Annotated in this window: 44 protein-coding genes and 1 tRNA gene (2 of these 45 cut by a window edge); 24 read left to right on the top strand and 21 right to left on the bottom strand. The window is 60.3% G+C overall.

Annotated elements, in window-relative coordinates:
* The 8 genes from lpxC to HG800_RS22025 all read left to right on the top strand — a co-directional run.
* Nucleotides 1-1,249, top strand: partial view of a UDP-3-O-acyl-N-acetylglucosamine deacetylase gene (gene lpxC, locus HG800_RS22060; RefSeq protein ID WP_169979580.1) — the 3' portion only. The gene continues 104 nt to the left of window position 1, outside the view; only the last 1,249 of its 1,353 coding nucleotides appear in the window; its start codon lies beyond the left edge, outside the window; the stop codon is at nucleotides 1,247-1,249.
* Nucleotides 1,250-1,352: 103 nt separating this feature from the next.
* Nucleotides 1,353-2,195 carry an acyl-ACP--UDP-N-acetylglucosamine O-acyltransferase gene (locus HG800_RS22055; protein ID WP_169979578.1) on the top strand — a complete coding sequence of 281 codons (843 nt, stop codon included), beginning with the start codon at nucleotides 1,353-1,355 and terminating at the stop codon, nucleotides 2,193-2,195.
* A 55-nt stretch (nucleotides 2,196-2,250) separates the two neighbouring features.
* Complete coding sequence (locus tag HG800_RS22050) at nucleotides 2,251-3,399, top strand: Gfo/Idh/MocA family protein (RefSeq protein ID WP_169979576.1); 1,149 nt, start codon at nucleotides 2,251-2,253, stop codon at nucleotides 3,397-3,399.
* 157 nt (nucleotides 3,400-3,556) lie between these two features.
* Nucleotides 3,557-3,802: a hypothetical protein gene (locus tag HG800_RS22045; RefSeq protein WP_169979574.1), complete on the top strand. Its 246-nt coding sequence runs from the start codon at nucleotides 3,557-3,559 to the stop codon at nucleotides 3,800-3,802.
* A gap of 128 nt (nucleotides 3,803-3,930) precedes the next feature.
* Nucleotides 3,931-5,043 (top strand): alanine dehydrogenase, encoded by a 1,113-nt coding sequence (ald, locus tag HG800_RS22040; RefSeq protein ID WP_169979572.1) that lies wholly within the window; start codon nucleotides 3,931-3,933, stop codon nucleotides 5,041-5,043.
* 51 nt (nucleotides 5,044-5,094) lie between these two features.
* Nucleotides 5,095-5,385, top strand: a complete 291-nt coding sequence (locus HG800_RS22035) for a hypothetical protein (protein ID WP_169979570.1) — start codon at nucleotides 5,095-5,097, stop codon at nucleotides 5,383-5,385.
* Complete coding sequence (mtnA, locus tag HG800_RS22030) at nucleotides 5,382-6,473, top strand: S-methyl-5-thioribose-1-phosphate isomerase (RefSeq protein ID WP_169979568.1); 1,092 nt, start codon at nucleotides 5,382-5,384, stop codon at nucleotides 6,471-6,473. The genes HG800_RS22035 and mtnA overlap by 4 nt, the downstream gene beginning before the upstream one ends.
* 108 nt (nucleotides 6,474-6,581) lie before the next feature.
* Nucleotides 6,582-8,450 (top strand): glycerophosphodiester phosphodiesterase family protein, encoded by a 1,869-nt coding sequence (locus HG800_RS22025; RefSeq protein WP_169979566.1) that lies wholly within the window; start codon nucleotides 6,582-6,584, stop codon nucleotides 8,448-8,450.
* A 3-nt stretch (nucleotides 8,451-8,453) separates the two neighbouring features.
* Here HG800_RS22025 and HG800_RS22020 read toward each other — a convergent pair whose 3' ends face one another.
* The 8 genes from HG800_RS22020 to fae all read right to left on the bottom strand — a co-directional run bounded on the left by HG800_RS22020 (nucleotide 8,454) and on the right by fae (nucleotide 21,374).
* A complete protein-coding gene (locus HG800_RS22020) occupies nucleotides 8,454-10,121 on the bottom strand; it encodes a hypothetical protein (RefSeq protein ID WP_169979564.1) in 1,668 nt (555 codons plus the stop codon).
* Between the two features lie 151 nt (nucleotides 10,122-10,272).
* Nucleotides 10,273-12,024: a bifunctional sulfate adenylyltransferase/adenylylsulfate kinase gene (locus tag HG800_RS22015; RefSeq protein WP_206352397.1), complete on the bottom strand. Its 1,752-nt coding sequence runs from the start codon at nucleotides 12,022-12,024 to the stop codon at nucleotides 10,273-10,275.
* 119 nt (nucleotides 12,025-12,143) lie between these two features.
* The gene (locus HG800_RS22010; RefSeq protein ID WP_169979562.1) at nucleotides 12,144-12,554 is read right to left on the bottom strand and encodes an RrF2 family transcriptional regulator; all 411 of its coding nucleotides are present in this window, start codon (nucleotides 12,552-12,554) and stop codon (nucleotides 12,144-12,146) included.
* Nucleotides 12,555-12,642: 88 nt separating this feature from the next.
* A complete protein-coding gene (locus HG800_RS22005; protein ID WP_169979560.1) occupies nucleotides 12,643-13,374 on the bottom strand; it encodes a phosphoadenylyl-sulfate reductase in 732 nt (243 codons plus the stop codon).
* A 293-nt stretch (nucleotides 13,375-13,667) separates the two neighbouring features.
* Nucleotides 13,668-14,927 carry a serine hydroxymethyltransferase gene (locus tag HG800_RS22000; RefSeq protein WP_169979557.1) on the bottom strand — a complete coding sequence of 420 codons (1,260 nt, stop codon included), beginning with the start codon at nucleotides 14,925-14,927 and terminating at the stop codon, nucleotides 13,668-13,670.
* Between the two features lie 1,165 nt (nucleotides 14,928-16,092).
* Nucleotides 16,093-17,019: a histone deacetylase family protein gene (locus HG800_RS21995; RefSeq protein ID WP_169979555.1), complete on the bottom strand. Its 927-nt coding sequence runs from the start codon at nucleotides 17,017-17,019 to the stop codon at nucleotides 16,093-16,095.
* A gap of 221 nt (nucleotides 17,020-17,240) precedes the next feature.
* Nucleotides 17,241-20,495 (bottom strand): family 16 glycoside hydrolase, encoded by a 3,255-nt coding sequence (locus HG800_RS21990; RefSeq protein ID WP_206352392.1) that lies wholly within the window; start codon nucleotides 20,493-20,495, stop codon nucleotides 17,241-17,243.
* A 330-nt stretch (nucleotides 20,496-20,825) separates the two neighbouring features.
* On the bottom strand, nucleotides 20,826-21,374 hold the full coding sequence (fae, locus tag HG800_RS21985) for a formaldehyde-activating enzyme (RefSeq protein ID WP_169979553.1): 549 nt from the start codon (nucleotides 21,372-21,374) through the stop codon (nucleotides 20,826-20,828).
* 1,498 nt (nucleotides 21,375-22,872) lie between these two features.
* Between fae and HG800_RS21980 the strand changes: the two genes are divergently transcribed.
* On the top strand, nucleotides 22,873-24,111 hold the full coding sequence (locus tag HG800_RS21980; protein ID WP_169979652.1) for a sodium-dependent bicarbonate transport family permease: 1,239 nt from the start codon (nucleotides 22,873-22,875) through the stop codon (nucleotides 24,109-24,111).
* 733 nt (nucleotides 24,112-24,844) lie between these two features.
* Here the strand turns inward: HG800_RS21980 and HG800_RS21975 are convergent.
* Together HG800_RS21975 and HG800_RS21970 are read right to left on the bottom strand one after the other, a co-directional pair.
* Complete coding sequence (locus HG800_RS21975) at nucleotides 24,845-26,491, bottom strand: PAS domain-containing sensor histidine kinase (protein WP_169979551.1); 1,647 nt, start codon at nucleotides 26,489-26,491, stop codon at nucleotides 24,845-24,847.
* A gap of 1,145 nt (nucleotides 26,492-27,636) precedes the next feature.
* Nucleotides 27,637-27,719: transfer RNA gene (locus HG800_RS21970), tRNA-Leu, on the bottom strand.
* A 248-nt stretch (nucleotides 27,720-27,967) separates the two neighbouring features.
* On the opposite strand from HG800_RS21970, the gene HG800_RS21965 reads away from it, so the two are divergent.
* Nucleotides 27,968-29,179 carry a 2,3-bisphosphoglycerate-independent phosphoglycerate mutase gene (locus HG800_RS21965; protein ID WP_169979548.1) on the top strand — a complete coding sequence of 404 codons (1,212 nt, stop codon included), beginning with the start codon at nucleotides 27,968-27,970 and terminating at the stop codon, nucleotides 29,177-29,179.
* A gap of 88 nt (nucleotides 29,180-29,267) precedes the next feature.
* Here the strand turns inward: HG800_RS21965 and HG800_RS21960 are convergent, their stop codons facing one another.
* Nucleotides 29,268-30,128 carry a PDZ domain-containing protein gene (locus tag HG800_RS21960; protein ID WP_169979546.1) on the bottom strand — a complete coding sequence of 287 codons (861 nt, stop codon included), beginning with the start codon at nucleotides 30,126-30,128 and terminating at the stop codon, nucleotides 29,268-29,270.
* 4 nt (nucleotides 30,129-30,132) lie between these two features.
* On the bottom strand, nucleotides 30,133-31,029 hold the full coding sequence (locus HG800_RS21955; protein WP_169979544.1) for a retropepsin-like aspartic protease family protein: 897 nt from the start codon (nucleotides 31,027-31,029) through the stop codon (nucleotides 30,133-30,135).
* Between the two features lie 314 nt (nucleotides 31,030-31,343).
* On the opposite strand from HG800_RS21955, the gene HG800_RS21950 reads away from it, so the two are divergent.
* The 3 genes from HG800_RS21950 to HG800_RS28295 all read left to right on the top strand — a co-directional run bounded on the left by HG800_RS21950 (nucleotide 31,344) and on the right by HG800_RS28295 (nucleotide 34,254).
* Nucleotides 31,344-32,993, top strand: a complete 1,650-nt coding sequence (locus tag HG800_RS21950) for a lipopolysaccharide biosynthesis protein (RefSeq protein WP_315852087.1) — start codon at nucleotides 31,344-31,346, stop codon at nucleotides 32,991-32,993.
* Between the two features lie 227 nt (nucleotides 32,994-33,220).
* A complete protein-coding gene (locus tag HG800_RS21945) occupies nucleotides 33,221-33,685 on the top strand; it encodes a hypothetical protein (protein ID WP_169979540.1) in 465 nt (154 codons plus the stop codon).
* Entirely contained in the window at nucleotides 33,682-34,254 is a 573-nt protein-coding gene (locus HG800_RS28295; protein ID WP_169979538.1) for a cold shock and DUF1294 domain-containing protein, read from the top strand. The genes HG800_RS21945 and HG800_RS28295 overlap by 4 nt, the downstream gene beginning before the upstream one ends.
* Before the next feature lie 129 nt (nucleotides 34,255-34,383).
* Here HG800_RS28295 and HG800_RS21935 read toward each other — a convergent pair whose 3' ends face one another.
* The 5 genes from HG800_RS21935 to HG800_RS21915 form a co-directional block, all read right to left on the bottom strand.
* Nucleotides 34,384-35,679, bottom strand: a complete 1,296-nt coding sequence (locus tag HG800_RS21935; RefSeq protein WP_169979535.1) for a DUF1501 domain-containing protein — start codon at nucleotides 35,677-35,679, stop codon at nucleotides 34,384-34,386.
* A 150-nt stretch (nucleotides 35,680-35,829) separates the two neighbouring features.
* Nucleotides 35,830-38,295, bottom strand: a complete 2,466-nt coding sequence (locus tag HG800_RS21930; protein ID WP_169979533.1) for a DUF1549 domain-containing protein — start codon at nucleotides 38,293-38,295, stop codon at nucleotides 35,830-35,832.
* Nucleotides 38,292-38,933, bottom strand: coding sequence for a hypothetical protein (locus tag HG800_RS21925; RefSeq protein ID WP_169979531.1), 642 nt, complete (start codon nucleotides 38,931-38,933; stop codon nucleotides 38,292-38,294). The genes HG800_RS21930 and HG800_RS21925 overlap by 4 nt, the downstream gene beginning before the upstream one ends.
* A gap of 4 nt (nucleotides 38,934-38,937) precedes the next feature.
* Nucleotides 38,938-39,489 carry a hypothetical protein gene (locus HG800_RS21920; RefSeq protein ID WP_169979529.1) on the bottom strand — a complete coding sequence of 184 codons (552 nt, stop codon included), beginning with the start codon at nucleotides 39,487-39,489 and terminating at the stop codon, nucleotides 38,938-38,940.
* Nucleotides 39,486-40,064 carry an RNA polymerase sigma factor gene (locus tag HG800_RS21915; protein WP_169979527.1) on the bottom strand — a complete coding sequence of 193 codons (579 nt, stop codon included), beginning with the start codon at nucleotides 40,062-40,064 and terminating at the stop codon, nucleotides 39,486-39,488. The genes HG800_RS21920 and HG800_RS21915 overlap by 4 nt, the downstream gene beginning before the upstream one ends.
* 317 nt (nucleotides 40,065-40,381) lie before the next feature.
* On the opposite strand from HG800_RS21915, the gene HG800_RS21910 reads away from it, so the two are divergent.
* The 3 genes from HG800_RS21910 to HG800_RS21900 all read left to right on the top strand — a co-directional run bounded on the left by HG800_RS21910 (nucleotide 40,382) and on the right by HG800_RS21900 (nucleotide 44,371).
* Entirely contained in the window at nucleotides 40,382-42,049 is a 1,668-nt protein-coding gene (locus HG800_RS21910) for an AMP-binding protein (RefSeq protein WP_169979525.1), read from the top strand.
* A 239-nt stretch (nucleotides 42,050-42,288) separates the two neighbouring features.
* Nucleotides 42,289-43,608, top strand: coding sequence for an FHA domain-containing serine/threonine-protein kinase (locus tag HG800_RS21905; protein ID WP_169979523.1), 1,320 nt, complete (start codon nucleotides 42,289-42,291; stop codon nucleotides 43,606-43,608).
* A 412-nt stretch (nucleotides 43,609-44,020) separates the two neighbouring features.
* Nucleotides 44,021-44,371, top strand: coding sequence for a hypothetical protein (locus HG800_RS21900; RefSeq protein ID WP_169979521.1), 351 nt, complete (start codon nucleotides 44,021-44,023; stop codon nucleotides 44,369-44,371).
* 70 nt (nucleotides 44,372-44,441) lie between these two features.
* Here the strand turns inward: HG800_RS21900 and HG800_RS21895 are convergent, their stop codons facing one another.
* A complete protein-coding gene (locus HG800_RS21895; RefSeq protein WP_169979519.1) occupies nucleotides 44,442-45,623 on the bottom strand; it encodes a cysteine desulfurase family protein in 1,182 nt (393 codons plus the stop codon).
* Between the two features lie 90 nt (nucleotides 45,624-45,713).
* On the bottom strand, nucleotides 45,714-46,037 hold the full coding sequence (locus HG800_RS27645; protein WP_235963872.1) for a hypothetical protein: 324 nt from the start codon (nucleotides 46,035-46,037) through the stop codon (nucleotides 45,714-45,716).
* A gap of 241 nt (nucleotides 46,038-46,278) precedes the next feature.
* Here HG800_RS27645 and HG800_RS21885 point away from each other — a divergent pair, with 241 nt between their 5' ends.
* The 4 genes from HG800_RS21885 to HG800_RS21870 all read left to right on the top strand — a co-directional run bounded on the left by HG800_RS21885 (nucleotide 46,279) and on the right by HG800_RS21870 (nucleotide 50,226).
* A complete protein-coding gene (locus tag HG800_RS21885) occupies nucleotides 46,279-47,259 on the top strand; it encodes a hypothetical protein (protein WP_169979517.1) in 981 nt (326 codons plus the stop codon).
* Nucleotides 47,260-47,527: 268 nt separating this feature from the next.
* Nucleotides 47,528-48,106 carry an RNA polymerase sigma factor gene (locus tag HG800_RS21880; protein WP_169979515.1) on the top strand — a complete coding sequence of 193 codons (579 nt, stop codon included), beginning with the start codon at nucleotides 47,528-47,530 and terminating at the stop codon, nucleotides 48,104-48,106.
* Nucleotides 48,107-48,195: 89 nt separating this feature from the next.
* Nucleotides 48,196-48,927, top strand: coding sequence for a hypothetical protein (locus HG800_RS21875; protein WP_169979513.1), 732 nt, complete (start codon nucleotides 48,196-48,198; stop codon nucleotides 48,925-48,927).
* A 99-nt stretch (nucleotides 48,928-49,026) separates the two neighbouring features.
* Entirely contained in the window at nucleotides 49,027-50,226 is a 1,200-nt protein-coding gene (locus tag HG800_RS21870) for a PDZ domain-containing protein (protein WP_169979511.1), read from the top strand.
* 84 nt (nucleotides 50,227-50,310) lie between these two features.
* Here HG800_RS21870 and HG800_RS21865 read toward each other — a convergent pair whose 3' ends face one another.
* Nucleotides 50,311-51,570: a hypothetical protein gene (locus HG800_RS21865; RefSeq protein WP_169979509.1), complete on the bottom strand. Its 1,260-nt coding sequence runs from the start codon at nucleotides 51,568-51,570 to the stop codon at nucleotides 50,311-50,313.
* Nucleotides 51,571-51,868: 298 nt separating this feature from the next.
* On the opposite strand from HG800_RS21865, the gene HG800_RS21860 reads away from it, so the two are divergent.
* Together HG800_RS21860 and HG800_RS21855 are read left to right on the top strand one after the other, a co-directional pair.
* The gene (locus tag HG800_RS21860; RefSeq protein WP_169979507.1) at nucleotides 51,869-52,498 is read left to right on the top strand and encodes a precorrin-2 dehydrogenase/sirohydrochlorin ferrochelatase family protein; all 630 of its coding nucleotides are present in this window, start codon (nucleotides 51,869-51,871) and stop codon (nucleotides 52,496-52,498) included.
* A gap of 298 nt (nucleotides 52,499-52,796) precedes the next feature.
* Nucleotides 52,797-54,113: a UDP-glucose dehydrogenase family protein gene (locus HG800_RS21855; RefSeq protein ID WP_169979505.1), complete on the top strand. Its 1,317-nt coding sequence runs from the start codon at nucleotides 52,797-52,799 to the stop codon at nucleotides 54,111-54,113.
* A gap of 202 nt (nucleotides 54,114-54,315) precedes the next feature.
* On the opposite strand, the gene HG800_RS21850 is transcribed toward HG800_RS21855, so the two are convergent.
* Nucleotides 54,316-55,218, bottom strand: coding sequence for a hypothetical protein (locus tag HG800_RS21850; RefSeq protein ID WP_169979503.1), 903 nt, complete (start codon nucleotides 55,216-55,218; stop codon nucleotides 54,316-54,318).
* Nucleotides 55,219-55,522: 304 nt separating this feature from the next.
* Here HG800_RS21850 and HG800_RS21845 point away from each other — a divergent pair, with 304 nt between their 5' ends.
* Entirely contained in the window at nucleotides 55,523-56,728 is a 1,206-nt protein-coding gene (locus tag HG800_RS21845; RefSeq protein ID WP_169979501.1) for a hypothetical protein, read from the top strand.
* 217 nt (nucleotides 56,729-56,945) lie between these two features.
* Nucleotides 56,946-57,671 carry the 5' portion of an NIPSNAP family protein gene (locus tag HG800_RS21840; protein ID WP_169979498.1) on the top strand. It continues 108 nt past the right edge of the window, so the window shows 726 of its 834 coding nt (coding positions 1-726); the start codon lies at nucleotides 56,946-56,948; the stop codon falls past the right edge of the window.

Raw genomic sequence — 57,671 nt, 5'->3', positions numbered from 1 at the left:
AGCCGACGCCGATTCCGGCATCCGCTTCGTTCGGGTTGATCTTCCTGACCGGCCTTTCGTGCCGGCCCTTGCAACCTACGTCGAACCGCGAGAGCGCCGAACCGCCCTCCGGCGGGGCGAGGCGGTCGTCGAAATGGTCGAGCACATCATGGCTGCCCTTGCCGGGCTCCAAATCGATAATTGCACGGTCGAGCTCGACGCCCCCGAAACGCCAGGCATGGACGGCTCTTCGCTTGCCTTTGCCCGTAGTCTTGCCTCAGCCGGGGCGATCGAGCAAGATCGTCCCCGAGAGGTACTCGTGATCGACCGTCCCATCACGGTCCGAGACGGCAAGGCTTCGGTGACCGCCTATCCAGGAGAGCCCGATCGGCTCGTCCTTTCCTACCAGCTCGACTACGGCAGCGGTTCACCGATCCCCGCTCAGGCCTTTTTCGCTGAGCCGACTCCCGAACTCTTCCTTCGCCAAATCGCTCCGGCCCGGACCTTCCTCCTTTCCGCCGAGGCTGAGGCACTTCGCGCCGCAGGCGTTGGTTCCCGAACCAGTGAGGCCGACCTCCTGATCTTTGCAGATGATGGTCCGATCGGTAATTCCCTTCGGTTCACCGATGAGTGTGCACGGCATAAATTGCTCGATGTGATCGGTGATCTTGCCCTCATCGGCAAGGATCTGGTCGGTCATGTTGTCGCTCATCGTTCCGGTCATTCGTTGAATGTCGAGCTCGCCCGAGCATTGCTTGCGGCCGACTCAGTATCCTCGGAACCGGAGCCGGATCACGACTGCTGCACGCTGGCCACCGCTTCACCTGCAATGGACATCGGGGCAATCATGCGATTGATGCCCCACCGTTATCCGTTTCTGCTGCTCGACCGCGTTCTGTCGATCGATCCGGGCCGAACGCTCAAAGCATTGAAGAATGTCACCTTCAATGAACCGTTCTTTCCGGGTCACTGGCCCGATCGACCGGTCATGCCCGGTGTGATGATTCTCGAAGCTATGGCTCAGGCCGCCGGCATCCTCATCAGCCACCGCTTCGACCCCGATCGACACATGGCCATGATTGTCTCGATCGACGATGTGAAGATTCGTCGACAGGTCGTTCCCGGCGATCAACTCGTCCTGGAAATTGACCGTTTCCGCGCTCGATCTAAGATGGCCGAGGCTCACGGCGTTGCCCGGATCGGCGATCATATTGCCGCCGAGGCCCGATTGCGATTTGCCGTGCTGCCATCTGATCAGGTCGCGGCCTGATCCTTGAGGAGCAAACTGAGCGGGGTGGTCGGCGGGCAAGGATCACATGCTCGATCCGGCTCTCGCTCCTCGACCGAGAATGCGTTCCAGGGAGGGAATGCTCATGGCGATTCGAATCGCCGACACCGCAACGGTCGACCCAGGTGCCGAACTGGCCGACGACGTCGAGATCGGTCCCTACTGCGTGGTCGGTCCCGATGTCAGACTCGGCTCGGGAACCCGGCTGATTTCCCACGTTTGCCTGCTCGGCATCGTTCGCATGGGTGAACACAATCGGATCGGCCCCTTCACGGTGATCGGAACTGATCCCTTCGCGGCCGGATCGATCAGTCGGGTCGAGATCGGTAGTGAGAACACGATTCGCGAAGGGGCTTCGATCGAGGGCGGATCAGGGATCGAGGCTGGCACCCGAATCGGCTCTCGAAATCTCCTCGGCCCTCACGTGGCCATCGCTGGCGACGCTTGGATCGAAAACGATGTCGTGCTCGGGGCCGGAGTCCGAGTAGGCCTCAGGGCTGGAATCGAATCCTTTGCTCAGCTCACCGCTGGTGTCGATGTTCATCCAGCCGCGACCGTCGGCGAACACGCCTTTGCAGGGGGGCCAGCTCGGATTTTCCGCGACGTACCCCGCTATTTGCTCGTCGATGGAGCGCCCTCGAAGGTCCGATCCATCAACCTCATCGGCCTGAAACGTCAGGGGTTTTCCCGACCTGCGATCCGATCGCTTCGCGAAGCGCACCGCCTGATCTATCGAGCCGGGCTCGATCTGAACGCCGCGGCCAACCGTTTGGTCGATCTCGGCCAGATGACTCCCCAGGTGATCCGCCTTCTGGAATCACTCCACGCCCAACGTTCCGGACGCCACGGCCGGGCCCGAGAGGCGCTCCGACGACTCCCGGACACCGCAGGAGCGGCACTCAGCCGCAGTGAACATTCCACAGGTTGATTGATCGCAACGCCACACGGCGAACCGCCCGGATGGCTTGAAGAAGGAGCGGAAGGTGACGACCAAGGATCGGTTGCGGGTCGGAGTCGTGGGAGTGGGGCATCTCGGCAGACATCATGCCCGAATCCTCTCCGGAATTGACGGGGTCCATCTCGTCGGTGTGGCCGATGTGCGGACCGAGCAGGCCCTCGCAGTCGCTGGGCCGCTCGGTGCCTCGGCCTTCGACGACTATCGAGAACTTCTCGACCGGGTCGACGCCATCTCAGTCGCCGTGCCGACGAGCCTACACCATGAGGTCGCCGGCGCGTTCCTCTCCCGAGGCATCCATGCCCTGGTCGAGAAACCGCTGGCATCAAGCGCCGCCGAAGGCCGCGATCTGGTGGAACTGGCCAGGAAATCTGGCGCGGTCCTGGCCGTCGGCCACATTGAACGCTTCAACCCCATCTGGGAATCCGCGGTCGACCGCTGCCCTCGGCCTCGATACCTCGACGCAGAGCGCCTGGGAATTTATACCTTTCGATCCACCGACGTCGGCGCTGTGCTCGACCTGATGATCCATGACATCGACCTCATTCTCTCACTCGTTAAATCTCCGGTTTTGGCAGTCTCGGCTCTGGGGACTCCCGTGTTCGGTGGACATGAAGACCTGGCCCAGGCCCGCCTTGAATTCGAAGACGGCTGCATCGCCGACATCGCTGCCAGCCGAGCCAGCTTCCAGGCTTCCCGTCGGATGCGGCTCTGGGGTGCGGAAGGCTACGCATCGATCGATTTTGCCTCACGACAGGCAACCCTCGTCCGACCGTCCGAATCCCTCCGCCGCGGTGAGATGAACCTCGACGGCGTCGATCTCTCCCGTCCCGACGCCATCCGCGACCACCTGTTCGGTAACGTTCTGCAGGTCGAGCAGATTGCCCCGCCTGCGCCCGTCGATCAACTTACGGCGGAGCTGACCGACTTCGTTCACGCCGTCCGATTCGGACATGCTCCGCGAGTTCCGGGAACCGAAGCTCTCGAGGCTCTCCGCGTCGCGGAACAGGTCCTTCACGGCCTGCGATCCTACCGGCTCGATGCGGGAACCGAAGTGCCGGGCGCTCCCCATCTTCGTACCTCCTCCGCCGCCGCCGAGTCCCGCCCTGCACTCTCTGGCCCAAAACTCTGGAAACTCAGAGGGCCCGGCAACCCATCCCGATCCCCAAGGGTTTGATTCCACCACCCCGATCGTCCATCACGCGGCAATTCTTCCGCTCGCGTGCTCAGGCTTCGCCTTGAAGCGGACGATCGTCCATCGGTATGATTTAAGTCTTCAACGGCCGCGCTCCGGCGCGGCTGGGATCGTTCTCCCTCCGATACGGACTCGACCCATGGCCGCGCCAGACACCGACGACCGCCCTGCTCCCGATCCTCGCCTGAAGGTCCTCAAGAAGTTCAAGGGCCGGTTCCTTCCCCGGGGCCCTCTGCGCGATCGGCACCGCGAACTCATGAAGCGCTGGGAGTCCGGTGACGATCACGGCGGAGTCACCTTCGAAGAACTCAAGTCCCTCCTCGACGACTGGCGGGCGGATCAGGCCCACCGCCGCAATCCCAAGGCGGCCAAAGCCCAGGCCTGAGCATTCGTCGTGTTTCCCTTGAATGATTCGGCCGGGCGACATCCTGATCGCCCGGCTTGCGATCCTCCCCTGCGCTCTGGTCGAATAGGGGATCAACGCTTCGCCCGCATCCCCATCGGAGCCGCAACATGATCATCGGGGTGCCCCGAGAGATCAAGGACGATGAATACCGCGTCGGCCTGCTTCCCGTCGGTGCAGAGGAACTCACTGCGGCCGGTCACTCGGTCCTGATCGAGTCCGGGGCGGGTCTGGGTAGTGGCTTGCTCGACGCCGCCTACGAAGACGTCGGCGCGACCATCGTCCCGAACGCTTCGGAGATTTGGTCGCGAGCAGACCTTGTGATGAAGGTCAAGGAACCGCAACCCGCCGAATGGCCGAAAATGCGATCCGGCCAGGTCGTCTTCACCTACTTTCACTTCGCCGCCGACGAAGCCCTGACCCGCGCCGTGATCGACAGCAAGATCACAGCCATCGCTTACGAAACCATCGCCGACGCCCGGGGGCATCTCCCCTTGCTCACCCCAATGAGCGAGGTCGCCGGCCGGATGAGCATTCAGCAAGGGGCCAAGTTCCTCGAACGCCCCCAGGAGGGTCGGGGAATCCTCCTCGCCGGGGTGCCCGGAGTCGCTCCGGCGGAAGTCGCCGTCCTCGGGGGGGGGATTGTCGGTTCAAACGCCGCGAAGGTCGCTGCCGGCCTCGGGGCCAATGTCCGCATCCTCGACATTAACCTCGATCGGCTCCGCTACCTCGACGATATCATGCCCCCGAACGTCACCACCCTTTATTCCGACCGCCACACCATCCGAGAATCCATTGAACGGGCCGATCTGGTGATCGGTGCCATCCTCATAGCGGGTGCCCGAGCCCCTCGACTCGTGACAAGGGCCGACCTCGGTCGCATGAAACCCGGCGCGGTCGTCGTCGATGTGGCAATCGATCAGGGTGGCTGTTTCGAAACCAGTCGACCCACCACGCACCGCCACCCGACCTACGTGGTCGATGACGTAGTCCATTATTGCGTCACCAACATGCCCGGCGCCGTCGGCCGGACAAGCACGTATGCCCTCTGCAACGTTACACTCCCTTATGCCTTGAAACTCGCAAACCAGGGCTGGCGAACCGTTGCGGAACAGTCCCCTGGAATCGCCCTGGGAATCAACATTGTCGCAGGCCAAGTGACCAACCAAGCCGTGGCGGAAACGTTCGATCTCCCGTTCGTTCCCTGGACGAACACTGCCTGACCCAATTCCATCCGCGTTCCTCTCCCCGACATTCCTTCCGGAGCCCCCACCATGGACAACGGCCACGAACACGACGCTGAACACGAAGAGATCGACGCTACCGAACTCTTGCAAGAACTCGGGGCCGATGCCCGAACGCAGATCTTCCTCTCGATGCGTCAGCAGAACCTGGAACTCCTTGAGATCGCGGCCCGGGTCGCCGGCTATGGTAGCGATCACGGCCCACTGAAGGGTGACGAGTCCGAAAAGGCGATGCGAACCATCTGGAAACTCTACTCCGAGTTCTACTCCTGGATCGACCCCGAGGAGATCGAGGAAGACGACGAGGATGACGACGAATGAGCGTCGATTCCACCGAAGCCGATCTCAGACCAACGGTCGAAACCGTTGGCTGGGTCGGTTCGGCCCACGACGGCTTTGTCCGTCTCATTGACCAGACCCTCCTGCCCGGAACGTTCGTCCACATTGATTGCAAGAACGTCGACCAGGTCTGGGAAGCGATTAAAATGCTTCGGGTTCGCGGCGCTCCGGCCATCGGTATTGCCGCGGCCTTCGGTGCCTTGTTGGGCGCTCGAAGTCAGGGGATCGACTCGGTGGACTCGATCCGATCAGCGTTGAAGCAGGCCACCACTTCCTTGCGCACCAGTCGCCCTACTGCGGTCAATCTCTTCTGGGCGCTCGACCGCATGGACCGTATCGCAGAGACCGAGGCATCGCGCACGTCCGATCCCAATACTCTACTGGAACGGATACTCACCGAAGCCCGAGCGATTCAGGATGAGGATCGAGCGATGTGCCGATCCATTGGCCGCTTCGGGGCCGAGCTCCTCAGTCCGGGCCAGGGTGTACTCACCCACTGCAACGCCGGTGGCCTCGCCACGTCCGATTATGGGACTGCACTGGCCGTCATCTTTTCCGCAGTCGAACAAGGCAAGTCTGTTCATGTCTTCGCAGACGAAACTCGACCTCTGCTTCAGGGCGCTCGCCTGACCGCCTGGGAGCTGCAGCGGCGCGGTATTCCCGTCACCTTGATCTGCGATAACATGGCCGCTCAGGTCATGAAGGAAGGTCGTGTTCAAGCCGTCGTCGTCGGTGCCGACCGCATCGCCGCGAACGGCGATACCGCGAACAAAATCGGCACGTACTCGGTCGCTCTGGCCGCTCGTGCCCACGATATCCCGTTCTACGTTGCGGCGCCGTCGAGTACTTTCGACCTCACCTTGTCCGATGGTTCCTCCATCCCGATCGAACAACGCGACCCGCGTGAGATCACTCATGGATTTGGTCACGCCACCGCTCCCGAAGGAATCCAGGTTTACAACCCGGCATTCGACGTCACTCCGGCTGCACTGATCACCGCCTTCATCACGGAACGAGGAGTCATTCGACCGATCACCCGAGAAGCGATCCGAAACCTTATCGGCTCGTGATCGTTGCTCAGGTATCTCTTTGATCAGTCACGATTTTCAGCTTGATCAGTTTGCTCACAACCAAGAACTCCCGCTCCTCGATCATCAATCTGTGTAGGATCGTGGGAAATGCGAATGACACCAAAGATCTCCTCACGAAAACTTCTCTACCAGGTTCTGGGAGACTTTGGTCGCTCGTTCGCTCCGCTTGTTGGCTACGAGATTCTTTACCGGCTCGCGGCCTTTGTACTGATTGCTCCCGCAAGTGCCTGGCTCTTGCGTTCCCTCATTGGAATGACCGGGCGCTACGCCGTCGGAAATGTTGAACTGATCGCCTTTGCCTTCTCGCCAGTGGGGCTTGCGTTCGTTCTTACTGTCGGCATTCTCACGGTCTTTAACCTGTTTTTTCAGCATGCCGGGGTAATCCTGATCGCTGATGCCAAACTCAGAGGGCGACATCTCTCGCCATTCGGCACCTTCATGCGGGTAATCCTGAATTTCCCCCGAATGCTTCATCTTGGCGTGTTGCAGATCATCCGATATGCAACAGTGGTGCTTCCGATCCTTCTGGTTGTCGGATTGGCTTACTGGTTCCTCTGGTCAGGTGCTGACCTCTATTTCTTGACCCAGGTTCGTCCTCCCCAGTTCTGGTTAGGCGTCATCGTGGCAGGCCTCACGATCGCCGTGGGATCGGTCATCATCGTGCGAATGATCCTTCAGTGGCTGGTTTCCCTACCCCTCGTCCTCGTAGAAGGTCGCTCAGCTGAAGATGCGTTACGAACAAGCAAGCAACAAACCTCTGGACAAATGGTCCGAAACTTAAACCTCTTGATCGTCTCGACGCTTGCGATTGCTCTTCTCGGTGTCGTCGTCGCCGCCCTATTCGAAGGGATTAGTTCTCGTGTATTAAACCTTGTTCCAGGACGCCTGGATTTCACAATCCCTGCCTTGGCCGGGTTACTGGGCACCCATTTCCTCTTGTTCGAGGCGGTTGAAATTACCGGGTCGATCCTGGTGGGCCTCGTGATCTTTCGGATTGCCCACGAATCTGGTCTCGTCCAGCCATATCGAGGGCCGCCTGGGATTTCGGATGACAAAACACTTCTGAAACCTTCGAAGCGTCGACAACTCGTTCGAAAGATCCTGTTGGGCGTCCTACTCCTTGCCGTGATTTCCGCCCTGGCATCATTGGGATTGCTCGCAACCGTTGGCGTAACCCCGACCGTGACAATCACTGCACACCGGGGAGGAGCACATGACGCTCCAGAAAATACGCTGGCCGCGATCCGATCGGCCATCGCCTCTGGCGCTGATGCGGCCGAAATCGACGTGCAACTGACCGCGGACGGAAAAGTCGTAGTTTTTCATGATGAAGATCTCATGCGTTTGGCCGGCGATCCGAGGCGACTTTCTGATTTGACCTTCGACGAGGCACGCACCTTCGACGTTGGGTCCTGGTTCGGTCCTGAGTTCCAAGGAGAACGCATTCCGACCCTCGACGAAGTCATTGATGAAGCGGGCAACCGCCTCAAACTCAATATTGAGCTCAAGCTGACACGGACCCAATCAGATCCCGAACCCTTGGTCCGAGCCGTCCTCGACACGATCAATGTGAAGCAAGCGCAGCAGCGTTGTTACATCTCGACCCTTTCCTACCCGGCGCTCGTCGAGGTTCGTCGCCAGAATCCTGATATGCGTGTCGGCTTCATCGTGTTCGAAGCCGTCGGCGATCCCACCCGCCTCGATCTCGATTTTCTCAGTGTTCGTGATGTCCTCGCGACAGACGATTTCATCGCCCGAGCCCGGCGACGCAACCGAACAGTCCATGTTTGGTCGGTCAGCGATCCGAACCAATTTGTGACCTTCGTCAATCGAGGGGTTGAAGACATTATTACATCAAAGCCAGCTCTGATGGTGGATCGAAGATCCGAACTTGAGGAGCTAAACGACCTGGAACGCCTTCTCCTCTGGTATCAACGATTCTTGAGTGACCGATAAGACTCACTTACTCCGATTCGTCCCGATATCTCCTTTTCGTTTCCAAACCTCGATCTTTCCAAAGCTCCGATCCGGCTCATACCACCTGTGGACCGCCTCGATCATTGCCGGTGAGATCAGGTCCGGCTCAGGTCCTTCCACGTTCGGCGACCAGATCACGACCGAATCAACGGTAGTTTCAAGCTGATCGAGAAACACGCAATCATCCCAGCCAACCTGACTTTTCCAGAGCAGTCCCGATTCATTCCGAAACACTGGCAAACGCCCGGCAACCCCTACGGCCGAAAGCTGATAGCTCAGCAGGTTCGCAACTTTGGTCGAGGCTCCAAACTCGTTCCGGAGATGGTCGATCGCATTTCGGTAATCGACCCAGGGGTAAAGCTTCTCCTGGTACGCAGTCATGTGGTGAACATACCCAGGAGGAGCTGAGACCTGATCGTCCTCGCGATCGACGATCGCCGCCAGGGCAGCTCGCGGGTCACAAAACGCTGGCTTCGCAGGTACGGCGGCCGCAACCACAATCACGCTGAGAGCCAGTCGGAGTTGTCCGGACAACCGCCTCTGGCACAGGACATTCGCCGCGAGCAGTCCAAGCATGACCGACCAGACAACCCATCGAGGGTGGTCAAGATAATCATGCGGAAAGGGATGCAGCGGCTTGTACGCCAGCACTCCGATCGCGGCCAGCAGCCAGATTCGCGACTCGCGTTGGATCGTGGGGCTGCTCGACCTTGACAGTAAGCCAACAACCAGAGGAACAGCGAGCCATCGTAGCTCAGTGACCTGTCGGATCACTCCTCCAATCATCCCCGTCGGCGTCGCTCGATTGTAGCGGCTCCCATAGGAGGCAAGCCGAATCCCTCGCAAAAAATCATCAAAGTTTCCTTGAATGATGAGCGGTAAAAACGCCAGAACCACTCCGCAACCCACAAGCAGCACCCATCGAACCGCCGAGGAGAGTCTTTCCCCTCGACTCGACTCCGCAACAGCCCAGAGCAGTGCAGGAACAAAGACGATGACATGAGGCCGAAACGCGAAGGCAGCCGCAGTGGCAAACGCTGAAGCCGTTCGCCCCCATCGTCCTGGCCAAGTCGTCGGTGAGAGCAGAGCCAGTGCAATGAACCACATTGCCTGCCAGTCTCGCTGAGCGACCAGGGAGAAGTTCAGGTTTGCGAGATATCCAAGCAATGCCGTAAAACTGACGAGCCCCGGCCAGCTCCGGTGAAAGTGCCGTCGGGACCAGAGGACCAGGACAAGCCCCAGTCCGCAAACCATGGCAGCATCCAGAGCATAGATGGGCCAGGATTTTCCTGGGCCGAAGACCGCGATCAGCCCGCGGAACAGGAGAATTTGCCCAGGGAATGCGAAGGCGGCGACGTCGCGGTAGGGCAGAACCCCCTGGGACCATGCCAGGGCCATGGCGGCGTTGGTATCGAGGTCAGGCCACCAGGGCCAGGTCAGGTAGTGGGGCACCCAGCTCGCAAACATTGCGAGGCAGAGGAGCCCCGTTCCTGACGGCAAGACGCGACGGACACACCAATCAGCCCACAGGTCGAGCCGGCAAGGCTCGTCCTGGAGCCGATCGAGACGAGTCAGAGTTCCAACCTCGGAAGAGGTCGGACCAACCGATTTCGTAAAGGCTGAAGGAGGAGACGATGTCGGATGAGACATGGCGGACCCTCCGTGGTCCTCTGAAGCGGCTTCCCTTCCTCGTTGCGAAGATCCGGAGGGTCTGAGGATTCTCAGGCACTTCGGAGCATGCGGAGAACTTTACCCGAGCCGGATCGTTTTGTCGATGACCCGGCTCGGATCAATCCTCGAATCAACGGTGGCCGTGAGGCAAGATGTAGCCGAGCTTCAGCAGGGCTTCAATAATCTCGTTGGCGCACTGCTCGACCGAGAGCTTGCTGGTATCAAGCGTGACCTCGGGGTTCAAGGGGGCCTCGTACGGGTCGTCCACCCCGGTGAAGCCCATCGGCTTGCCAGAGGCGACGGCGTTGCGGGCCTTGGCGTAGAGGCCCTTCACGTCGCGCTGCTCGCAGACGTCGAGCGGAGTGTCACAGAAGACCTCGACGAAATTCCCCTTCGACATCTTGCGGGCTTCGTCGCGCGTCTCGCGATACGGACTGATCACCGAACAGAGGATCGTCCCGCCGTGCTGGGCAACCAGGCCGGCAACGTAACCGACCCGACGAATGTTCGTATCTCGATCTTCTTTGCTGAAGCCGAGCCCCTTCGACAGGTGGGTCCGGATCTCGTCGCCATCGAGCATCGAGGCGTTGCGACCGTATTCGGCCAGGCGCTCGGTCAGAGCGTGGGCGATCGTGCTCTTGCCCGAGCCGGAGAGGCCGGTGAACCAGATTGTCAACCCCTGGTTGAACTTCGGCGGGTTCGTTTCGCGGAGGATCTCAGCCACCTCGGGGCGGCTGAACCAGTCGGGAAGGGGAACGCCCTTGGCGAGGTAGTCGTCGCGGACCTGGGTGCCGGAGATGTTGGCGGTCTTGACCCCCTCGGGGACCTCATCGACGGCGCAGTAGCGGTCTTCGTCGGGCAGGTAGACCATCAACTTGAAATCGACCATGCCCATGCCGATTTCATCGCCATACTTCTGCATGAATTCCTGGGCGTCGTACGGCCCGTAGAAGGGCTTGCCCGAGGAGTCATTGCCGGGGCCGGCGTGGTCTCGGCCGACGATCAGGTGAGTACAGCCGAAGTTGCGGCGGATGATCGCGTGGAAGAGGGCCTCACGAGGGCCGGCCATCCGCATGGCAAGCGGCAAGAGGCTGAGGACGACCGCGTTCTCGTCGTAGTAGTCGTCCACCAGGGCTCGGTAGCAGCGAACGCGGGTGAAGTGGTCCACGTCGCCCGGCTTGGTGACGCCGACAACCGGGTGAATGAGAAGGCCGCCGCCAACCTGCTTGGCCGCAAGCTTGGTCAGTTCTTCGTGGGCCCGGTGCAAGGGGTTGCGGGTCTGGAAGGCAACAACCTTCTCCCAGCCCTTCTCGGTAAAGTGGGCTCGGACCTCAGCGGGTGTCTTGCGGAGTTCGACAAAGTCGTAATGCGGCGGGACGCGGATGACTTCCAGCTTACCGGCGGCGTAGTAGCCGGGCTGGCGGTTCAGGTAGGCGACCGAAGGGTGCTTGGCGTCGGTGGTGCCATAAGCCCCTTTGGCCTCGGCCTCCTTGTCGTACGCGTAGATTTCCTCGACATGCAGGAAGGCGAGCAGGTTGCCGTAGATGTCTCGCAGGGCCAACGGCTTGCCTTCGGTCACACCCTGTGAGGGATCGACGGGCAGGGTGACAGGCAAGGGCCAGAGGGTTCCGTCAGCAAGGCGCATTTCGGCGACCACGCGTTCGTAGTCGGCCTTGCCCATGAAGCCCTGAAGCGGCGAGAAGCCGCCTGTGGCCAGCAATTCCAGGTCGCAGAGACCACGTTCGTCGAGCGTCAGGCTCGGATAATCTTGAGAGGTTGCCCGCATTTCGGCGGCGCGGGCTTCATCGACGATCAGGTCAACCAGCGATCCGCCATAGGGGGTGTTGGGACCAGGGTGGGAAGTCGAGGCAGAAATCGTCAGGGTCTCCTTCTGAAAGACTCCTCAAGGGGAGTCGAACCAATTAAGAACAATTGAGAATCGTAACAAAGCGAGGTCACCAGATGCGATGCCAAGCGATGCAGGAGTGTCGAGGATTGGCATCAGATGACCCAGTCTCGGGGCGCCGTCCGCTCGGCGACATCGGCCAGGGTGATTCGTTCGAGCACGGATTGCTCGGCGCGTCGAATCTCCTCCCAGACCGAGGCGAGCGCCCGGGCCTCGGGAGCCTGGGGCTCTCGGTGTGGTTCTTCGGGCCCATCAATTGCGAGCAGGACTTCACCGATCGAGATCCGATCAGGAGACTTCGTTAACCGGTAGCCTCCTGACGCGCCTCGGACGCTGGAGACCAGACCAGCTCCTTTGAGATGGAGCAAGATCTGGACGAGATAGCGTTCGGGAATTCCCTGGCTTTCGGCGATTTCCCGGATGCGCATCGGGGGTTCGTCAGGCCGATGACGGGCGAGGGCAAGCATTGCCAGACAGGCATATTCGGCTTTCGCGGAGAGTTTCATCGGCAGTCAGCGGATACGAAAGATGCGTCGAGACTCGTACGCGAATTTCTGGGGGTGTGACAATCAAGACCGAACCGAGCGTCCCGAGTTAGAGTTGGCTACTGTCGAGCGAGTGCAATCCACATTCGGTTTTGGCCTGCCCCGCCCAGCGGCCGGCTCGTTCGTCGGTTTCCCCTTCAGCGACCGGACGTGTGCACGGCCAGCAGCCAATGGAAGGATAGCCCTGATCGTGCAGGGGGTTGTACGGGATCGAGTTGGCCACGACAAACGCCCAGACATCCCGACGCGACCAGCGAAGCAAGGGATTGACCTTCACCAGGTCGAACTTCTTATCCCAGCCGACCACATTCGCTTTCGCTCGGTGATCCGACTGATCGGCGCGGATGGAGGAAATCCAGGCGTCGTAACCGACCACCGCGCGGCGCAGCGGTACGATCTTCCGCTCGAAGCAGCAGCGATCCGGCTCTCGCGAGTAGACCGGACCACCATTGGCAGCCTCAAATTCGGCGACGGTTGAGTCGGCCCGGACCAGTTCGACCTCAATCCCGTAGCGCTCGGCAATGCGGTCGCGGAGGCGAAGCGTTTCGGGAAACTGGTAGCCGGTATCGAGGTTGAAGACGCGGACCTGTCGATCAGGATCGACGTGCGACAACATGTGGAGGATCGCACATCCTTCAGGACCGAACGCGGTGGCCATGGTCAGCTTCGACCCGAAGGTCTCAACCGACCAGCGGAGGACCTCCCAGGCCGAAGCGGATTCCAATCGTTGGCTCGCTTCCGCCAGATCCACCTTCAGATTCGGGGGCGCTTCGACCGTCATGGTTCGACCTCGATCCGACACGATGAACTTCGAATGTTCGCAATCTTAGCCATGATTTGCATGATGGTCAACTTTCCAGATCGATTGGTCGCAACGGATGCGGTCAGGTATGAGCGAACTCCCTGGTCGCCTCATAGAGCGTCAGGACGACACAAAACTCAGGATCTTCAGATTGAGAAAGAACGGACTGGCTTGAACGGCGACCGAACGGACAAACTTCAGCGACTCGCGAAAGATTACGGAGTCGAGGCCACCGGATGGCGAAGGAGTCTCGCCATCCGGCGGGGAGAACATCAGACGGTGGCGGGGGCAGGGGTGTCGCTTGGTACCGGGTAATCGCGGGTAAACTCGGCGATCTCTCCCCGGATTCGATGGATGAGGGATTCGTCGTCCGGGGCATCGAGCGCGGCGACAATCCAGGATCCGACCTGCTGAATGGCATCTTCCTTCATCCCTCGGGTAGTGAGGGCGGGGGTGCCGATCCGGATGCCGCTCGGGTCGAGCGGCTTGCGGGGATCGAACGGAATGAGGTTCTTGTTCACGGTGATCCCGGCACGGCCGAGTGCGGCCTCGGCGATCTTGCCGGTGAGACCCTTGGTGGAGACGTCGATGAGGATCAGGTGGTTGTCGGTCCCTCCCGAGATGAGCCGGAAGCCGCCGCGGGCAAGTTCCTCGCCGAGGGCCCGGGCGTTGGCGATGACCTGGGCAGAATAAGCCTTGAAGTCGTCGGACAGGGCCTCGCCGAAGCAAACGGCCTTGCCGGCGATGACGTGTTCGAGGGGGCCGCCCTGAAGGCCGGGGAAGACCGCCATGTCGATCTTCTTGGCCCAGTCGGCGCGGCACATGGTGATCCCGCCTCGGGGGCCTCGCAGGGTCTTGTGCGTCGTCGACGTGACGAAGTCGGCCACTGGGACGGGGTTGGGGTGCAATCCCGAGGCGACCAGGCCGGCGATGTGGGCCATGTCGACCATGAACAGGGCCCCGACGTCGCGGGCAACCTCGGCAATGCGATCGAAATCGATGATCCGGGAGTAGGCGCTGGCTCCGGCCAGGATGAGCTTCGGCCGGTGTTCGTGGGCCAGGCGGGCGATGGCGTCGTAGTCGAGCCGTTCGGTGTCACGATCGACGCCGTAGCCGATGGTCTGGTACCAGCGTCCGGAGTAGTTCAGGGGCATGCCGTGGGTCAGGTGGCCGCCGTGGGCCAGGTCCATCGCCAGCACGGTGTCGCCGATTTCGAGGGCAGCGAAGTAGACAGCCAGATTCGCCGAGGCCCCGGAGTGCGGCTGGACGTTGGCGTGATCGGCTCCGAACAGTTGCTTGGCGCGTGCGATCGCAAGGCGTTCGGTCGTGTCGACGTGCTCGCAACCGCCGTAGTAGCGGCGACCCGGGAGCCCTTCGGCGTACTTGTTGGTGAGGACCGACCCAACGGCTTCCATCACGGCCCGGCTGGTGTAATTTTCCGAGGCGATCAGCTCCAGCTCGTCGCGCTGGCGGCGTTCCTCGGCAACGATGGCGTCAAAGACCTCGGGGTCACGGTCGGAAAGAAACGTCATCCGTGTGCTCCAGCCAAATCGAGTCGGAGAGGAAGTCGAAATCAAAAAGGGCGGTTCTGAGAGATCGTATTATCCCGATCCGGGGGCGACTCGGCACCCTCAATTTGAGGGAGGATCGGAAGCATAGCGTTTGCGCCGGGTGAAGGGCTCGGGCGGAGGATTGGCCTCCCGGTGCGCTGCGGTGCGCTGTCGGGTGCGCTCCCGGTGCGCCGCGTGGCCAGACGAGCATTCGAGCATATTCCCTTATGAGGTATTGTGTTACGACAGATGGCCTCGATTCGTTTCGGGAATGGTGCGGGCGCACTGAGCCATGCGTCCGACCGGGCTTTGATGGGACTGAGGCCGCCCTCTGAGTCGGGATGACGTTTCCGGGACGACAACCACGGCGAGCCTCGACCACGGGTGGGGAACCGTCCTGGTGCGCCGGAAGTGCGCGACCTCGTGCGCCCGGTCTTCTCGGTTCGGCGCGATCAGGGTGCGCAAGTCGGTGCGCCTGGGGTGCGCCGTCGGGTGCGCCAAGAGTGCGCAGACCCTGTGGATCGTATTTGTCTGAGGCTTCGAGGGTTATGACACGGATCATCTGTTCGTTTCGGGAATTCTATGGTGGATCAAGGTTGAACCAAGATGATCAGGGTGGGATCGCGATGACCGAGAGGAACTTTCTGAGGTTGCATTGGCCAAGGTGAGTGGATGCAGGGCATGGCAGTAGGTCGCCGGAACGAAGTCGAGGGACGAGAAGGCGAACCGACTCCAACGATATCATCGAGAATCGGAGCGTCGGCAGTCACTTGAAGATGGCGGAAGTCAGTTGATTTCTCAGGAAGGGATGTGGAGAAGGATTTGAGAGGCCAACCGAAAACGGACCGCCATCGGACTCTGCGCCGTTCTTGCCGGAGGTGCCCGTTGAGGCCAATCAGGGCAATTGCTCGCAACTAGCCCGATCATCCGGACTGTTCATTTCTCAGCAATCCAGTTCAGGGTTGGCAGCATCCGCAAAGGCCACAAGCACGCAAGCATCGGACGGTGGTCCTGGAACTGGGGCAACCGTGGACTTGCTTGAGGCGCCGCGACATAATCGTTCTTGAACCGATGTTCTCCATCTCGGGGCAGCTTGAGGATCGTGACCAGCGGGACAAGGCCCTGGTCCCGCTGGATGGCCGATCGCTCATGCCGGGTCGAACCTTGTCAGGATGCCCTCAATGGCATCGGTGTGGATGCGCCAGGACTGCGGGGAATAGCCGCCTGAGAGCACCATCGCCACGGGGATGCCCCGCTCCCGGGCCATAGTGACCACCAGCAAGTCCCGCTCGGCAAGGTCGTTCCCCGAGAGCCGAAGCCGGGCCAGTGGGTCCCCCTCGAAGGGGTCGGAGCCAGCGTTGTAGATGATCAGATCGGGTCGATGGGCGTCGAAGGAACCGGGCAGGTGGTCCCGGACGATGTCAAGATACTCGATCCCCGACAACCCAGCCGGCACCGGCAATGGCACGTCCACTGGCTCCTTCGGGAACGGGAAGAGGTCGTCCTCGTAAAGGTCGAGGATCGATGCCCACGACCAGTTCCGGAAGACGGAGGCAGTGCCGTCCCCCTGGTGAACGTCGAGATCGACGACCAGCACGCGACCGATTCGTCCCTCCTCATGAAGGATCAAGGCTCCCAGGGGCACGTCGGCATAGGCACTGAAGCCACCGCCCCGGTCGGAACCCGCATGGTGATAGCCGCCGCCGAGGTTGATGGCGACCCCGTGCTCCAGGGCCAGTCGGCAAGCAAGGAGCGTCCCGCCGACGGCATATCGCATGGGACGAAGGACCCGCCGGTCCAGCAACCAGGTGGGAATCCGCCGGACGACGGGCACTTCCAGGATGCGGGCGAGGACTTCGGAGCGGCGTAAGGACCGCAGATATTCCGGGGTGTGGACCTTCAGGAGGTCGGCCTGGGTAACGGGGCTCGGCCTGGTGAAGTCGCTGGGGCGTCTGAGGCCCCGGGCGACGAGGGCGTCATGGATGTGGCGGTATTTCTGGCTATCGAAGGGATGGAGCCGCTCCAGACCGAAGGCCGTGATGTTGAAGCGGGGGTGGTAAATGAGGGGGACCATGACGTTGTGGGCGAAAGCGTGAAGGACTGCCCCCTCACCTCAACCCTCTCCCCCGCGTGCGGGGGAGAGGGAGGCTAAGGTCCGTTCTCAAGCGAGTCGTGATCGCCCGCTTCTCAATCCATTCACCCAAGTGTGGCAAGGAAAGGGGTGGCCTCAGACCGGGTCAGAAGGTCGAAACCCGGTCTGGGCGTGGAGGAACCGCACTCGCGAACACGAACGGGTCAGTCGAACATCTCGGCTTCGCGGTCTCCTCGGGAGAGGAGGTAGGCGAGGAGGTCGAGGATCTCGTCCTGCTCCAGGGTATTGAGCAGGCCCTCGGGCATCATGGAAACGGGGGAGGCCTGCATCTCCTCGATCCGAGAGCGGGCCACGCCTTCGAGGGCGTTGGGTTCAAGCATGTTGGTCATGATCATGAGGTTGTCGGCGTTAAGGTTGACGATCCGACCGGTGACAACCCGGCCGTCGTCGGTGGCGATCATGACGGCGGAGTACTGGTCGCTGACCTCCTTGCTCGGGACGAGGATCGACTCAAGGAGGTCGCGAGGGCTGAAACGCCCGGCAATGCCGGTCAGGTCGGGGCCGACGGCCCCCCCTTCCCCGGCGTATCGGTGGCAGGAGAAGCAAGAGGTCTCGGCAAAGAGACGGCGACCACGGTCGTAGTCGCGTCCGCCTCCCAGACCGTCCTCGATCAAGCCGGTCAGTTCCTCAAGCGACCATTCTTTGACGAACGGGCGCTGAACGGTCGCGATTTTGGCGGCTTCGGGCTGGGCCTCGATGATGGGCTGGAGCGCAACGCGCTCGGCTTCGGTGAGGGCTTCAACGGCCTCGTTCTTGATGTTACGGACGAAGTTGGCGAAGCTCGAACCGCCTCGGTAGTTCGCGGCTTTGAGGAACCAGCGGAAGTAGCGCTCGCGAAGCTCGGGAGTCCAGCCGGGCTGGAGCTTGCGGAGCATCATGGCGTAGTCGATCTGTTCTTCCTGCGTTGGGGCCGCTTCGAGCAAGGCGACAGTCTTGGGCGCGGCGGTCGGCGACTGGAGATAGACGAGCAACCGGCCGAGGTCGGTGTTCAACTCCACGCCGGAACCCGGGTAGACGGCATCGAAGCGGGCGATGAGTTCGGCTCGGGTCCGGTCGTCGGGCGGTCCCATGCGATTGAAGAAGACCGAGTAGACCCGAAGCAAGTCGAGCTTCTCGGAATAGCTGAGTTCATCCCAAGACTGGGCCGCGCGGTCGAGGGCGTCCTGAACCCGCTGCTTCAAGAGCATGTCGACCGGAGGATCGGTCGGGCGGCGGTGGAAGGGGTCAGGAGCCGAGACGCGGACGAGGGCGAGCAGGGCGTTCGTCGCGGCTCGGGGGTCTTCTTCGGCCAGGGCACGATCGGACCAGGCGCCCGGGTCCTGGAACTCGAGGGCCGCCCGGGCGGCGAAGCGAACGAAGCGATCGTCGTGGTCGAGGTTCTCCCAGGCGAGGTCGATGGCGGCCGGATCTTGTCGGCCCAGGAAGGCTTCGAGCTGCTTTCGAAGGGCACGGAGTTCGGAGCCGGAGTCGTCGGCCACGGCGGCGGGGGCAGTCGATTCGTCTCCGTCGTAGGTCACGCGGTAGAGGCCGGACGTGGTCCGACGCCCCCCGACGGCAAAGTACATCGCGCCGTCCTTGGGATTGATGACCAGGTCGGTCAGCGCCAAGGGGGTGCCGGTGATGAATTCCTCGGCGGTGCCGGTGTAGGAGGAGCCATCGGGTTCGAGATGCACGGCGTAGAGCTTCCCGTAGCTCCAGTCGCAGATGTAGAGGGCGTTCTGATACTTCTCGGGGAACTTCGCCCCATAACCGAAGACGATGCCTGTGGGAGAGCCGGGGCCGATGTCGACGGCGGCGGGCAGGCTATCGAGGTAATAGGACGGCCACTTGCCGGTACCGTTGCGCCAGCCGTAATCGGAACCGCTGACGGCATGGTTGACGCGAGTCGGCCGATACCAAGGGGTGTTGATATCCCACTCCATGTCGGCGTCGTAGGTGAACAACTCTCCCTGGCGATTGAAGGCGATGTCGTAGGGGTTTCGGTAGCCGACGGAGATGAGTTCCCAGGTCTCGCCGGCGGGATCGACCTTGTAGATCGCCCCTCCGGGGCCGAGGACGTTGGCCATGAAGCCGTTTCCGTCGGGCATCCGGGGCAAGAGGTGATCTTCTCCCCAGACGGGGGGAACGCGGGTGGCCTGGAAGTTGGTCAGCTGGGTGGCGTTGCCGCAGATGACGAACAGGGCATCTCCCTCGGGGCTGGGGATAATGGCGTGGGGACCGTGCTCGCCGCCGCCCTGGAGCTGGCGAAGCTGCGTGACCGTGTCGAGATCGCCGTCGCCGTTGGTGTCCTGGACCCGATAGAGGCCGCTCTCGTACTGGCCACCTCGGTTGACCATCACGTAGAGACTGTCGAAAGCCCAGAGCAGACCCTGAGCTTCGCCGATGTTCACGTCAATCGGCTCGACGACGACCTCGCCGCCCTCGCCGATCGGGGGGACGGTGACGCGGAACAGCTTGCCGTACTGGTCGGAAACGATGAGGCGTCCTTCGGGATCGACGGCCATCGAAACCCAGGAGCCCTGTGTTTCGGCCGGGACGGAGTGGAGCAGCTCGACCTTGAAGCCGTCGGCGACCTTGAGCAGATCGGCGTCGGTCGCCTTCTGACCGGGAGGGGGAACCTGAACCTTGCGGCGGGCCTTCTTTCGGGCGGGAGCCGCAGCAGCCTGGGCGTCGGCGTCGTCGAAGCGTCGGAGCTTGATGTCCTTGAACTGGACGGTCATGGGAGGACCGGCGTGGACCTGAAGGGCGAGGATTCCTTCCAGCTCACGCTCAGATTCCTGATTGTCGGTGATCTCGGCGACGGTCTTGCCGTTGAGCTTGTGGACGAGTGTGTTGCCTCGGGCGATGATCGTCAGCTCGTTCCAGTCACTGAGGTCGAGTTCGGGGCGTTCGGATTCGGTCCGGCCCTCAACTTTCTTTTCACCGTCCGCGGTGACGACGACGCGCTGGCCGCTCTGAGCCACGATGCCGCGTCCGCGCTCGTCGTAGAGCATTCCGTTGTAGGCGGGGTTCGGATGGATGTCGGCCTGGTAGCCGCCGACGACAAAGCTTCCCGCGTCGGGGAGCTGCTTGCTGCGGTACTGGACGCCGGAATTATTGTCGCCCATGAGGCGGAAGGTAGCTTGCAGCTCGAAATTCCGGACAGGCTCGCCGCGGTGAATCAAGAACTGATTATATTGAAGCGGTGAGTCGGCGGAGGTTCGACCCGTCAACAGGCCGTCTTCCACGGACCAGAGAGCCGGGTTACCCTCCCATCCGGAGAGATCTTTGCCATTGAAGAGGGATTCAAACCCGCCTTCGTCCTGCGTGGGTAGGACGGCTCCTCCCAGAAGGAGAGCCAAGACGACGGCGGCCGACGCGCCGAGCATGGCGGTCGGTCGGGAGAACGGTCGGGACATCGCACGATCCTCGCGCAGAGCGGTGGGTACGGAGACTGGCCCGAATGATCACCAGAGGGAAACCCCGACTCCGGAGCGCTCGTGGGCGGGGCGACGCGGGGGGAGTTGAGGCGGTCCGATCCGGAGAACTCGATCGAAAAAATACGGGCGTTACGGGCCGATCGCGGCATTGCCCGGCCGCGATGCTCCTTTGTTTCATGGTGTCGTACGAATTGGCTTCGCACAAGGTATGAGTGTCCTGAAACGCAAGAGGCTCAGGGGCTCGACCGAGTCAACCGATCAGGCCCCGAATCCCCGAAGGACGATCGCAATTCTGGTGTAGATCAACAATTACAACTCACCGTCGAGCCCGAGGCGGTGATAGAAATGCTCAACCTTGTCTTGATTCTCTAGCAACCAGTCGATGGAAGGTTCGTGCTTCATAGCCTTGCGGATGACCTTGGCCGTGGCCTCGCGGTGGATGCGGAAGAGAGCGTCGTGGTCGAGCGATTCGACGTCAGAAACACTCGGGTCGAGCCAGACGGAATAAATGATTCCGAGATCGTTGACCTTCGCTTTGGGAAGGTCGCCCGCCCGGACGGCGTCGAGCACACCATTGGCGATGGCCGCCTGGACTGTTCCCATCAGGATGTTGGTGTATCGGGCGTTGTTGACCGTGACCTTGCTGACCATTACGGTCACAGGGCGGACCTGGATATCGCTGTTGAGGATGGCGAACACCTTGGTATGCCCCTTCACCTGATCACCAATCAGGTTGGCCAGTGCGTGGCCAACGGGGCCGTCAAGCTCACCGATGACAACCTCGGGCTCGGCGGCCAGATAATCCTCATCGCCTTCGACCAGGGCCTCTCCCGTCCGCATGATAATGCGATCACTCATGGAAACGAAACTCCGATGCTCATCGAACAGCAAGACGTCCCGAGGTTGGACCTGAAGCCCACGCTCCGAGTCACGGGGATCGAATTGTGAGGCCGGTGGACAGTTCTCGCAAGACTCCCCTGTTCGGCCGGGTTGAGTGGATGATGCCCGGACGGATTGCCAACGGACGTCACACCATTTCCAGTCATGACTTCTCGGATTGCGTGGTTTCGAGCGTGAAGGAGCGAAGACCGTTCGATCGCACCTTGACGCGGTGATCTCATCTTCCCTAGATTTGACTTGTGCGCTATTCTCTGAAGCCTCTCCTCCTCCTCCACGGTTTGGACCCACCATTTCATGAGTGGTCGCGTGGTTTTCCTCTGGCTTGCCGTACTCCTCTCGCTGATTAGCGGGAGGGAGTTCGTTGTTGAGCTTGAGGACCACATCCCGCAGACCGTGATCGCCGACGAGTACGTGCTTGGCTGGGAGCGGCCGGTCTCTGGGTCGCCCTCCGAGGGCTCCCAAGCGGGTGTGGAGGAGTCAGTCCTCGCCACTGCGTCGGAATCGGAAGAAGAATCGAGCGGTTCTGGCTCTGACGGACTTGTACCGCTGGCAATTCTCCCGATCGATGCGCATCACCAGGCATCGGCACGTCGTTGCACCATTTCGCCGGTCTGTTCTCGACGGCCGGTAACTCGACTCCGCTGCTAGAGCAGCCCTGATCGCCCCGCGTCAACGCCGTCGTTGATGCGCCCGGCGTCCTTCCTTGCTCGCTCCGCCCCGTCGCGGCCCGCTCGGGGACCGCTGCGTGGGATCGACCATGACACGATCGGTACGCTCGTGGACTCGTCCCGTCGCGTGCCGCGTTTCGACCTGGATTCTCGGTGCGTTGCGTTGGGGCCGTTCTCGGCGTCTCGGGAGCGGCGCGTAGCCTAAACCGATTCGCTTCGGTCGTGCCCATTTCAAGTCAAGGAGTGCTGCGGTGATGATCCGAATGATTCGCTTGCGGAGCCTCGTGGTTGGGGTCTTGATCCTGGTGATGGCAGGAGTGACGGGTGCAAGCCCTTCCCTTGGCGCTGATTTGATCGGGACGGTCAAAGAGGTCGATCGGGACGCCAAGTCGGTGATCGTGGTGCAAGCGGGCACCGGACGCGAGGTCACCGTCACGATCACCCCCTCCACGGCAATCGAAGTTCATGGGCGACAGGGGATCGACCTGGACCACCTGGAGGTGGGGACGAACGTCGTGGTCCACGATGACGTGGTGGCAGCAGCGATTCGAGTCGAGAACGAGGTGATCGGTGTCATCCGCGCCATCGACACCGAGGCCAGAACCCTCGTCATCGAGGAGCAGGGTGCCACCGAACCGATCACCTTCCCCGTTTCGCAAGAGGTGATCGTTCGGCACTTCGGCGGCCAGCGGATCGGGTTTGATGACCTGAGGCCGGGACAGCCCCTAACAGTCGTTCATTCGCAGGGAGTCCCGACGCGAATCACCGTCGAGGACCCTCCGGCCGGGATGGTCGGCGAGTTCTGGGAGAACTTCCGACATAACTTGTTCAAGCCGTTGCTGCTGTTCTTCTACGCCGGCTTTTTGATTCCGCTGCTGGGCGTGAAGTTTGAATTCCCTTATGTGATTTATCAAGGTCTGACAATTTACCTGCTCATTGCCATCGGCTGGCACGGCGGCGAGGAGCTGGCAGAACTTGACAGCTCGTCGATTGGAACGGCCTTGGGCTTCATGGGGGTCGGCTTCGTAACGAACCTGAGCATTGGCCTGCTTGCCTTCGTCATGCTGAGGACCTTGACCCGACTGCGTCGGATCGACGCTGCGACGGTGGCAGGATACTACGGATCGGATTCGGCCGGCACGTTTGTTACCTGCCTCGGCGTGCTCGCCTCGCTGAACCTGGCGTATGCGCCTTATATGCCGGTGATGCTCGCGATCATGGAGATTCCCGGATGTCTCGTCGCGCTGGTCCTCGTCGGAATGCTCCGCAAGCGGGGCATGGATCAGGAGGGGAACACGGCCGACGAGCCAGGCTACTCCCCCGGTCCCGCGAAGCCGCACGATCTAGCTTACGAGCTCCAACACGAACTGGAGGTCGAAGACGAGGAGAAGATGGCCCTGGAACGGGGATACGTTGAGCACGAAGAACACGCTCACGGCCACCATACGGTTCAATCGAGCGTGCAAACCCCTTCCCCCAAAGGACGGCAGCCTGGTCTGTTTAGCAAGGAGTTGCTGCACGAGGTCTTCTTGAACCCCGGGATTTACCTGCTGTTCGCCGGCATTCTGATCGGCTTCGTGAGCCGGTTGCAGGGGACCGACGTGACCAGTCCTGACGACCGCGTCTTCCTTGACTTGTTCCCAGGCCTGCTTTGCCTGTTCCTTCTGGAAATGGGGATGACCGCGTCGAAGAAGCTCAAAGATCTGAAGGTCGCTGGCCCCTCGTTTATTGCCTTCGGCCTGCTTGCGCCAAACGTTTTTGCGTCCATCGGCATCGGAGTGGCGCATGCTTACTCGATGGCCCTGGGCGAACCATTTGATCTGGGGACCTATGCCCTCTTTGCCGTTCTCTGCGGCGCCGCCTCGTACATTGCCGTCCCGGCAGTGCAACGGCTGGCGATTCCCGAGGCCAGCCCGACGCTTCCTCTGGCCGCGTCACTGGGACTGACTTTCAGCTATAACGTGACGATCGGCATTCCGGTCTACATCGAGATTGCCAAGCTCGTCACTCGGACCTGGCCCGTCTGATCCTCGTGAATCAGCGAACCACGGCAAGAGACGCAGGGGTTTCGCACCGCGCGTTGCCTCGAGACACGAGCGACAGATCAATAACAGAAGGCCCGCTGAGTGTCTCTCAGTGGGTCAATATCGAAGGTGGGACTCGAACCCACACTCCCTTGACGGGACCAGATCTTGAGGTCGGCGAAGCGTGTTTTTCTCGCTTTCATCTTGGTTTTCTGACCACACGTTGCGGGAGATCGCTCGACCTGAACTCGTGCTGCATCCAAAGGGAAGGTCGAGTCCCCTCCCGCTCCAGATTTCTTTCCCTGAAAGCGTGATCAGAGCGCTCCATGTCAAGTGCCTGGTCAACTGTCATAGTTATTGGGGAAAGGACGTGATCGTACCTTTTCTTCACCGATCCTCAAGTTCGCCCCGTGCATCCTTCACCCGCTGCGGCGGGATCGTCAGTGGCCTTGCCGAGGTGGGCAAGACTGCCCCGGCGGGGGATCGGCTTCGATCAGCCGCTCCACTTCGTCACCCTGGTGGCGGTGAACGGTGCTTTCCTGAGAGGGGACGATCCGCCCGACCGACGAGGATTTGGACATCGAGGGTCGGCGGCCATACACCGTGCCGAATGAAAAGGAAAGGAATTGTCCACAGTCGCCAGTGGTGGATGCAAGGGGAAGGGGATCTCGGGTGACGACAATCCGAACCTTCTCGTCCAACTTGAGTCGGGCATCGAAGGGATGCGAATGAAAATTCAGTTCTGCTTATACTTGCTGATCGGAATTGATGGGTTGGGTGGGGGGACGACCCCCTGCGGCGCCGAAGGCAGGTTGATTGTGAAGTGCGTTCCCTGACCGGGGACCGACTCCACGGTGATCTCGCCGCTGTGGTCCCGGACAATTCCATAACTGATGCTCAGCCCCAGGCCAGTCCCCTTGCCGAGGGGCTTGGTCGTGAAGAACGGGTCGAAGACCTTGCCCCGGATTGCCGGGTCGATGCCCTGTCCGGTGTCGATGACGTGAATCTCCACGCCTCCGGCGGCGGGCCGGGTCCGCAGGGTCATCGTGCCTCCTTCAGGACAGGCGTCCAAAGCGTTGGTCATCAGGTTGAGGAGGACCTGGTTCACTTTGCCCGGATCGCAGGTGATCGACGGTAATGGGGCCAGGTCTCGCACCACCTCCACACCCTGCTGCGTGGCACGGCCGGCGATGATGTTCACGGTCGAGCGAAGGCAATCGTTCAGGTCGACCTCACTCAGCCCCCCCGAATCCAGGCGGGCGAAGTCCCGGAGATCCTTAACAATTCCCTGAATCCGTTTGAGTCCTTCCCCAGAGCGGTTGATCAACCCCTCGACGTTCGCCAGGATGTAGGGGAGGTCGATCCGATCGGCGTGATCCCGAATGCGGGCCACGAGTTTGGGACACCGCTCATCGAACAGGGCCTCGGCTTCGTGATAGAGCCGCACCAGGTCTCGGAGGTCGCCAAAGTCGCGGCGGAGTACGGCGATGTTGTTGCTGACATAGGCCAACGGGTTGTTGATCTCGTGGGCGACGCCGGCCACCATCTGGCCGAGCGCAGAGAGCTTCTCGGACTGCACCAACTGGACCTCAGCCTGCTTTAACGCCTCGTGAGCCTGGCGTTCGGAGCGGGCGACCTCCTGCAAGCGGAGGTTCTGTGCGCGGAGTTGATCCTCGGCCCGCTTCCGATTGGTGATGTCGTGGGCAACGGCGACGATCAGGCTCTCGTGGAGGAACGGGGTCGCGTTCCAGAGGATCCACTTGTACGAACCGTTCTTGCAGCGGTAGCGATTCTCGAAGGCAATGGTGTCGACGCCCAAGGAAAGCCTCCGGACCTCCGCCAGGGTCTCCTCACGGTCCTCCGGATGGACGAAGCTCAGGAACGGCTCGGCCAGTAGTTCCTCGACGGTGAAGCCCAGCGTGCGTTGCCAGGCGGGATTCAGCCGCTTGAAATAGCCGTCGAGCCCGGCAATGCAGAGCATGTCGAGCGAGAGCCGGAAGAAGCGATCCAGTTCCTCCTGGGCCCGCTTCGGCTCGGTGATGTCCCGGACCACGCAGACGATGAGGTGCTCATCCCCCTCAACCCGACTGCTTCGGACCTCCACGGGGACGTTGGCTCCGTCCTTGCGCCGACCGAGCAATTCGATCCCGGTCGCCTCTCGAATGGGTCGACGCGGAGGCTCTCGGCCGTTGTCCCCCCGGTCCGAGTACAGGAGCCCGTCTGGAATCAGAGTCTCCACGGGACGACCTTGAAGTTCCTCACGGCGATAGCCGAAGAGCGACTCCGTGCCGGGATTGAGCCAAATGATGGTCCCTTGCTCGTCAAGCACGACGAGGGCATCGGGCACGGCGTCGAAGATTGCAGGGATTCTCGAATCGACCATCGATGCCTCCCCGCCCGGGAATACTCAAGAATTCCTGGGAGCGTCGGCGTCTGGGGGAAAGGTTTCCGGACGGCGCTGGCTGTGCCGCTTCCCAATGAATAAAGAGGTGCCCCTTCTTTACAGTCTATGGCCTGCCGAGGAACCATGCCAGTGCCCCACGTTACTTTCGGGTCGGCCTTGCCCCGAGGTGGGCCTCGAACACGCGGGGACATGGCGTCGAACACTCTCGTGAGGAGTCGGTTCGGCGATCACCTGGGTGAAGGTGGTGGGAGCGGTCCCGAAGCACCCGAGGACGAGCGAGATCAGGGCCAGGGCTCGGTGCGACCCTCTGGTCGGTCCGACCGGAGGACTCCGATCGCGCCCCCGGTCGCCATGCGATTGAGGAGCCGGTGGTCAGGCTTTCCCGCACCAAGATGGAAATCCATTTCCAACTGGGGCCGAGGCCTTTTTCGGGAAAAACCTTCAGGTATGTGAGGCGGGGTGATCGTGAGGTCTCCAGCGCGAGCACGCCGGGCCTGCTCTACGTCATCCCGCCAGGCGTGATCGATCCGACCTCGCATCACCTCGGCCGCCGGCCGGTTTACTTTGCAGGTCACTCCCAGCACCAGGGAGCCGGGAGGAATGTCTCTGATTCCCCTCGGGAAGCAATGAACCGGCTCATACGACCGATCTGGCGTCGACCCGATCGCCGTTGAGTCGGATCGCCCCCTTCCCGATCAGGCCGTCCTGGAAATCACCAGGATCCTCTTCATGGACGGGTGGGGAGAGACGTTCGACTTTCACGCCCCCCGCAGCCAACTCGTCATCGCACTGGACCGGGCGGGCGTCCCGCTGGTCAAAGCCAGCTGATTGCCCGCCACTGCACACTCAACCTGTCGGTGAACGCCTCCACTCGCCTTCAGCTCGAAGATCTCGAGTCCAAAGTCGACCGGCTGCCGGCCCCGCCCTCTGTACTCTCCCCGGCCGAAGGGTTTGCAACCGGGCTTGCCCAAACGGCTGACGCCCCGGGACTTCCCGGGTCATCGACCGTCAGCGAGGATGACGGCGAGACGGGCGAAGGAGGAGAAGACGCGACTCGCCGCAAGCCTCTGGAAGGAAAAGGAAAAACACCGGCCGTCATACCTGACGGCCGGTGTCGTCGCGAGTACCGAAGGTGGGACTCGAACCCACACCCCCTTGCGGGGACCGGATTTTGAGTCCGGCGCGTCTGCCATTCCGCCACTTCGGCAAGGCAAGTCAGCGGTCGTAGAAGGACAGAATCGAGAAACGGACTGTTTCCCGAGACGATGTAAGAAATTCTAGCACAACCGACAAGGAATCGGTAGAGGGAGGTTCCCGGTCGTTCCGCAAAACGAAGGGGAGAGGAGCCGAGTTGACCTTGTGGGTCGATGGAGGTCACAATGCCGTCTCACCGGTGCGATTGAACGACCCCTGAATCACCCCAGCGCCGAACGCAAAAAAAAGAGCCCGCACGCGATGAATCAGCAGGAACTCATCAAGCAACTCCGAGACGACAATAAGACCAAGATCGTCATGCTGATTGCTGACGGTCTGGGAGGATTGCCCATCGAGCCGGGCGGGCCAACGGAACTGGAGGAGGCGAATACGCCGAACCTCGATCGCCTGGCGACGGAAGGAACAGTTGGGTTAAGCATTCCAGTCGCTCACGGCATTGCGCCGGGCTCGGGGCCGGGACACCTGGGGCTGTTCGGGTTCGACCCGATCGAATATCAGATCGGCCGAGGCGTGCTCGAGGCGCTCGGGATCGGCGTGGAGGTCGGTCCGCAGGACGTCGCGATTCGGGGAAACTTCTGCACGATTGACGCTGAGGGGAGGGTGACCGACCGCCGCGCGGGCCGGATTCCGTCGGAAGTGGGCGAGACGCTGGTGGCGAAGTTGGCGGAAGGGGTGAAGATCGACGGGGTGGAGACTCTGGTCAAGCCGGTTCGAGAGTATCGCCTGGTCGTCCGATTCCGAGGAGAAGGGCTCGGGGACAAGGTACTCGATACCGACCCGCTCCAGACCGGACTGCACACGTTACAGCCGAAGGCGACCGATCCCGGTTCTGAGAAGACGGCGAAAGTCGCCGCCGAGTTTCTCCGTCAGGCGAAAGAGATTCTCAAGGACGAACAGCCTGCCAACTTTTTGATGATGCGAGGGTTCGCCAAGTTCCCAGACATTGCCACAATGGAGGACGTCTACGGCTTGAAGTCAGCGGCAATCGCGGTCTATCCGATGTATCGCGGTCTGGCGAAGCTGGTGGGCATGACCGTGGTGGAGCCGGGGAAGACAATCGCCGATCAGTTTGCGGTGGCCAAGCAGCAGTGGGGAAATTTCGACTTTTTCTTCATCCACTACAAGTACACCGACAGCACCGGCGAGGACGGCAACTTCGCCGAAAAGGTCAAGGTGATCGAGGCGCTCGACAAGGAATTGCCGGCCTTGATGGCCTTGAACCCCGATGTCGTAATCGTTTCCGGTGATCACTCGACGCCAAGCCGGATGAAGTCGCACAGCTTCCACCCGGTTCCGCTCTTGATCTGGGCTCCGGCGACGGTTCGCCCCGACGAGGTGACGAGCTTCGGCGAGCGCCCGTGCATGAGAGGCGGGCTCGGCCAGATTCTTGCCAAGCACATCATGCCACTGGCGATGGCCCATGCGAACCGGCTTCAGAAGTTCGGTGCCTGAGTCCCGCAGAATGAGACGACCCGAGGCGAGATCAAGGGCTCGCTTCGGGTTGCAAGAAAACGGTTGGATACCGTGAGCCGATCGACGCTCAGAAGCCGGCCTTCGGGGTGATTGAGAGGGAGATCTCCTCGCCTTCTCGACGGACGATCACCGCGACTTCCTGTCCGGGTTCGACTTTTGATGCGGCGGCGTAGGCGTCGGCCACGTTCGTCGTCCACCGGCCGTCGAGCGTGGTCATCACATCGCCGGCCTGAAGCCCGGCAAGGGCAGCGGGAGAGTCAGGAACGACCGAGGCAATGACCACGCCGTCGGGAAACTCGTCCGAGGAGTTTTCCAGGGTGATCCCAAACAGTGCAGCCGGTTCAAGAATGATCCGACGGGCGACCTTGGGGCCCATCATCCGATCGGGGAGTCCGCTGATGAAGTCGCGGATCTCGTGGTCGACCGGCTCGAAGCTCATCACCTTGGCCTGGTAGTCGATCGTCGTCTTGTATCGGGCGAAGAAGGAGTGCCCGACAAGCCCGTCGATCGGCTTGTTGAGCATGCGCCCGAGTGCCGAGACGACCGGGTGATCCATGACGATCACAGGGACCTCTTCGGTGGTCAAGTCGCCGACCTGCATGGAGTCGACCTCAGCTTCTCCTCGGGCCGCAAAGAGGAAGGCAAACGGAGCATTCCCGTCGATGATCTTTGCCTGCTTCGCCGCGTTGTTTCCAATCAGCGTGACGGGGGAACCGACATCGAAAATCAGGTTGAACGGGCCTTCTCCGTTGAGCGAGACGGCAACGAGCATGTGGTTCGAGGGGAGCATCTCGAAGGGGACGTCAACCTTGACTTCGGGCTCCGCAACAACTTGTGGGGTCGGCTCCAAGCACTTTGCCCCCAGGCCAAACAGGAGCAAGGCGGCGGTAGCCATCGCCATCGGCTGGCGTTTTGGTGCAAGGCTCATGGTGTCAAAGTCCCTTTCCGGCGGTGAGGGTCAGTTTCTGAGCGTCGTCATCGGCCTCGCCTTCAGCAGGGACGAGATGAACCTCGACACGATCGCCAGGCTCAATACGCGAGATGGCCGATCGGGCCTCGTCGAGCGATTGAACTGAACGGCCGAGCACCCTCACGAGCCGATCACCAGGGGCGACTCCAGCCTCCTCGGCGGCGGAACCAGGCAAGACTCCGGTCACGAGCAACACTCCGTCGGTCTCGCTGAGTTCAAGCCCGAGGAAGCCTCGGGGAATGAGTTGGTCTTCTGGTTGCTTGCCGACGAAGACGGCCGCGAGCTTGGCCACTCCTCCGAGCAATCCCATCGCCTGGACCTCGGCCGGGGCGTTGTTGCCTCGTCGGCCAGGGTCGGGGAGGTCTCGGGGATTGTAATCAAGCCGGGTCCACGTCATGCGGTCGTCGGTCGGGTCGATCTCAATCTTGTAACGTGCCAGCACATTGAAGCCGAGCATGCCGTCGATGCGCACGCCAGGAAGCCCGAGCGCATTCATGCCCACCAGTTGAAAGATGTCTTCGACCCGAGCCTGAACATCGTCAAGCTCGGCGCCCCCTTCGAATTCAAGACGGTCAATCCGGGTGAAGTAGCGGCGGTCGTTCAGCTTCAGGCCCGAGGATTGAGCCGCTTCTTCCGAGAGGAAGAGGGCCGGGGCGCCGGTATCGACGACAAGATTGAACGGTCCCTTGCCATTGATCCGGGTCCGGACGATGAAGTGGTTCGTCTCGGTCAAGCGGTAAGGGATGCGGAACGTCTGGCCGATCTGGGGGTCTTGCTTTGCCTCGACGACCGAAGACGTCGAGAAAAGGCCGACACTCGCCAGCAGCGTCAGGAGCGAAAATGACCTGGGTCGCGACATCGCCATTTCGTCTCAGAAAGGAAAGGGGTCTTGGTGCGGGCTCAACGGTCGGGTGAACCCATCTATCATAGATGGAACAGCTTCGGTCGAACAGGTCCGGAACGCAGATCGGGACGAAAGATGTTGCATGTCTGATCGCAAGCGGAGAAAGCGATCGCATCTTGTGGAACACTCCCGATGAACTGCTCGATGGGTCCGAAGCAACTGACCTATCCTCCCACTTCGATCACGGCTAAGATATCCGGGCAACACGCCAGCTCCGGCGTTTTCGAGAACGAACCAGGATGTCTCTCGATCGGCGGGGACGGATTCCCGTGAGCTCGACCACGTTGAAGCCGGTGACCCCGCCACCGCCGTCTCCCTCACCTTCGGCGACCGAGTCGGAATCAACCGCTCGGCCCTTACCGCCGATCCTGGGAAAACTTCTCAGCGGCACGTTCTGGCTTGCGCTCCGGACTCCTTTGCAGGCACTCACCGCCTTCTGGAGCGTCCCCTTGATGATCGGGGCGTTTGGTCAGGGGGAATTCGGCGCCTATCGCTTTGCCTGGGGGCTTGGGTTCTTCCAGTTTCTGCTGGAATTTGGGATGAGCTCCGCCTTGCAGCGAGAGGTGTCCGACCGCTGGACGCGGGGGGATCGGGGCGGTGTGGATCGGGCGATCACCTGCGGAACACTCTTTTACGCGGCGATTGCGCTGGTGCAGTCGTTGGTGCTGCTGGTCATCGCGTACGGGGTCATGCCCTATTCGAAGTTCAGCGGCAACGATTACAGCCTGATCGTGAAGCTACTCTGGATCCAGATCTTGACCTCGCCGAGCTATGGCATTGGCGTGGTCGTTTCAAGCATCCTTCAGGCGGCTCGACGCTATGAAGTGCTCCCGCGTTACGAGTTTCTCATCGTCGCGGTCCGGTTTGTCGTTCTGATCGGCGGCATTGCGCTTGGGGCGGGGTTGCTGACGATCGTCATCGCCCAGACCGTCGTCTCGATTGCGCTAAGCTTCGGCCCGGCGCTCTGGGTCATCCGACGCGAGGTGGATTATCGGCCGAAGTTTGTTCGGGTGGGCTTGCGAGACTTCAAGGGATTGGCCCAGCTCAGCGTCTTCATGTTCCTGATCCAGTTGAGCGTGGTGCTGGCCGACAAGATCGACACGACGATTCTTGGTTTCGTACTGGAGGCTCCTGCCAAGGCGGTCTCCGCCTACACGGCCGTCAGTAGCCCCTTCCTGCAACTGAGGCAGATGGGGTGGACCCTTGCCTATTTCGTGATGCCCGCCGTCGCCAGCCTGGCAGCGGCCGGAGATCGTGAAGGACTCGACCGGGTCACGTATGACGGGGCTCGCTTGCATTCAGCGTTTGTCCTGTCGATCGGTGTGATGGCGTTTCTGTACGCTGGTCCGTTCCTGGAACTCTGGATTGGTTCACAGTTTCCAGGGGAAATCCCGGAACTGACCCATTTGATGCGGCTATTTTTGGTCGCCACGATTCCCTTACTGGTCGCGGTCCATGTACAGGTTTGTACAGGACTGGGAAAACTGGCCGTGGTGGCTGTGGCGGCGATCGCGGGAGCGGTGGTCAATCTGCCGGTGAGTTATTTCCTCACGATCCAGCTCGGGGTCGCGGGAGTGATCTGGGGGACGGTGCTGACCACCTTGTTCTCGAACCTGCTTGTCCCAGTGATCTACACCTTCCGAGTGCTTGACGTGAAACCCCGAGTGTATCTGCGACGCACCCTGCTGGCCCCAGCGATGGGAGCCTCGGTGATGGTTGTGACAAGCCTGTTGCTTCAAGGAACCGGATTCTCCGCTGACCCCAACAGTGCCAACTCGGTCATGCGGCTCGTTCCTCTGGCAAGCCATTTGTGCCTCGCGGGATTGGCCTTTGTGGCAGGGTATACCCTCATTCCCGCAGGCCGCTCCGACCTGAAACGGGTACTCTCGCGATTACGAATGCCGGAGACACCCGCCTGAGGGTCGCTGGAGTCTGGGACCGCGGTCTACAATCGAGGCAGATCGGTTCCTCTGCTCGACAAGAAAACAGACCGAGGCCGATGGGACTACGTTCGCTGTGGACGAATTGCCTCGGCTGTGGGAGCGGCATCGCGATGTTCAAACGATCACATGGAATCCCACCGAACGTCCCTCGCATCCGAGTCGATGATCGAGGTAACGGATTTTCGGCGATCCGAGGTCGTGGAGTGTCCGGAAGATGGTTTGTTGGGGCCGGGGTCGTCGGACTGTTGATCGTCTGGGGAGTGCTCTACGGGCTTTTTTCGATCTGGCGGGAGGGTATCGAGGAGCGTATCGCGTTTGGGAAAACTCAGGTGGTTCCGATCGTCGCCAAACTGGCCCTCCTGGAACCGCGAGGGATCGATCAGAAGGACTGGGAGCAGGCCGTCACCGACACTCAGGCCATGCTTGAGGAGGTGGTCGGGACCGGTCGGATGGATCGATCGCGGCTTCAATCGCTGCGGTCGGAACTTGAGCAACACGTGGTCGAGGCCCATCAATCGCCGGAATTGGCCCCTGAGGTCCTTGCCCGGATCTGGGACGAAATGGCGCAGTTGAAACAGTTCCGGGCCGGAACTGAGCGTCCTGAGCTGATCCGAGTGGAGGGCGACCGCCCCAGCTCGTCTGATCATCAGGAGGAGACACGGGGATGAGTCAAGAGGCCCAGGGAGTCGTCGTCTCGTTCGACGATGATCGTGGATTTGGATTCATCCGGACTTCGGCTCTGAAGGAGGACGTATTCGTTCACGTTTCGGCGATCGAAGGGGGTGGTCTCCTGCGTCCGGGACAGCGGGTTCGGTTCTCGGTTGAGCCAGGTGATCGAGGGCCCCGAGCGGTGCGAGTCATTCCGGGATCGGTCGGGTTGACGCCTGCTCGCACGGCAGCCGTGGGACTGCTCGGGTTCCTCGTCGTGGCGACGATCGGCCTGGTCATGATCGGTCTGCCGTGGCAGGTTGCCTGGCTGATCCTCGTAAATGCCGCGACTCTCGCAGTTTGGACCTGGGATAAACATCGAGCGGTGCGAGACGGTCGACGCGTGCCCGAGGCAGTCTTGCTCGGCCTGGCGGCCATCGGCGGATCGGTGGGAGCCTGGATCGGGATTGGCGGGCTTGGTCACAAGCGCCGAAAGTCGCGGTTCGTACTCGCAATGGGTGTCATTACCGGCCTGCAAGGGATTGGGATCTTGTTGTGGCTGCTGGGGGTTTTCCAGGGTTCGTCCTGAGCCTCGATCGGGCGGGTTGACAGAAGGGGATGAAACGAACACGCACCCGCGATCGAAGCAGTTCACTTCCATCGCGGGGGCACTCAGTTTCGCACGATCACACCGCGCGAAGAGTGCGCGACGATCAGATCAGGCGAACGCCTCGGTAATCGGAGTGCCGTTTCGAACAATGGCGACGGGTCGGCCGGTAGGGGTGTGGTATTCGGCCTGAGGATCGATGCCCAGGCAAGTAAAGAGGGTCGCCGCGACATCGTCGGGGGCAATACCGGAGCCGGAGGCAGGTCCAGAACCGGTCTCGTCGCTGGCTCCGATGACGCGGCCGCCAGCGATCCCACCGCCTCCCATGACCACGAACATGGCTCGGGGGAAGTGGTCTCGACCTCCCCTCGGGTTGATTTTCGGGGTGCGGCCGAACTCTCCGGAAACCATGACGAGCGTGGATTCCAGCAAGCCCTTTTGAGCGAGGGCCAGGAAAAGACCGGAAAGGCCGGCGTCGAGTTCGGGGAGATTCCGGGCTTTCAGGCGGTTGAAGTTATCCTGATGCGTGTCCCAACCACCGTGCGAAACTGCGACAAACCGAACACCCGATTCGACCAGCCGTGAGGCGAGTAAACAGCTTTGGGAAAAGGGATCGCGACCGAACAGGCGAGTGACCGATTGAGACTCTCGACTGATGTCGAACGCCTCTCGCGATCGCGGGGAGCTGATGATGTCGTACGCGCGCTGCGAAAAGGCATCGAGCCCGTTGATCAGGTCGCTCGATTCATAACCCGCAAAGGTCTGGTCAATCTGCTGGAGCAAGTTCCGACGCCGGCCCACTTCTTCAACCGTCAATCCTCGTCCGATCGAGATACCCCGCACGTTGAACGGCTGACCGGCTCGGGGGGCATTCTGGGTGCTGAACGGAGCGTATTCGACACCCAGATATCCGGCGACCTGCGGCGTGTTTGGGATGGCCACAAAGGGCGGGATGTCGCGGGGAGAGGCAAGTTCCTTGCTCACCACCGCTCCATAACCAGGAAAGACGAGGGACGGCAGAGGACGGTTGCCGGTGTTCAGGTACTTCGTCCCCAGATCGTGCGCCGCGACGGAGTGACTCACCCCACGAATGATCGTGTAATGGTCGGCGCACTGAGCCAATTTCGGCAGATGTTCACTGATCGAGACCCCAGGAATCGCCGTGGAAATTGTCTCGAATTCGCCTCGAATCCCGTCAGGAGCCTCAGGCTTGGGGTCGAACGTATCGAGATGCGAGGGTCCACCCCCGAGATTGATGTGAATGGCCGAGGTCGCCCGTCCTGCACGCACCTCCCCGGCCTCGGCCAGTCGCAGGAACGTGGAGAGCGTCAGCCCGGTTCCCCCGAGGACTCCGATCTTGAGAAAATCGCGGCGACGGACACCGTCGCACGTCCGGCTCGTAGCCATGAATGGACTCCTCCAGCGAGAACGTTAGGGCAAGGTCAATGACTCGAAAGGATCAGAGAACATCAACGGCCGATTTGAACAGGAAGATGACCCGAGCGTTGCGGACCGATCCGGCAACGCTCGGGCCGAGGTTCTCAGACGGAGCCGGGCTCAATGATTGGTCAGGAATTCCTTGGTGTTTACCAGGGACCAGAGAAGACCGCGCAACCCCTGATCAGATGATTCCGACGTGTCGAAATAGTGGCGGGAGGCCTCCTGTTCAGAGGCATTCGGGAGACGTCCGAGGGCTCGGAGAAAGGCCTCCGCAATGAGTTCGTCAGGGGGGGGCGGGTTGTCTGAGCGACGAGCCACCGACTGCACCCAACCCCCGCGACGGTCGAGGGCGGCATGGACGTCCTGATCGTTCTGGAGATAGATGGACTGAAGGAGATTCGGTTCGACGGACTTGCTGCAATCGCAGTTTGTCTCGCGAAGCGATCGGCCAAACACTCGTTCGGCGTAATTCGCATTCCCTCGAGCAGTTCCGATGCTCTGAGACGGCCCGAACGATCGCTCGTCGGCCGTCCGGGCAAACGATTCGAGCTGATTGGAGGCCGCTGTCACCTGACGAACCGCGTCGAGCAAGGCTTCGGCAGGGAGGCGGCGGACCGACGCTCGGCTGAAGTTTCGTTCGTCGAGCCGGTTCGTTTCGTTCGGCTGCCAGCTGCGCTGATAGGCAAGGCTGCACGTGATCTCTCGGTGGAGCCACTTCATGTCGTAACCGCTTGAGATGAACCCCTGAGTCAAATAGTCGAGTAAGGCCGGGTTGCTGGGAGGATTGGCCAGGTTCATGTCGTCGGGCGGGTTGATGATTCCCGAGCCAAAGGCATTGGCCCACACGCGATTGACGAACGCCTGGGCGAAATAGGGGTTGTCTTCGCTGCGGAGCCATTCCATCAACGGCTCGCGAGGGTCGGAGACATTGGCGAGCGGAATTGCTTCGCCACCGAGGACCCGAGGAGTGAAGACACGGCCCCCTCGAGATCGGGAGGAGGAGCCGCCGGCCGCTGCTCGCATCCGGTTTTGGTTGATGTAGACTTCTTCCAACGGTGCAATCTCGCCGTTGCGGAGTCGTTTCCCATACACCCGCCGTCGTTGACCAGCCGGTTGATCAGCCACGCCAATTTCCTGGTCAAGCTCGCGAACCTGAGTCCGCACGAATGGATTGATTCCGTACGAAATTGGCTGGAAAAACGCGGTGAACTGGTTGAAATCGTCCTGGGTCCACTGATCGAACGGATGTTTGTGGCACTGGGCACATTCGAGCCGAACGCCGAGGAAGGCATAGCTGAAGGCCAACGCCTTTTCTTCGGGCTGACGGAGATTGCGACGTGCCCAGAAGTGGGGCATCGTTTCTCGATCGGCGAAGGTTTCGGGATCGTCGCTCCGGAAGTAACCGGCCATTTCCTTCATGTAACCCAGATACGACTGGTCCTCGGCCCGGCTGGTTCCGAGGATAATTCCGGCCATTAACTCATCGTAGGGTGTGTTGTCAGCGACACGTTGATAAATCCAGTCGTACCACTGGCGGGCCATCTCGTTGGGCAGCGCGGTCCCGTTGAGATTCCTCGGTGATGCTCCGGTGATGTCGCACAGGAAGTTAGTCCACCAGGCAGCATACGTGGGGCGTTCGAGCAATTCCTCAACCTTGCGTGATCGTTTCTCCGGGTCGGATTCGGCGACGAAGGCGAGAACCTCGTCGGGTGTGGGGAGTGATCCGGTCAGATCGAGACTCACGCGACGGAGGAACTCTTCATCCGAGCAGATCTCGGAAGGGATGATACCCAGCTTTTCGAGCTTGGCCACGATGAGGCGATCAATTTCGGTCGGAGAGGCAATCTCGGGATAAGCTTCCCCAACGCGATCCGACACGGGCCGGATGACTTGGGTGCTAACGACCCCGTTATCGTAGAAGGCGACAATGTCGGTGTCTCCGAGGCCGACGCTCGTGACCCGACCGGTCGGATCGACCGTAGCGATTGACTCGTCATTGGTCTGAAAGCGTGTCAGGCAGGTCACATCCTCGATTGAACCGTCGGACCAGTGGGCAATTGCTTGAAGGGGCGTCACCTGGCCGTCGGCCTGGAAAACGATCTCACGGGGAATGATTTCAAGCCGTTCAAAGCTTGCATCCTGTGCGGCGGGTGGGGCACCGGCCTCGATCCAACGCTTGAGCACGTGGTACTGCCAGGTCTCGTATTCGAGCACCTGGCCCCCTTTGTGGGGCTGGGTCAATGTCGGCTTTTCGAGGATCAGGCTCAGTTCCGGGGCTTCAACGTCCACGCGGCCTTCGTCGTCGGCCAGAAGGGCGTCGTGATCGGCAGCGAAATCGTAGCCGAACAGGGAGAGGCGAAAGCCCCCCTGGCCCTGGAACGATCCGTGGCACGAGCGTCCGTTGCAACCCATCTGGCTCAGGAGCGGCAACACATGCCGTTGGAAGTCGGGAATCTCGACTGCCTGATCCTGGGCAAAGCGAGCCGAGAGGGGCGGTTGTCCGTCTGAGGCCAGACCGTCGGATCCGGTCCCCAGGATCGTGATCAGAACCGCGAGGCAGAGGGCGAAGGATCGATTCCTCACGAGGGTTCTCCTTGGGTACGAACCGGAGGGGACGCCGAAGGGGCCTGCTCCGCCTTCTCGGCCTGTCGACGAACGCGTTGCACCTTTTTCCGAACCGCATTGAGCCGAGACTCGATCACAGCGTCGGCCCTTTCTTCGTGTTTGCGGATGGAGGCATCGAGCTGTTCGAGCCGCTTTCGAAGCTGGGCTCGATCGTATTTCTGCACGGCAAGCTGTGCGGCCAGCTGATCGGTCAGGGCCTGGCGCAGCTCGGCCTCACGTGGAGCGTTTGTTTTGCTCATGAGACGAGCGGCGAGCAGTTGGACCCGAGAACCGGCCTTCCAGGTTTCCAACATCAGCGCAGCACGATCGGGATCGCGACGCCGAATGCGGACAAAATTCTCTTGTGCTCGAAACAGCTCCCGGATGGCCTCGTTGTATTCGTCCGGGTTCGTGGCCCGAAGCGAGCCAAGCAACTCGACCAGTTCCTCGTGGTGCGATCGCACGAAATCGAGGGCAAGTCGCTCTCGATCCACGTTCGGGGTCGCCTCGGTGGAATTTCGCGGGTCCTTCGGATCTGTATCTGCGTCCTGCGCCGAGATCACTGCGGCGAGGATCGTCAGGAAGGGGACCAGGACCAGGATCCACACGCGCCGCATCGGCTCAATTCTCCGAGGGCCTGAGTAGCGAATCACTTGAATCACCGACACGATCGACCGCGATCAGGAGCCATTGGGGAGGGTTTGGAGTCGGCTCGTGGTTGGGTTCGAGCATCGAAACCTCGTCCTCGGCCGAGGGATCAACCTGCCAGTCTTCGGGTTCCGCTTCGGGAAAGGGAAGACTCGCCTCACGCTGGAGGCTCACCCAGGCGAGCTCCAGGGCGATTGGCGGTTCCGAGGCTCCTCCAGGTTCGCCCAAAGGCTGATTCCAAGGATTTGATATGGTTGCAAGCAGAATGGAAGCCGCCGCAACGATGGTTGCCAGGGCGAAGACGGATCGCCTGCGCAGGGGTCGGACGAAACGCTCCCTGGCATCGACCGATTTGATCTGAAGACAGACCCCGATCAGGCCAACGGCGTTTGCCACAGCGGCACACGCCTCAGGATCATCAAGGAGGCGGGCTTCAAAGTCCGAGCGCGTCGGATCGTCAAGCTCACCGGTGACATAGCGGAAGGCGAGCCAGGCGAGGTCGTCTGAATCATCCGAAACGGTCATGGCTCGTCCTCATCGTGGAGCTGTTGGGAGAGACGTTTGAGCGCCCTTCGCATGCGGGTCAGAACCGTTCCGAGGGGCAAATGATGATCCTCAGCAATCTGAGCGAAGGTCTTATCCTCGAACATCCGGGATCGGATGATGGCACGATCCAAAGGAGCGAGTTCGCCGATCGCCGCTCGAACCGCTTCAATTTGTTCGCTACGCACCAACGGGTCGTCGGTTGCATTCGGGTTGACGTCGAGAGCCTTCCTCAGCCAACCGAGGCCTTGTTGATGACGCCGACGGCGATCGTGATCGCGACGCAGCGCCAGCGCTTCCCGAGCGGCCACCCGGAACAACCATCCACGGAATGTTTCGCTCGATGCGTGATGCCCGCGCTCAAGGGTCTTGAGAAAGGTTGCCTGTAACGCATCCTGGGCCTGATGAGGATCGCGGAGGATTCCGAGGAGCAACCGGTAGACCTCCGGGCCGTGTACGTCGAACAACTGAGCGACGACTTCGGCCTCCAGGCGATGGGAATCGGGAGTTGGATCGCCGGGCATCGCCAATCGCCCTGGTTCAATCGGTTCCTCCATTCAAGGCCCTCACCTGACTTCAACAGGTATGATGCTCGGGGTGCCTCGATTATTTCAGAGGAGCGTCCTGACATTCTTTTTTTTAGTCGATGCAAGGGCATTGGCACCGTGGAACGCTCACCTCGCAGGGAACTCTGACGAACGGTAAGCGGGTCGGGAGTCCGAGGCCGGTTCGAACGGAGGATCAACACCGTCGAGCGAGTCTCCATTGCTTGAGACGATCCGATCCCTTATGGTCAGTAACGACGTCGCGGAGGGCGTTTTTTCGTCGAATCATCCCCTCGCGTCGCCCCTCCTGAGGTCGGGAGTGTTCAAAAATGAGTTTGCAAGCAGCTACGCACCCCACCGGGGTCGCGAACGATCCCGCTCCCCTTACTCCGCTCCCGGGATTACCGGCGCGCTGGAGTTCACTCGGTCGAGCGTTTGTAACCACGGCAAGAGCTCGACGAGGAGCTCCTGCGTTCGTTGATAGTACTGGTGCGTCGCTCACCTACCGCCAGGCACTGATCAAGGCCCTGGCGCTCGGCCGAGTTCTTGAGCGGGTCATCGGACCGGCGAAAAATGTGGGCGTCTTGTTGCCGCCGACGTGCGCGGGGGCCGTCACGAACCTGGCCCTGACGCTTCAGGGACGGGTACCCGTGAACCTGAATTACACGGCGAATCAGGAGTCGGTCGATTCGGCCATCGATCAGGCCGGAATCACGCATGTTCTTTCTTCGAAACGGATGCTTGAGCGCATCCCGTTAACGCCGAAGGGAGAAATTGTCGTCCTGGAAGACATTGCCACGCTTGTCGGCCCGAGCGACAAGGCCTGGGCCGCAGCCGTTGCGCTTCTCGTGCCGACCTCAGCTATGGGATCGTTTCTTCCCGGTCTTCGAGACGAGGAGCTTGAGGCCCCCGCAACCATCATCTTCACCTCAGGCTCGACCGGCCAACCGAAAGGGGTGGTGCTGACCCACCGCAACATTCTCTCCAACGCCGAACAGATTCGTTCCCAGATCGAACTGGTGCCCGAAGATGTCGTGCTGGGAATCTTGCCGTTTTTCCATTCGTTCGGGTACACGGTTCCGCTCTGGACGGTGGCGTGCCTCGGCCTGAAGGCGGTCTACCACCCAAACCCGCTCGATGCGCAGGTGGTGGCAAAACTGACCCGCGAGCACAAGGCGACGGTGATCCTGGCGACCCCGACCTTCGTCCGGAGTTACCTGAAGCGTTGCAAGCGAGAAGACTTCAGCACGGTTCGGTTGCTCGTCCTCGGCGCCGAGAAGCTCAAACCCGAGCTCGCTCAGCAAATTCGAGATCTTTGGGGAATCGAACCACTCGAGGGTTACGGCTGCACCGAAACCGGGCCGGTTGTGTCGGTCAATACTCCCCTCCAGCACAGGTCGTTGAGCGGGCAGATGGTTGCCGGCAACCGGCCGGGAACGGTGGGCCAGCCAATCCCGGGAACGATTATCAAAACCGTTGATCCGGAATCGGGCGAGGATCTGCCGCAAGGCAGTGAGGGCATCATCTGCGTCAAGGGCCCTCAGATCATGCAGGGCTACCTGAACAGGCCTGAAGCGACCGCCGAGGTCCTAAAAGACGGTTGGTACTGGACAGGTGACCTGGGACGGGTTGATGATGATGGATTCATCATCATCACCGATCGGCTCAATCGATTCTCAAAGGTTGCCGGCGAGATGGTTCCGCATGGCGCGGTTGAATCCGCAATCCAGGAGCTTGTCGGCGTGGTTGAGGCCGTCTCGGCGGTGACTTCGGTGCCTGACCCGAAGCGAGGCGAACGCCTGATTGTCCTGTATACGCCTGAGTTACCTCTCGAACCCAAAGAACTGGTTCGCAAGCTTCAGGACAGTCCGCTTCCAAAACTCTGGATTCCCTCGGCAGACGACTTCGTCCCCATCGATTCCATTCCGGTGCTCGGTTCGGGCAAACTGGATCTCCGGAAGCTTCGCGAGTTGGCCCGGGAACACCTTGAGCGTTGAGATCAGTCCTAAACACCCGATCTCTCGAAGAGGATGACAGACAGGACCAGGCATCTCGATGACTCGATTCCTGCTCTCTGTCCGATCCCTTTGCAATCCGACTCCGAGACGTTCAGACCGTGGGAGAATCCGTTCGAGCGTTCTGAATCCGTCCTGCTCCGTGTGGATCGTCGGTGACCGACGAAGACTGTTCAACGGAAGAGCCTCTCGATCGGTTCGACTTCGGAGTATTGACCCTGATGAAAGTGGAACTGCGAGTCTCCACCGGGGCGCACCAAGGGCACGTGTTCCGTTTTGATCGACATGCTGCCTTTTCGGTGGGTCGAGCGACCGACGCGCAGTGCTCGATGCCGGAAGACCCGTTTCTGTCGCGTCATCACTTCCTTGTCGAAGTCAACCCACCGCTTTGCATGGTGCGCGACCTGGGAAGCACCAATGGCATCCGGGTCAATGGCGTCCGGGTCGAATGCACCCGCCTGCACGACGGTGACACCATCGCCGCTGGGAACAGCGTGTTTCAGGTCGTCATCGAATCGTCGGGCGTGTTGCCAATCGTTTGTCGGGGTTGTACGGCCCCGGCACCTTCCGACCTGACAATCTCAGCCATGCCCGGCGAAGTGGTCGAGTGGTACTGCAAGGCATGCGCGGATCGTCGACGACGTTATCCTCAGCCTCCCAAAGGCTACTGGATCGAACGCCACATTGGTGGCGGAGGGATGGGAGAAGTCTTTCTCGCGCGTCGAGAGGCGGACAACCTTCCAGTTGCCCTGAAGGTCATGATTCCGTTCGTGGCCGCTGGAGATCGGATCCGGGCCTATTTCCTTCGGGAAATGAACGTGCTGCGAAACCTTCGGCACCGCAACATCGTGGCCTTTTTTGAAGCGATCGAAGACGAAGGTCAATTCCAGTTGCTGATGGAGTTCGTCGACGGCAAAGGTGCCCGCGATTGGGTCGACGCGATTGCAGGTCTACCGCCGCTGCAGGCCATTGCCTCGATCGGGAAACAATTGCTCCTCGCACTCGATCATGCCCATCAGCGCGGATTCGTTCACCGAGACATCAAACCCTCGAACGTGTTGGTGATGGGAGGGGTTCGACGACCGCTTGTGAAACTATCTGATTTTGGACTGGCCAAGAATTTTCGCGACGACGCCGGTTTCAAGGGCATGACCATCGAGGGAGACTTCGGCGGATCGATGGGGTTCCTGTCCCCTGATCACATCCGAGGGTTCCGCGATGTTCAGGGGGCAGCCGACATTTACAGCGCAGGGGCAACACTCTACTACCTGCTGAGTGGTCGATACCCCTTCCTCGATTTCGACCCGAAGAACGCGGATGCCATTACCAAGACTCTGGAACATCCGGCCGTACCGCTCCGCGTTCACCGGAGAGACGTTCCGGAAGCATTTGATCGGATCATCCGACGATCGTTGGAAAAAAACCCGTTGGATCGCTGGCCGTCAGCCAGGGAGATGGCCGAGGCTCTGAGCCCATTTGCAACCGATCCATTGATGAGATCCTCGAACGCTCCGGGACCCTCCGCATCGGACTGCAGCTAATTTGGCGCGTCCCTTCGGTCAGCGCGTTGCCTCGATTGATTTGGACCACGGGCCGAAAAAGAAATCGAGAAAAAAGTGCCTAAGGGTGCCAGAGGAAAGTGATCTTAAAGGTAAGGGAGACGAGGACGTCGTTTCTCTTTTTTCCGGACGGACGATCTCCCGAAGCAATGTACCCCCACGGCAAACGATCTCGGCCAGCCCTCACTCAGTTGATTCAGGGTGGATTCAGGAGCAATCGTTGCGAGGGTTTCCTCAGGAGATCCAGGACGAGCACGTTCTCACTCGTTGACAACACGCGTTCCGTCGGAAACGGACCGGATCGGCGGACCGAGCCCAGGACACGACCCAGAGGGAGGAGCATAGCCCACCACTCTCGCAAGAGTGCTGCACCTGCAAGCCGGAGAGTCCGATCGTGGAAGTCGAATTGCTGAAGATGCTGCCAGGCGGTGGTAGTGTCGCGGCCCTGATTGTGACCGTCATTCTTTTTCTCAAGCAACAGGAGCGTACTCAAATTAGCTTGGGTCAGATAACTGAGGTGTTCAATGCTCGTGTCGTGGCGTCTCAGTCGTCATTTCAGGAGCAAATTAACCGCTTGATGAGCCAGAACGTCGAGAATCAGAAACTGTTTCAGGAGCAAATCCAGTTGCTGATTGATGGGCATCTCGAGGTCTCTCGGGAGACGATCGCGGCCCTGAAGGCGATGGAAAATGCGGTTCATGATCTCCAGACACGGGCACAGATCTGTAGCAATCTCCCGAAATGATTGGGGGGATCACCCGGCCTCTGCTCGACGGATCGGGCGAGGGCCGGGATCGCGATCCTCCGCTCGGAGATCACGTGGGACCTTGAGTTAACTCTCCATCACCAGAACGTATCCGGCGCACCACCTCAATGATCCTCAGGGCGGCTTCGTCGATCTCCTCCTCGGTCGTCGTCGCTCCAAGGCTGAATCGGACCGACGAGCGTATACGATCCTCCGGCACCTTCATGGCCATCAAGGTTGCTGAGGGTTGAGTCGAGCCACTGGCACAAGCCGATCCGAGTGATGCCGCAACTCCGACAAGGTCAAGCTGCATCAGCAAGGCATCCCCATCAAGGTTGGGGAAAGCTAGGTGAAGCGTCTGAGGAAGTCGATCCTGAGCGTCTTCCGGTCCCGTCCGAATCACGGATGCCCGACCAAGCCCCGCAACGAGAAACGACTCCAGACGATCCCTCAAACGAATCCAGCGATCGATGCGTTGCTCGGCGTCTCGATGCCAGAGCCGAAGTGCCTCGGCCATCCCAACCGCAAGTGCCACGGCCGGTGTCCCAGCTCGCTTTCCCGACTGCTGGCCCCCGCCAAAGAGCCTTGGTGTGAGGGAGACGTCCGATCGAACAAGCAGCACGCCGACCCCGGCCGGTCCGTGAAACTTGTGAGCACTGGTGGCAAGAGTTGCCACGCCCAACTGTCGAAAATCGACCGGCACTCTCCCAACCGCCTGAACAGCGTCCGTATGGACGGGAACTCCGAGTTCCCTGGCACGTTCGGCCAGACCTTGAACGTTCTGAAGAACTCCCGTCTCATTCTGGGCTAGGATAAGTGTCGCCAGGGTGCTTCCTGGCCGAAGACGATTGGCCATTGCCTCGGGATCGACCCGGCCATCTTGCCCGACCTCCGCCCGATCAACCACAACACCCTGGGTTTCGAGATGATCCACGGCCTCCGAGACCGCGGGATGCTCAATCGGGCTCGTCACCAGATGCCGGACCTCCGCGGGTCGATCGTCTCCAGCGATTCCGAAGATGGCAAGGTTGTTTGATTCCGTCCCCCCGGACGTGAAGATCACCTCGGACGTGTCTGCATTGAGAATGCTGGCGATTGTCTCACGAGCGTGCTCGTACGCCCGCCTGGGATGCCGACCAAAGGAGTGCCGGCTCTCAGGGTTCCCCGGAGCGAGCCAGAACGGCCGCATTGCCTCAAGAACTTCAGGGGCGAGAGGGGCGGAAGCGTTGTGGTCGAGGTAGATCGGCCCCATGAATCATGATCCTGACCAAGTCATGCTCATCCTCTTCCCATCGTCGAACGCCCAGGAGCCTATGACCGGGCACATCAATGACGCGACTAGTTAGCCCAGCGCGCGGAGCGTCAGGAACAGTCCCAGCAGGAACAACGGCACCCCGAACAGCATCAGCGGTCCGGCAAGGAACGCCGACCCCACAACCATCAACAGGAACCCCAGAAGTAACGACGCCAGCCTCCCCATCCAGTCAATTGCCTGGAGGAGGATCCGGATCGGCAGCATCAGGGCACGGAGCATCGCGCCTCGCATGGGGTTGAAGGTAGCAGATCCGGTCGATCGGCGGGAGTCTTCCCTGGAGGAGAGGTTCGGCGATTGCTCCTCGAACGCTTCGAAGGAACGCGACGTCGACCGTGAGTAAGGACGACGCATCCGTCCGGGTGATCGGTCGATTCTAGAGGTTCTGGATGAACCCATGGTCTGGATCTCCCGATTCGAGTTCCTCGACCAACCCTCCGGCGACGCGCCGGACAACCTTGCGAGGTTCGCCCGATTCTGCTACTGATGCGATCCCTAGAAAGGGATTCGACGGGGATTGCCATCGCTTGAGTCGCCGGCCGCCGCGAGTGTTCAGTGATGAACGATAACGGCGGGGTCGGGCAAGGAGGCCGACGTGCGACAGGGGCTGTTCGCGATTGTCTTGATCTTTGCTGCCTTTTTCGGAGGTGCGCTGGTCAACGGCCCCGGCCTCGAATGGGGACGTCAGCAGCTCGCCTCCTTGTCGAAGCATCTCCCGAAGCAGTTGCCCGAGACCATTGAGTCTGCCCACGGGACAGCCTCCGAGGAAAAGACCGCGACGACCAGCCTCCTTGATGACAGCAAGGACCATACCCAGCCTGCTTCGGCGCGATCTTTCCTTCCGGTCGCAGAGTCTTCTCCCTTCGCCCCCTCTTCCTTGATGACCGAGGAGACATCCGACCGCGAGTTTACCCCTGCCGAGAATTCGGGGGGCGAGATCGCTCCTACGGTCAAAGCTCCCCTCGGTCCCACCATCGTACCCCAGTCGTCTCCTCTAGATGCCGCTTCCCCCGACCCGTCGACGACCTCTACAAAAGATCTCCCAGTCCCCCCCCCTTCCCTCCTCGATCTCGCCCGACGGAAGCTGTCAGATCGAGGTGTGACGCAGTCTGGGGACCAGGAGTCGAGAATCGGGAACACCACGCGATCTCCGATCGATTCTTCCGATCCCATCGCCTCCGCACCACATGCTGAGACCCTTCGCTCGGAAGCGTCGTCGGACTCGGAACCATCTTCCGGTTCCTTCCTGACCAAAACTGACAATCCCTTCCCTGGTCAGGACCGTTCCGAGCCTCTAAGCGCCGATCCAAGCATTCGCCTTGCGAGCCACTCGAACGATCCGGAGGAAATGTCCGACTGGGCTGAAATCCGTCATCGGATGGAGGAACTCGAAGTCGGCCGCTACTGGGTCGAAGGGGAGTTCGGAGGTCCGGTCATTTTTCGATGCGTTGTGCCAATGATCGGCGATCGGGCCGTCTCGCAACACTTCGAAGGCGAGGGAACTGATCTGATTGCCGCCGCTCGCATCACGCTGAGACGGATCGCGCTTTGGAGAGCCACGGAAGAAACCCCTTGAACGGACGCGATCACGAACCACGCCTCCCGATCGTCTCCGTGCCTATCTCCAGCACTCCTCTGTCCGACGCTTCCAAGCCGTGTCCAATGGTGATCGATCGCTTGGGGCAGACAGGACGATCATGAGTTGCAGAGGGCGCCACTGTCGCGGAACTCTCAATGAGATCTCACCTTGCGCCTTCAGATGACGTCAAGCAACCGGGTTATCGGCTCCCCTGAATAAAAAAGAGTGCAAAAAGTGAGCGTCTGCGGCAACGTTTCTTTCTGTAATGGCTGCACCGCCTCCCTCCTCGCTCACGATCGGTTCGGCTTCCGGGCCGGAGCCACTTGACTGGTCGGCTGTACTGGCCGAGCACGGTCGATGGCTTCGTACGGTCATTCGTGCCCGGCTGGGAGAACCGCAGGGCGTCGAGGAGGTCTTGCAAGAGGTTTCGCTCGCTGCGATTGCCCAGCGATCGCCGGTCTCAGACTCGTCTCGGATCGGAGCCTGGCTCTATGGTCTTGCGGTCCGTCAAGCGTTGCTTTACCGGCGATCTCAGGGTCGTCGTCGCAAACTCAACGCCCGCTATGCCGAGGTCACACAGGCAGACTCGCCCGCCGGGCATCCAGATCCGCTCGATTGGTTGATGGCCACCGAGCGTGACGGACTGATTCGCCGCGCGGTCGATGAATTGTCGCCCAAGGACCGTGAACTCCTGCTCCTGAAGTACACCGAGGACTGGTCGTGTCGACAGCTTGCCGATCGGCTCGGACTGTCCGAATCGGCCGTTGAGGCTCGCCTGCACCGAGCCAGGGCTCGCCTCCGAACAAAGCTGGACCGCTGCTTGCAGCAGACCAATCGAGACTAATACCTTCAACCCCCTGGTCTCGAGTTCTGTTTTCCCAACCAGACGTGACCCTTGACCGACTCACCCTGAAGGTGAGGACGAACCTCTCAATGGACGCTCATGCAACCCGACCACCGATCCGGACTGAGGACCTCGACCGCCTGGCCGATGGCTCATTGACCGCCGAGGAGCAGAGAGCCTTACTCTCCCGGATTGACTCCGAACCCGACGGCTGGCGACGTTGCGCCCTCGCATTCCTCGAAGCACAGGCCTGGCGTGAGACGTTCGAAGCGATGACGGCTCAACCAGAAGCACCTCATTTCGACGTGATGTCTCGTTCGAAAAGGCCACCACGAACGCTCCTGTTTCCGATCACGCTGGCAGCTGCCCTGATTGGTGCGGCATTTCTGCTCGGCCAACTGACAGTCCAGCCCGAGTTCGTTGATCAAGAGGGGATGGCCAGCGTTTCCGGGAACGCCCGAGGGTTTGATCGGACCGATGGAGGGGTTCCCCCATTCGAAGCCTCAGACACAACTGCCAATCCCTCCCCCTGGGGAGCCGAGATCAAGGCCATCGGCTACCTCAGCTTGCCCACGGACTCGAATCCGGAGGGTCCGGTTGTCGAACTCCCCGTGCTGACCGGCCCTGGACTCGACGACCGATGGCTCCGTGATCAACCGTCGTTCGTCCCCGAGGAGTTCCGAAAGAGCTGGGAACAGCTCGGCTATGAGGTTGAATCGCAACGTAGGCTTGTCTCCGTGCAACTTGACGAGGACGGGAGGTATCTGACCATCCCCGTCGATGACGTCCAGATCCGGGCCATCGATCGCACAACCTATTGATGGCCCGGTTTCTGAAGGCTTGGTCCTCGTACCCTGTGTCTCAGTTCGCAAGGACTGCGAGCTGACGTGACGTTTCGCTCACCCATCAGGAGACCGACAATGGTTGTTAATCGATTGCGAACACCGACCCTCGCGCTTGGACTTTGCCTCACCCCGATGGGAATGATCCAGGCTCAGAACACGGTTGACCCCGATCAAGATCAGACCCATCCCGCTCAGATTTATGTATTCCAAAGACCCAACGCTAGTCCCGAGCAACAGGAACGCGTGAACGAAGCCCTGCGTCAACTCGAATCGATGCAGCGACACTTCCCTGGACAAGCAAGCGAATTACCCTTCGAACAATTTCGCGGTATGAGACTTCTCCTCGACGAAGAAGAGGCATACGGAAGTCTTGGTTTACGGCTCCGGCCTGTCCCCGAGGTACTTCGGTCACACCTCGAACTCCCGGAACAGGGAGGCCTGGTCGTTGATGCCGTTGCTGAGGGGAGCCCAGCCGCCGGGATCATCGAGCGGAACGACATCGTGCTGAAACTCGGCGAGATCACCGTCAAGAGCGACTCCGACATGGAGGAGGCGCTCAGTGAGCTGGAAGGAGACGAGATCACCGTTACCCTGATGCGGGAGGGAACGCAGCAAACCGTCACCCTGACTCGGACCAGCGAGACACCCGTTCCCGCCGATCGAACGTATCGGATGGGAGTGGTCATCAACGAACCCGACGACGCGGTTCGAGCCCAGCTTGGATTGCCAGAAGGGACGGGGGTGATCGTCATGGAGGTTGCCCCCAACAGCGCCGCCGAGAAGGCGGGCTTGAAGGCGAACGACGTGCTGGTAGAGCTTGACGGTGAATCGGTCGTCGGTGCGACCGAGTTGGCGGAGCTGGTCCAGAAAAGTAAAGGCGAAGCCATCTCCCTGAACCTGGTTCGCGACGGTGAACGGATCACCATCGAGGTCACTCCTGATTCCGTCCCGGTAACCGATGGCCAACCGACCGGTCCAGAGAGCCGAGGGCTTCGGGCTCCCCGAGGAGCGGAGGGCATGCGCTTTTTCGGCCCTGGTGTGATGATCGACCCTGAGACCGGGACTCTCCGACCTGGCCCACGAGTGCCGGGTGCTCCAGGAGCCCCTCGACAACCGTTCCAGCTCCGCGAGTTCCCCGGAGCACCGCGAAATCTTGAGCTGGAGCAGCAACTCGAAGACTTGAAGGAACAGCTCAAGTCGCTTCGAGAGGAAGTGGAAGCCCTGAAAGATGATCTCGAAGCCCGCCCCGGACGTCGCGGACGGGGCGGCGTCTGACCATCGAACGTTCGTCAGATGGTCATCACGGTGATCCAGGACGGTGCCTTGGTCGTCCCGGATCACCGTTGGAACGGGAACGCGTCACTCCCCCGTGACCTCCGAAACATCGACAAGGTAAAGCTGTCGAGTTCCATCGATGTGAGCAGAGTCGATGCAGATCTGAGTCCCATCACGATTCCATCGTGGATGAAGGTCGCATCGGACGGGTCCAGAGAGCCTCGGTGAGAGAAAAAAGGAACCCACCTCGACGCGAAGATTGTCCTCAGGCCGGTAGACCATCAAGGTTTGCATTCGATCTGAGTCCGGATAGGTGTCGTTCAAGACCCACCGGCGATCGGGGGAATAGGAGCAGTGCCCGTCTCGTGTTAAGACATCCTGCCCCATCGGTTCGATCGCGCCAGTCTCGATGTCGAACAAATAAAAGGCGTCCTCTCCTTCGGCCGAAACACTCCAGGCAAGAATGGTCCGGTCGTCTCGCCAATCGAAGTGGGAGACCATGCCGGTATCCTGAATCAAGCGAATGTCCGTCCCATCGGGCCGGGCAACAAACATCCGTGTTCCCCAGCGCATTCCGGGCTTGCCCCATCGATGCAGGAAGATGAAGAACGTACCCGAAGGATTGAATTGTAGATGATTGAACCAGTGATGGGACTCGCTGGTGAAGCGATCGTCGGGCTTGTGCGAAGCAGCCCAGGCGATTGGAATGATCAATTTGTTCTCGCCCGTTGAAATATTCATGGCGTAGATCCCGCCTGATTCGGGTGCGGGATCGTCCGGGTGGACCTCGGGCAGCGTGTTGTAACCATATCCGGGTCGAAGACGATTGAGGCGGTCGTAATCGAGAGTCACGGCTGTGGTTGCCGAGGGATCAACCGCATAGATCGGTCGTGGGAGCGTCCGGGTTGCTCCCGAGTGAACGTCTCGGATAACCGACACATACCGATCCCCGTCCACCTGATTGTAAATGATCAGACGTTCGGGAGCGGAGCCGAGCCACTGAAGCATCGTACCCTGCTGCCAGGACCAGGCGGACGTGCGGTCGATCGGGATGAATCGATCGACGTCTTCAAGGTCGATCATCCCGATGGTCAGCTCATCTCCCGGATCTGGCTGGCGATCACAATAGTCGATTTGCATACCAAGGAGATAACGTCCGGTCACATCCCAGGGACACTTATCGTAATAGCCAAAAAAGTGGGCCTTTGGGCCGGTGGTCACCCCACGAACATGAGCCTTAACCTGAACAATCTCGGCGTGAGAACGCGTGGGACGGCTCAGGTAAGCGCCCGCCAAGGAAGCTCCAGCGGACACCTGACGGAGGAAGGTACGGCGGGTCGGCATCGCTTAGACTCTCCTGAAGACGTACAGCTTCTGGAGATCGCAGCATAATCCTTGCGATCGCGGATGTCGATGAAGCAGGACCGCGGGAAGAAACGACAGGACCACCGAACCGGGATCCTTTTTTCGACTCGATTGATCTCGTCAGTCATGCCATGATTCACCACACAATCGTCCCCGATCTGAGGAATGCGCGGGGCCTGGTTCCGAAATTCAACTCGTCAGTGAAACGAAAAGGGGATAAGTCCTGTCGGAGGATTGACCACTCACTCGACCGCTTGATTCGATGGAGTATTCGTAGATGTCCGGATATCCCATGGTCTTCCATCTCGACGGACGCCTGGCTGTGGTGGTGGGGCTCGGGACGGTCGGACGACGAAAGACCCTGGGACTGTTGGAGGCAGGAGCGAGAGTCAGAGGGATCGATCCGGTGGGATGGGGTGCAGAGCCTCCTGAGAACTTATTGATCGTGGAAGAATCCTATCGACACGAGCATCTCCAAGGCGCGGTTCTGGTCTTTGCGGCTGCCAGTCCAGAAGTCAACACCCAGGTTGTGTGTGACGCGCATCGCCAGGGAGTGTTCGTCAATTCGGCAAGCGAACCCACTTCGGGAGACTTCTCAGTGCCGGCGACCTGGCGATCGGGTCCCATTCTCCTGAGTATTTCGACCTCTGGAGCTGGTCCGGCACTGGCACGAACCCTCCTCGATCGGGCATCAGACGCGATCGGCCCCTCTGCAATGGACCATGCAACGCTCCTGGTCGAGCTTAGACCCCTTGTTCTCAAGCGAATTCGAAAGGAATCCACCCGGCAATCACTTCTGCGGGCCTGGGCCGATCTTCGATGGCTTGACGTCTGGGAAACGGGAGGGAGAGAGGTGGTTCGAGCGGAACTTCTCAAGATGCTCGAACGGGTCGCAACCGAGGAATGATGGTCATTTATCTCCCCCTGACAATGCTCCCACTTGACAGGCGATCCAACAGGGGTTGCCGGATCATCATCGCTGTCCGATAATGCCCGGACACCCAGAAGATCGAACGAGTCTGATGCAAGGAATCGTCTCGGACTCGATGAACTTCTGGGAAGAAGGGACGCTCGGTTCATCAATTTCCGCAAGACGTCCTATACTCTCTCAAGATGAATCGTCCGGACCGCGCGGTTTCGGATCTCTCCACGATCCACCGAGGACCGGGTCACTCCTGCTCCACATCAAATGAGGACGGATCGCCGTGAAGATCGCCGTCATCGGCACCGGATACGTCGGACTGGTTCAGGGTACTTGCCTGGCCGACAGTGGCAACGACGTGGTCTGTGTTGACAAGGTTGAAGAAAAGATCATTGGCTTGCGCCAGGGTCGAATCCCGATTTACGAGCCGGGCTTAAGTGAGCTGGTTCATCGGAATTTCAAGGATGGTCGCCTGAAATTCACGACCAGCCTGGCCGAAGGGATCGCTGACGCGGAACTGATCTTCATCGCCGTCGGTACCCCTCAGGGGGATGATGGCGGGGCGAACCTTGGCGGTGTCTGGGCTGTTGGAGAGGAAATCGCTCGCCATCTCTCAGCGGATGATGAATCCAAGACGATCGTGATTAAAAGTACGGTTCCGGTCGGAACGAATGCGGAGTTGGCCCGTCGAATGTCGCAGTTGACCGACGTTCCCTTTCACGTCGCGAGCAACCCTGAATTCTTGAAGGAAGGAGCTGCAATCGAGGATTTCACCAAGCCCGACCGTGTCGTGATTGGTGTTCGGAACCCCGAAGTTGCCGAAAAACTTCATGAACTGTATGCACCTTTCTTGAGAACAGACCGGCCGTTTCTGGTCATGTCTCCCGAATCGGCAGAAATGACCAAGTACGTGGCCAACTGCATGCTGGCTGTGAAAATCAGCTTTATCAACGAAATGGCGAACCTCTGCGAAGCCTATCAGGCCGACATCAACGACGTGCGCCGAGGAATCGGCCACGATCAACGAATTGGGTTTCACTTCCTTCACCCAGGGGTGGGTTACGGTGGCAGTTGCTTCCCGAAAGACGTTCGAGCGATGGTGCACATGGCCCGTTCGAAGGAGATGCCCAGTCTCATGATGGAAGCGGTGGATCTGGTCAATGAAGCACAAAAGACCGTCCTGCCTCGCAAGGTGACGGAGTATTTTGGGGGTGTGGAAGGACTGAAAGGGAAAACGATTGCCGTCTGGGGACTGGCCTTCAAACCAAAGACCGACGACATTCGCGAAGCCCCCGCCCTGGTGCTCATTGACGCAATGCTCGCGGCCGGGGCCTCGGTTCGTGCTCACGACCCGGAGGCGATGCCCAACGTCCAAGAGATTTACGGCGACAGGGTGACCTTCTGTGAACGCCCCTACGATTGCCTCAATCAGGCTGATGCCCTGGCAATCGTGACCGAATGGAACGAGTTTCGAAATCCAGACTTCGAGATCATGCACCGTTTGCTACGAAATCCTGTCGTCTTTGACGGACGCAACCTGTACGACCCAGAACGCATGACCGAACATGGATTCACATATTACGGCATCGGCCGATCCTAATAAATAGGAATTTTTTCCTTTATGTGTTTACTGGACGATCTACTTAGACGATCATTCAAGGCTCTGTTGGCTATCAAGTCGAAATCAAACCACCGCTGGATCGACTGATCGATCCAGCGGTGCGAGTCTCGTCCAGTCAGACTGACGTGCTGGACACGATGAGGATCAGCCTGGGCTCCCGCGCCTTGGTAGACAACTCAGATCACGAGGGGTCAACACCAAAGAATTCGTGAACTCGATCAAGGAAGGTCGGGTCGAGCATGCGCTCATCATTGCCATCGAGCCTCGGGGCGCGATCGCTCTGCAAGCGTTCTTCCGTTGTCTCCACCCTAACGACGAGCGTATATCGATCATCGTCGGCTTCGGCATTGAGTCGGAGCATGGAGAATGGGACAGGAACCTGGTTTTTTCCAATGCCGGCAACCCCACCATTACCAAGGATCGCGTAAGTCGCGCGGAAGTCAGGGCCGAGAATCACGTTGTCGACACTGGCGATCGCGTTGTCACCGGACTGACCAAAGACGTCCGTGGCGGTGAGTGCCTCGGCTCGGAACAGGAAGGCGTCGTCTCCGGTACCGGCTTCATCTCCGGCGACGTCCGCGGTGAAGAACTGATGATTGGCCCGGACCCAGTTCGGATCACGCAGAGGAGCAAGCGAACCTTCTTCCAGGGTCGGCGCCTGATCAAGCTGATCACCGGTCATGCTCAATTGATAGTGCCAATGGTGATCATCAGCTTGAACGAAGGTTCCAACAGGAAACGGAACCGCAATTTTTTCTCCACCCACACCGGCAAGGCCGCCTCGGCTGAGCAGAACGTAGTGTGGTCGTCCCTGGCCATCCATGATCAAATCACTGATGGCGGCAATTCGGCCTTCATCGCCAGGCCCTCTGGCCTCTCCGCTCAATAGATCGCTGATGCGACGAATTCCCGCTTGCGGATTCTCTGTCGTCAATTGAGTATTCGTCAAGGGTGACGGGGCCTCTGACACCTGTCCGCCTCGCTGAGACGCAGGCCGTTCCTCAATGACCTGGCCAAAGGAGACACTGGTACCGAGGACTCCAACAATCCATGAAGCGGCGATCAATCGTGCGTTGAATGACATCTCTGTTTCTCTCCTCATGAGTTTTGGGTTGGTGCCCTGACCACTGATGTCGTCTAGGCTCGGTCGGATCGGACCAATGGCTCCACGTTCGGTGAAAGTCGAAAGCACTGATCCGATCTGCGGCAGGACCAACCAATGAATTGCATCTTCTGTTCCACTCTGAAATGGCCTTCGCGTGGCGAGAGCATCGAATCCTTCTCACTGGCTTTCGGCATACGACTTGCGGATGCGTTGATCACTCAGCTCAGTCCTGCGATCACCAAGACGCATGGAATTCGATCGACCACGCATGGAGCCTTCAGAGATGACGAATCAATTCCTGACCGGACGGTCCAGGCGTCCTCGGGTCTCCCGACTCGCGGCTTTACTCGTTGCGTTGCTGCCTTTGGTTCTCTCGTCAGCAGCGTACAGTCAAGTCGTACCTGGAGGGTATTATGGGGGGTACGGCTGGGGTGGATGGGGCGGCAACACCGTCGTTGGAAGTGGTTTCCGGGGCATGGGAGCCTTTGCTGCCGGACTGGGAGCCGGTGATCTCCGATCTGCCCAGGCCGATGCAGTTCGCACCCAGTCGTTCATCGAACTCAATGAGTATCTGTATCAGTCAGCGAGGCTTCACCGGTTACGATCTGAAGCAGAGCGACAAGCGAGAGAAGAACGTGTCGATGAAGCTCGCAAAGAGTTGAGAGAGCGTCGGACAGATGACCCGAACCCTCAGGAGATTGAATCTGGCGATGCACTCAACGCCATGCTTTACGACATTGATAACCCTGCCATTCCGAACTCGGTCATCCGGGATGCCGCCGAAAATCTCACCCTTCCCGGAAAGACGATTCAAAAGATTCCCTTTATGTTTACCCACCGAGGAACTGCGATCTCCTTGCGCCGATTGACCTCAGAGGGTCCTGGGTGGCCAACGGCACTCCGCGCCGAGCCTCTGGCTCCTCTTCGCAGCCGTTACGAGGAGATTGTCGAGAATATCCTCGACGTTCCCGAGGGAGAGTCGGTGCCGACCGAATTGCTAACTCAGGCCCGGGATGTTCTTGGCGAGATGTGTCGAAGCATCCAACAGGCGGAGATTGAAGGTCCGACGGCTGCGGAATCCCTCAGGCACCTGAAAGCCCAGGCAGCCATGATCGCCATGCTTGAGGAACCTGAGGTTAAACAAGTTATCGACAAGTCTGCAGATGTCGACCAGGTCATGTTACCTACACTTCTGGACTTTATGAGATTCTACAACCTGCAGTTCGGTGCCGCCGAGAATCCAGAGGAGAAGGCCGTTTATGGACAGGAGTTGTACCCGAAGTTCGCCCAGCTCTACCGCTCATTGCAAGAACAGTATAACGGCCAATTGCCTGGATCCACTTCGTCGAAATCCGAGGAATCTTTCGGCGATCCCACGGGAGCGTTCGATGAACTGGACTGGGATGCGCTCGGGATCCTCCAGGGTGAACAACCTACTCCCTCGAATCGCGATGCCTCCTCCGACGATCGTCTCGACCCATCTCGATAAGTGGGGATCGATGGCCGCGAAGAGCTTGCTTTAGACATTCGTCGCCGCCTGAAACGGGCAGATGACACACCCTGGTCCCGGCAGGTCACTGGCTTGCCGGGCCGTGATTCGTTCTCCGTCCTCGTTCCCAACTCCAATTTCTTCGTCTGCTTGACCTCCAATCCACAGGCAGGATAGAACGGTCAACGGTATCGATAACTACGGGGAGGTGTTTCCAATGACCCGCTTCATGATCCTGACCTCGTGCACGCTGGCAGCCATCAACCTGGGGCTTTGTTCCGCGACGGCAGAGGAAGACCCTGTGATGACTTTCCAACTTCGCTCGTACACCACAGCACCAGAGAAACTCGAGGTCCTGGTCGAGCGGTTCCAACGGGTCAACCTCCCCTTGTTCGAGCGACATGACATTACGCTCATTGGCGCCTGGACACCCCATGAATCGGACGACGGAGACGAGCGCCTCGTCTATCTTGTCGGTTTCCCGAGCATGCGGGCCGCGGAACTGTGCTGGAAGAACTTTGCAACCGATCCCGACTGGATCAACGCATTCGAGCGAGAGAAACGTATTCACGGCACGGTAGTTTCTGGTGTGGAAACCGTTTATCTCGGCCCGACTGACTATAGCCCGGCGCTTCCCGGGATTGGCGGACGTTCAGCACAGTCCGACACCTCGAATGATCAGGCGAAGACCTCGACTGACTCGGTCGAAGAGGAGAGACTGTTCGAGCTGAGACGTTATCTCGCAAGTCCCGGAAAGCTCAATGAGTTGAACAAAAGGTTTCGTGAACACACCATGGAATTGTTCTCGAAGCATGGCATGACCAACATCCTCTATACTATGCCGATCGAGAGCGACCAGGGGGCCGACACCACCTTGATCTATTTTCTCGCTCACCCAAGCTATCCCAGAGCGCTGAATGCCTGGGAGTCATTCCGCAGTGAC

The organism is Tautonia rosea (assembly GCF_012958305.1).
Classification (GTDB): domain Bacteria; phylum Planctomycetota; class Planctomycetia; order Isosphaerales; family Isosphaeraceae; genus Tautonia; species Tautonia rosea.
This window is presented reverse-complemented; position numbering and strand designations above follow the sequence as displayed.

What these genes read in the sequence shown, in the direction of transcription:
- HG800_RS21995 (WP_169979555.1), bottom strand. Translation starts at nt 17,019, where the DNA reads ATGGTCCCCCTCATTTACCACCCCCGCTTCAACATCACGGCCTTCGGT.
- HG800_RS21915 (WP_169979527.1), bottom strand. Translation starts at nt 40,064, where the DNA reads ATGGAGGAACCGATTGAACCAGGGCGATTGGCGATGCCCGGCGATCCA.
- HG800_RS22035 (WP_169979570.1), top strand. Translation starts at nt 5,095, where the DNA reads ATGGACAACGGCCACGAACACGACGCTGAACACGAAGAGATCGACGCT.
- HG800_RS21910 (WP_169979525.1), top strand. Translation starts at nt 40,382, where the DNA reads ATGAGTTTGCAAGCAGCTACGCACCCCACCGGGGTCGCGAACGATCCC.
- HG800_RS21865 (WP_169979509.1), bottom strand. Translation starts at nt 51,570, where the DNA reads ATGCCGACCCGCCGTACCTTCCTCCGTCAGGTGTCCGCTGGAGCTTCC.
- HG800_RS21845 (WP_169979501.1), top strand. Translation starts at nt 55,523, where the DNA reads ATGACGAATCAATTCCTGACCGGACGGTCCAGGCGTCCTCGGGTCTCC.
- HG800_RS21860 (WP_169979507.1), top strand. Translation starts at nt 51,869, where the DNA reads ATGTCCGGATATCCCATGGTCTTCCATCTCGACGGACGCCTGGCTGTG.
- HG800_RS21990 (WP_206352392.1), bottom strand. Translation starts at nt 20,495, where the DNA reads ATGTCCCGACCGTTCTCCCGACCGACCGCCATGCTCGGCGCGTCGGCC.
- HG800_RS22010 (WP_169979562.1), bottom strand. Translation starts at nt 12,554, where the DNA reads ATGAAACTCTCCGCGAAAGCCGAATATGCCTGTCTGGCAATGCTTGCC.
- HG800_RS21850 (WP_169979503.1), bottom strand. Translation starts at nt 55,218, where the DNA reads ATGTCATTCAACGCACGATTGATCGCCGCTTCATGGATTGTTGGAGTC.
- HG800_RS22055 (WP_169979578.1), top strand. Translation starts at nt 1,353, where the DNA reads ATGGCGATTCGAATCGCCGACACCGCAACGGTCGACCCAGGTGCCGAA.
- HG800_RS21925 (WP_169979531.1), bottom strand. Translation starts at nt 38,933, where the DNA reads ATGCGGCGCGTGTGGATCCTGGTCCTGGTCCCCTTCCTGACGATCCTC.
- HG800_RS21980 (WP_169979652.1), top strand. Translation starts at nt 22,873, where the DNA reads ATGGTCGGCGAGTTCTGGGAGAACTTCCGACATAACTTGTTCAAGCCG.
- HG800_RS22020 (WP_169979564.1), bottom strand. Translation starts at nt 10,121, where the DNA reads ATGTCTCATCCGACATCGTCTCCTCCTTCAGCCTTTACGAAATCGGTT.
- HG800_RS22045 (WP_169979574.1), top strand. Translation starts at nt 3,557, where the DNA reads ATGGCCGCGCCAGACACCGACGACCGCCCTGCTCCCGATCCTCGCCTG.
- fae (WP_169979553.1), bottom strand. Translation starts at nt 21,374, where the DNA reads ATGAGTGATCGCATTATCATGCGGACGGGAGAGGCCCTGGTCGAAGGC.
- HG800_RS28295 (WP_169979538.1), top strand. Translation starts at nt 33,682, where the DNA reads ATGAGTCAAGAGGCCCAGGGAGTCGTCGTCTCGTTCGACGATGATCGT.
- HG800_RS21895 (WP_169979519.1), bottom strand. Translation starts at nt 45,623, where the DNA reads ATGGGGCCGATCTACCTCGACCACAACGCTTCCGCCCCTCTCGCCCCT.
- HG800_RS21960 (WP_169979546.1), bottom strand. Translation starts at nt 30,128, where the DNA reads ATGAGCCTTGCACCAAAACGCCAGCCGATGGCGATGGCTACCGCCGCC.
- ald (WP_169979572.1), top strand. Translation starts at nt 3,931, where the DNA reads ATGATCATCGGGGTGCCCCGAGAGATCAAGGACGATGAATACCGCGTC.
- HG800_RS21935 (WP_169979535.1), bottom strand. Translation starts at nt 35,679, where the DNA reads ATGGCTACGAGCCGGACGTGCGACGGTGTCCGTCGCCGCGATTTTCTC.
- HG800_RS27645 (WP_235963872.1), bottom strand. Translation starts at nt 46,037, where the DNA reads ATGCGTCGTCCTTACTCACGGTCGACGTCGCGTTCCTTCGAAGCGTTC.
- HG800_RS21905 (WP_169979523.1), top strand. Translation starts at nt 42,289, where the DNA reads ATGAAAGTGGAACTGCGAGTCTCCACCGGGGCGCACCAAGGGCACGTG.
- HG800_RS21975 (WP_169979551.1), bottom strand. Translation starts at nt 26,491, where the DNA reads ATGGTCGATTCGAGAATCCCTGCAATCTTCGACGCCGTGCCCGATGCC.
- HG800_RS21955 (WP_169979544.1), bottom strand. Translation starts at nt 31,029, where the DNA reads ATGTCGCGACCCAGGTCATTTTCGCTCCTGACGCTGCTGGCGAGTGTC.
- mtnA (WP_169979568.1), top strand. Translation starts at nt 5,382, where the DNA reads ATGAGCGTCGATTCCACCGAAGCCGATCTCAGACCAACGGTCGAAACC.
- HG800_RS21965 (WP_169979548.1), top strand. Translation starts at nt 27,968, where the DNA reads ATGAATCAGCAGGAACTCATCAAGCAACTCCGAGACGACAATAAGACC.
- HG800_RS21920 (WP_169979529.1), bottom strand. Translation starts at nt 39,489, where the DNA reads ATGACCGTTTCGGATGATTCAGACGACCTCGCCTGGCTCGCCTTCCGC.
- HG800_RS22005 (WP_169979560.1), bottom strand. Translation starts at nt 13,374, where the DNA reads ATGACGGTCGAAGCGCCCCCGAATCTGAAGGTGGATCTGGCGGAAGCG.
- HG800_RS22000 (WP_169979557.1), bottom strand. Translation starts at nt 14,927, where the DNA reads ATGACGTTTCTTTCCGACCGTGACCCCGAGGTCTTTGACGCCATCGTT.
- HG800_RS21880 (WP_169979515.1), top strand. Translation starts at nt 47,528, where the DNA reads ATGGCTGCACCGCCTCCCTCCTCGCTCACGATCGGTTCGGCTTCCGGG.
- HG800_RS21875 (WP_169979513.1), top strand. Translation starts at nt 48,196, where the DNA reads ATGGACGCTCATGCAACCCGACCACCGATCCGGACTGAGGACCTCGAC.
- HG800_RS21870 (WP_169979511.1), top strand. Translation starts at nt 49,027, where the DNA reads ATGGTTGTTAATCGATTGCGAACACCGACCCTCGCGCTTGGACTTTGC.
- HG800_RS22025 (WP_169979566.1), top strand. Translation starts at nt 6,582, where the DNA reads ATGCGAATGACACCAAAGATCTCCTCACGAAAACTTCTCTACCAGGTT.